At 60.2% G+C, this 54,589-nt stretch carries 62 protein-coding genes (1 of these 62 cut by a window edge); 47 read left to right on the top strand and 15 right to left on the bottom strand.

Annotated elements, in window-relative coordinates:
* Both ACFIQF_RS22775 and ACFIQF_RS22770 read right to left on the bottom strand, forming a co-directional pair.
* Positions 1–540 carry the 5' portion of a pentapeptide repeat-containing protein gene (locus tag ACFIQF_RS22775; RefSeq protein WP_393945958.1) on the bottom strand. Its footprint begins 417 nt before the window's first position, so 540 of the gene's 957 nt are visible here — the first part of the coding sequence; its start codon is at positions 538–540; its stop codon lies beyond the left edge, outside the window.
* A gap of 47 nt (positions 541–587) precedes the next feature.
* Entirely contained in the window at positions 588–812 is a 225-nt protein-coding gene (locus ACFIQF_RS22770; RefSeq protein WP_393945959.1) for an Arc family DNA-binding protein, read from the bottom strand.
* Between the two features lie 212 nt (positions 813–1,024).
* On the opposite strand from ACFIQF_RS22770, the gene ACFIQF_RS22765 reads away from it, so the two are divergent.
* Positions 1,025–1,408: a hypothetical protein gene (locus ACFIQF_RS22765; RefSeq protein WP_393945957.1), complete on the top strand. Its 384-nt coding sequence runs from the start codon at positions 1,025–1,027 to the stop codon at positions 1,406–1,408.
* A 950-nt stretch (positions 1,409–2,358) separates the two neighbouring features.
* Here ACFIQF_RS22765 and ACFIQF_RS22760 read toward each other — a convergent pair.
* On the bottom strand, positions 2,359–2,553 hold the full coding sequence (locus ACFIQF_RS22760; RefSeq protein WP_393945956.1) for a YegP family protein: 195 nt from the start codon (positions 2,551–2,553) through the stop codon (positions 2,359–2,361).
* Here ACFIQF_RS22760 and ACFIQF_RS22755 point away from each other — a divergent pair.
* The gene (locus ACFIQF_RS22755; protein ID WP_393945955.1) at positions 2,552–2,887 is read left to right on the top strand and encodes a hypothetical protein; all 336 of its coding nucleotides are present in this window, start codon (positions 2,552–2,554) and stop codon (positions 2,885–2,887) included. The genes ACFIQF_RS22760 and ACFIQF_RS22755 overlap by 2 nt on opposite strands.
* Before the next feature lie 180 nt (positions 2,888–3,067).
* Here the strand turns inward: ACFIQF_RS22755 and ACFIQF_RS22750 are convergent, their stop codons facing one another.
* From ACFIQF_RS22750 to ACFIQF_RS22725, 6 genes are all read right to left on the bottom strand, one after another.
* On the bottom strand, positions 3,068–3,415 hold the full coding sequence (locus ACFIQF_RS22750) for a hypothetical protein (RefSeq protein ID WP_393945954.1): 348 nt from the start codon (positions 3,413–3,415) through the stop codon (positions 3,068–3,070).
* A 62-nt stretch (positions 3,416–3,477) separates the two neighbouring features.
* Entirely contained in the window at positions 3,478–3,771 is a 294-nt protein-coding gene (locus tag ACFIQF_RS22745) for a hypothetical protein (protein WP_393945952.1), read from the bottom strand.
* A gap of 129 nt (positions 3,772–3,900) precedes the next feature.
* On the bottom strand, positions 3,901–4,125 hold the full coding sequence (locus tag ACFIQF_RS22740) for a hypothetical protein (protein ID WP_393945950.1): 225 nt from the start codon (positions 4,123–4,125) through the stop codon (positions 3,901–3,903).
* Positions 4,126–4,357: 232 nt separating this feature from the next.
* A complete protein-coding gene (locus tag ACFIQF_RS22735) occupies positions 4,358–4,762 on the bottom strand; it encodes a DUF2335 domain-containing protein (protein ID WP_393945948.1) in 405 nt (134 codons plus the stop codon).
* On the bottom strand, positions 4,731–4,934 hold the full coding sequence (locus ACFIQF_RS22730; protein ID WP_393945947.1) for a hypothetical protein: 204 nt from the start codon (positions 4,932–4,934) through the stop codon (positions 4,731–4,733). Before ACFIQF_RS22730 ends, ACFIQF_RS22735 begins: the two co-directional genes overlap by 32 nt.
* 242 nt (positions 4,935–5,176) lie before the next feature.
* Positions 5,177–5,872 (bottom strand): XRE family transcriptional regulator, encoded by a 696-nt coding sequence (locus ACFIQF_RS22725; protein ID WP_393945946.1) that lies wholly within the window; start codon positions 5,870–5,872, stop codon positions 5,177–5,179.
* Between the two features lie 38 nt (positions 5,873–5,910).
* Here ACFIQF_RS22725 and ACFIQF_RS22720 point away from each other — a divergent pair, with 38 nt between their 5' ends.
* Positions 5,911–6,189: a transcriptional regulator gene (locus ACFIQF_RS22720; RefSeq protein WP_393945944.1), complete on the top strand. Its 279-nt coding sequence runs from the start codon at positions 5,911–5,913 to the stop codon at positions 6,187–6,189.
* On the top strand, positions 6,182–6,604 hold the full coding sequence (locus ACFIQF_RS22715) for a hypothetical protein (RefSeq protein WP_393945942.1): 423 nt from the start codon (positions 6,182–6,184) through the stop codon (positions 6,602–6,604). The genes ACFIQF_RS22720 and ACFIQF_RS22715 overlap by 8 nt, the downstream gene beginning before the upstream one ends.
* On the opposite strand, the gene ACFIQF_RS22710 is transcribed toward ACFIQF_RS22715, so the two are convergent.
* Positions 6,555–6,737 (bottom strand): hypothetical protein, encoded by a 183-nt coding sequence (locus ACFIQF_RS22710; RefSeq protein ID WP_393945941.1) that lies wholly within the window; start codon positions 6,735–6,737, stop codon positions 6,555–6,557. The genes ACFIQF_RS22715 and ACFIQF_RS22710 overlap by 50 nt on opposite strands.
* Positions 6,738–6,806: 69 nt before the next feature.
* Positions 6,807–7,052: a hypothetical protein gene (locus tag ACFIQF_RS22705; protein ID WP_393945940.1), complete on the bottom strand. Its 246-nt coding sequence runs from the start codon at positions 7,050–7,052 to the stop codon at positions 6,807–6,809.
* Here ACFIQF_RS22705 and ACFIQF_RS22700 point away from each other — a divergent pair.
* From ACFIQF_RS22700 to ACFIQF_RS22520, 37 genes are all read left to right on the top strand, one after another.
* Positions 7,051–7,338, top strand: coding sequence for a CII family transcriptional regulator (locus ACFIQF_RS22700; RefSeq protein ID WP_393945938.1), 288 nt, complete (start codon positions 7,051–7,053; stop codon positions 7,336–7,338). The two genes, ACFIQF_RS22705 and ACFIQF_RS22700, sit on opposite strands and share 2 nt — an antisense overlap.
* 29 nt (positions 7,339–7,367) lie before the next feature.
* A complete protein-coding gene (locus ACFIQF_RS22695; RefSeq protein WP_393945937.1) occupies positions 7,368–8,129 on the top strand; it encodes a hypothetical protein in 762 nt (253 codons plus the stop codon).
* Positions 8,130–8,134: 5 nt separating this feature from the next.
* The gene (locus tag ACFIQF_RS22690) at positions 8,135–8,704 is read left to right on the top strand and encodes a hypothetical protein (protein WP_393945936.1); all 570 of its coding nucleotides are present in this window, start codon (positions 8,135–8,137) and stop codon (positions 8,702–8,704) included.
* Positions 8,698–8,931 (top strand): LexA family protein, encoded by a 234-nt coding sequence (locus ACFIQF_RS22685; protein ID WP_393945935.1) that lies wholly within the window; start codon positions 8,698–8,700, stop codon positions 8,929–8,931. Before ACFIQF_RS22690 ends, ACFIQF_RS22685 begins: the two co-directional genes overlap by 7 nt.
* A complete protein-coding gene (locus ACFIQF_RS22680; RefSeq protein ID WP_393945934.1) occupies positions 8,928–9,140 on the top strand; it encodes a hypothetical protein in 213 nt (70 codons plus the stop codon). The genes ACFIQF_RS22685 and ACFIQF_RS22680 overlap by 4 nt, the downstream gene beginning before the upstream one ends.
* Positions 9,127–9,657, top strand: a complete 531-nt coding sequence (locus ACFIQF_RS22675) for a hypothetical protein (RefSeq protein ID WP_393945933.1) — start codon at positions 9,127–9,129, stop codon at positions 9,655–9,657. The genes ACFIQF_RS22680 and ACFIQF_RS22675 overlap by 14 nt, the downstream gene beginning before the upstream one ends.
* 16 nt (positions 9,658–9,673) lie before the next feature.
* Positions 9,674–10,387 carry a phage antirepressor KilAC domain-containing protein gene (locus ACFIQF_RS22670; RefSeq protein WP_393945932.1) on the top strand — a complete coding sequence of 238 codons (714 nt, stop codon included), beginning with the start codon at positions 9,674–9,676 and terminating at the stop codon, positions 10,385–10,387.
* On the top strand, positions 10,381–10,797 hold the full coding sequence (locus ACFIQF_RS22665; RefSeq protein WP_393945931.1) for a RusA family crossover junction endodeoxyribonuclease: 417 nt from the start codon (positions 10,381–10,383) through the stop codon (positions 10,795–10,797). Before ACFIQF_RS22670 ends, ACFIQF_RS22665 begins: the two co-directional genes overlap by 7 nt.
* A complete protein-coding gene (locus ACFIQF_RS22660) occupies positions 10,797–11,165 on the top strand; it encodes a hypothetical protein (protein WP_393945930.1) in 369 nt (122 codons plus the stop codon). The genes ACFIQF_RS22665 and ACFIQF_RS22660 overlap by 1 nt, the downstream gene beginning before the upstream one ends.
* Entirely contained in the window at positions 11,162–11,770 is a 609-nt protein-coding gene (locus tag ACFIQF_RS22655) for a hypothetical protein (protein ID WP_393945929.1), read from the top strand. The genes ACFIQF_RS22660 and ACFIQF_RS22655 overlap by 4 nt, the downstream gene beginning before the upstream one ends.
* A 14-nt stretch (positions 11,771–11,784) precedes the next feature.
* The gene (locus ACFIQF_RS22650) at positions 11,785–12,285 is read left to right on the top strand and encodes a hypothetical protein (RefSeq protein WP_393945928.1); all 501 of its coding nucleotides are present in this window, start codon (positions 11,785–11,787) and stop codon (positions 12,283–12,285) included.
* Positions 12,282–12,776 carry a hypothetical protein gene (locus ACFIQF_RS22645; protein ID WP_393945927.1) on the top strand — a complete coding sequence of 165 codons (495 nt, stop codon included), beginning with the start codon at positions 12,282–12,284 and terminating at the stop codon, positions 12,774–12,776. The genes ACFIQF_RS22650 and ACFIQF_RS22645 overlap by 4 nt, the downstream gene beginning before the upstream one ends.
* Entirely contained in the window at positions 12,773–13,225 is a 453-nt protein-coding gene (locus tag ACFIQF_RS22640) for a hypothetical protein (RefSeq protein WP_393945926.1), read from the top strand. The genes ACFIQF_RS22645 and ACFIQF_RS22640 overlap by 4 nt, the downstream gene beginning before the upstream one ends.
* A gap of 39 nt (positions 13,226–13,264) precedes the next feature.
* The gene (locus ACFIQF_RS22635) at positions 13,265–14,266 is read left to right on the top strand and encodes a terminase small subunit (protein ID WP_393945925.1); all 1,002 of its coding nucleotides are present in this window, start codon (positions 13,265–13,267) and stop codon (positions 14,264–14,266) included.
* Position 14,267: 1 nt separating this feature from the next.
* Positions 14,268–15,872 (top strand): terminase large subunit, encoded by a 1,605-nt coding sequence (locus ACFIQF_RS22630; protein WP_393945924.1) that lies wholly within the window; start codon positions 14,268–14,270, stop codon positions 15,870–15,872.
* A gap of 9 nt (positions 15,873–15,881) precedes the next feature.
* Complete coding sequence (locus tag ACFIQF_RS22625; RefSeq protein WP_393945923.1) at positions 15,882–18,137, top strand: portal protein; 2,256 nt, start codon at positions 15,882–15,884, stop codon at positions 18,135–18,137.
* A complete protein-coding gene (locus tag ACFIQF_RS22620) occupies positions 18,134–18,457 on the top strand; it encodes a hypothetical protein (RefSeq protein ID WP_393945922.1) in 324 nt (107 codons plus the stop codon). Before ACFIQF_RS22625 ends, ACFIQF_RS22620 begins: the two co-directional genes overlap by 4 nt.
* Before the next feature lie 114 nt (positions 18,458–18,571).
* Positions 18,572–18,838, top strand: a complete 267-nt coding sequence (locus ACFIQF_RS22615) for a hypothetical protein (protein ID WP_393945921.1) — start codon at positions 18,572–18,574, stop codon at positions 18,836–18,838.
* A gap of 259 nt (positions 18,839–19,097) precedes the next feature.
* On the top strand, positions 19,098–20,117 hold the full coding sequence (locus ACFIQF_RS22610; RefSeq protein ID WP_393945919.1) for a hypothetical protein: 1,020 nt from the start codon (positions 19,098–19,100) through the stop codon (positions 20,115–20,117).
* Positions 20,118–20,171: 54 nt separating this feature from the next.
* Positions 20,172–21,470, top strand: coding sequence for a phage capsid family protein (locus ACFIQF_RS22605; protein WP_393945918.1), 1,299 nt, complete (start codon positions 20,172–20,174; stop codon positions 21,468–21,470).
* A 64-nt stretch (positions 21,471–21,534) separates the two neighbouring features.
* Positions 21,535–22,014 carry a hypothetical protein gene (locus tag ACFIQF_RS22600; RefSeq protein WP_393945917.1) on the top strand — a complete coding sequence of 160 codons (480 nt, stop codon included), beginning with the start codon at positions 21,535–21,537 and terminating at the stop codon, positions 22,012–22,014.
* Between the two features lie 46 nt (positions 22,015–22,060).
* Positions 22,061–22,471: a hypothetical protein gene (locus ACFIQF_RS22595; protein ID WP_393945916.1), complete on the top strand. Its 411-nt coding sequence runs from the start codon at positions 22,061–22,063 to the stop codon at positions 22,469–22,471.
* Complete coding sequence (locus ACFIQF_RS22590) at positions 22,471–23,166, top strand: phage adaptor protein (protein WP_393945915.1); 696 nt, start codon at positions 22,471–22,473, stop codon at positions 23,164–23,166. Before ACFIQF_RS22595 ends, ACFIQF_RS22590 begins: the two co-directional genes overlap by 1 nt.
* Complete coding sequence (locus ACFIQF_RS22585) at positions 23,163–23,390, top strand: hypothetical protein (protein ID WP_393945914.1); 228 nt, start codon at positions 23,163–23,165, stop codon at positions 23,388–23,390. Before ACFIQF_RS22590 ends, ACFIQF_RS22585 begins: the two co-directional genes overlap by 4 nt.
* Complete coding sequence (locus ACFIQF_RS22580; protein ID WP_393945913.1) at positions 23,371–23,778, top strand: hypothetical protein; 408 nt, start codon at positions 23,371–23,373, stop codon at positions 23,776–23,778. The genes ACFIQF_RS22585 and ACFIQF_RS22580 overlap by 20 nt, the downstream gene beginning before the upstream one ends.
* 33 nt (positions 23,779–23,811) lie before the next feature.
* Positions 23,812–24,141: a hypothetical protein gene (locus ACFIQF_RS22575; protein WP_393945912.1), complete on the top strand. Its 330-nt coding sequence runs from the start codon at positions 23,812–23,814 to the stop codon at positions 24,139–24,141.
* Positions 24,138–24,509 (top strand): hypothetical protein, encoded by a 372-nt coding sequence (locus tag ACFIQF_RS22570; protein ID WP_393945911.1) that lies wholly within the window; start codon positions 24,138–24,140, stop codon positions 24,507–24,509. The genes ACFIQF_RS22575 and ACFIQF_RS22570 overlap by 4 nt, the downstream gene beginning before the upstream one ends.
* A gap of 1 nt (position 24,510) precedes the next feature.
* Positions 24,511–24,972: a hypothetical protein gene (locus tag ACFIQF_RS22565; protein WP_393945910.1), complete on the top strand. Its 462-nt coding sequence runs from the start codon at positions 24,511–24,513 to the stop codon at positions 24,970–24,972.
* 3 nt (positions 24,973–24,975) lie between these two features.
* The gene (locus ACFIQF_RS22560; protein WP_393945909.1) at positions 24,976–25,947 is read left to right on the top strand and encodes a hypothetical protein; all 972 of its coding nucleotides are present in this window, start codon (positions 24,976–24,978) and stop codon (positions 25,945–25,947) included.
* A 23-nt stretch (positions 25,948–25,970) separates the two neighbouring features.
* Positions 25,971–26,300 carry a hypothetical protein gene (locus tag ACFIQF_RS22555; protein ID WP_393945908.1) on the top strand — a complete coding sequence of 110 codons (330 nt, stop codon included), beginning with the start codon at positions 25,971–25,973 and terminating at the stop codon, positions 26,298–26,300.
* Positions 26,300–28,981 carry a hypothetical protein gene (locus ACFIQF_RS22550; RefSeq protein ID WP_393945907.1) on the top strand — a complete coding sequence of 894 codons (2,682 nt, stop codon included), beginning with the start codon at positions 26,300–26,302 and terminating at the stop codon, positions 28,979–28,981. Before ACFIQF_RS22555 ends, ACFIQF_RS22550 begins: the two co-directional genes overlap by 1 nt.
* Complete coding sequence (locus tag ACFIQF_RS22545; protein WP_393945906.1) at positions 28,981–30,177, top strand: hypothetical protein; 1,197 nt, start codon at positions 28,981–28,983, stop codon at positions 30,175–30,177. Before ACFIQF_RS22550 ends, ACFIQF_RS22545 begins: the two co-directional genes overlap by 1 nt.
* A gap of 55 nt (positions 30,178–30,232) precedes the next feature.
* Positions 30,233–30,829: a hypothetical protein gene (locus ACFIQF_RS22540; RefSeq protein ID WP_393945905.1), complete on the top strand. Its 597-nt coding sequence runs from the start codon at positions 30,233–30,235 to the stop codon at positions 30,827–30,829.
* Positions 30,830–30,832: 3 nt separating this feature from the next.
* Complete coding sequence (locus ACFIQF_RS22535) at positions 30,833–33,379, top strand: hypothetical protein (protein ID WP_393945904.1); 2,547 nt, start codon at positions 30,833–30,835, stop codon at positions 33,377–33,379.
* The gene (locus ACFIQF_RS22530) at positions 33,372–34,532 is read left to right on the top strand and encodes a hypothetical protein (RefSeq protein ID WP_393945903.1); all 1,161 of its coding nucleotides are present in this window, start codon (positions 33,372–33,374) and stop codon (positions 34,530–34,532) included. The genes ACFIQF_RS22535 and ACFIQF_RS22530 overlap by 8 nt, the downstream gene beginning before the upstream one ends.
* Positions 34,533–36,431 carry a hypothetical protein gene (locus ACFIQF_RS22525; protein ID WP_393945902.1) on the top strand — a complete coding sequence of 633 codons (1,899 nt, stop codon included), beginning with the start codon at positions 34,533–34,535 and terminating at the stop codon, positions 36,429–36,431.
* Positions 36,432–36,517: 86 nt separating this feature from the next.
* Positions 36,518–38,542 (top strand): hypothetical protein, encoded by a 2,025-nt coding sequence (locus ACFIQF_RS22520; protein WP_393945901.1) that lies wholly within the window; start codon positions 36,518–36,520, stop codon positions 38,540–38,542.
* A 436-nt stretch (positions 38,543–38,978) separates the two neighbouring features.
* Here the strand turns inward: ACFIQF_RS22520 and ACFIQF_RS22515 are convergent, their stop codons facing one another.
* On the bottom strand, positions 38,979–39,314 hold the full coding sequence (locus ACFIQF_RS22515; RefSeq protein ID WP_393945900.1) for an Arc family DNA-binding protein: 336 nt from the start codon (positions 39,312–39,314) through the stop codon (positions 38,979–38,981).
* A 108-nt stretch (positions 39,315–39,422) separates the two neighbouring features.
* On the opposite strand from ACFIQF_RS22515, the gene ACFIQF_RS22510 reads away from it, so the two are divergent.
* Positions 39,423–39,590 carry an Arc family DNA-binding protein gene (locus ACFIQF_RS22510; RefSeq protein WP_393945899.1) on the top strand — a complete coding sequence of 56 codons (168 nt, stop codon included), beginning with the start codon at positions 39,423–39,425 and terminating at the stop codon, positions 39,588–39,590.
* A complete protein-coding gene (locus tag ACFIQF_RS22505; RefSeq protein WP_393945898.1) occupies positions 39,587–40,651 on the top strand; it encodes a phage antirepressor N-terminal domain-containing protein in 1,065 nt (354 codons plus the stop codon). The genes ACFIQF_RS22510 and ACFIQF_RS22505 overlap by 4 nt, the downstream gene beginning before the upstream one ends.
* Positions 40,652–41,215: 564 nt before the next feature.
* Here the strand turns inward: ACFIQF_RS22505 and ACFIQF_RS22500 are convergent.
* Positions 41,216–41,572: a hypothetical protein gene (locus ACFIQF_RS22500; protein WP_393945897.1), complete on the bottom strand. Its 357-nt coding sequence runs from the start codon at positions 41,570–41,572 to the stop codon at positions 41,216–41,218.
* 33 nt (positions 41,573–41,605) lie between these two features.
* Entirely contained in the window at positions 41,606–41,899 is a 294-nt protein-coding gene (locus ACFIQF_RS22495) for a BrnT family toxin (RefSeq protein ID WP_393945896.1), read from the bottom strand.
* Positions 41,900–42,172: 273 nt separating this feature from the next.
* Here ACFIQF_RS22495 and ACFIQF_RS22490 point away from each other — a divergent pair, with 273 nt between their 5' ends.
* The 4 genes from ACFIQF_RS22490 to ACFIQF_RS22475 all read left to right on the top strand — a co-directional run bounded on the left by ACFIQF_RS22490 (position 42,173) and on the right by ACFIQF_RS22475 (position 53,156).
* Positions 42,173–51,268 (top strand): PLxRFG domain-containing protein, encoded by a 9,096-nt coding sequence (locus ACFIQF_RS22490; RefSeq protein WP_393945895.1) that lies wholly within the window; start codon positions 42,173–42,175, stop codon positions 51,266–51,268.
* 286 nt (positions 51,269–51,554) lie between these two features.
* Entirely contained in the window at positions 51,555–52,187 is a 633-nt protein-coding gene (locus tag ACFIQF_RS22485; protein WP_393945894.1) for a lysozyme, read from the top strand.
* Positions 52,184–52,735 (top strand): SPFH domain-containing protein, encoded by a 552-nt coding sequence (locus ACFIQF_RS22480; RefSeq protein ID WP_393945893.1) that lies wholly within the window; start codon positions 52,184–52,186, stop codon positions 52,733–52,735. The genes ACFIQF_RS22485 and ACFIQF_RS22480 overlap by 4 nt, the downstream gene beginning before the upstream one ends.
* Positions 52,716–53,156, top strand: a complete 441-nt coding sequence (locus ACFIQF_RS22475; protein WP_393945892.1) for a Gp49 family protein — start codon at positions 52,716–52,718, stop codon at positions 53,154–53,156. Before ACFIQF_RS22480 ends, ACFIQF_RS22475 begins: the two co-directional genes overlap by 20 nt.
* A 221-nt stretch (positions 53,157–53,377) precedes the next feature.
* Here ACFIQF_RS22475 and ACFIQF_RS22470 read toward each other — a convergent pair whose 3' ends face one another.
* Positions 53,378–53,599 (bottom strand): hypothetical protein, encoded by a 222-nt coding sequence (locus tag ACFIQF_RS22470; protein WP_393945891.1) that lies wholly within the window; start codon positions 53,597–53,599, stop codon positions 53,378–53,380.
* Positions 53,600–54,589 lie beyond the last annotated feature (990 nt).

The raw sequence follows: 54,589 nt of genomic DNA, 5'->3' as shown, positions 1-54,589 counted from the left end.
GTAGGCACCGCGCAGGTAGGCACCGCGCAGGTTGGCACCGCTCAGGTTGGCATCGCTCAGGTAGGCACCGCGCAGGTTGGCACCGCTCAGGTAGGCATCGCTCAGGTAGGCACCGCGCAGGTTGGCACCGCGCAGGTTGGCACCGCTCAGGTAGGCATCGCTCAGGTAGGCACCGCGCAGGTTGGCACCGCGCAGGTTGGCACCGCTCAGGTAGGCATCGCTCAGGTAGGCACCGCGCAGGTTGGCACCGCGCAGGTTGGCACCGCTCAGGTAGGCATCGCTCAGGTAGGCACCGCGCAGGTTGGCACCGCGCAGGTTGGCATCGCTCAGGTAGGCACCGCTCAGGTAGGCACCGCGCAGGTTGGCACCGCTCAGGTTGGCACCGCGCAGGTTGGCATCGCTCAGGTAGGCACCGCTCACCGTGGCCTTTTCGAGTGCATGGCGCATGCGCAACCCACTCTCCACACCATCCGGCGCTTCGCACTCAAGCAGGACTTTTTCAGGGTCCCAGCGGGAGTAGATTTTGATCATTTGGCTCATTGGATTCACTCCTTAAAAAACGAAACCCTCCGAGGGGAGGCTGGGGGTTAGTAGCGCATGTTCCACTTGAGGGCCTCTGCCAGTTGCCGGATCACAGCAATGTCTGCGGCCATCGTTTCAAGCGTGGTTGGCGCTGGCTCTTGGCTGGCGGCCAGGTCAAACTCGCCGTCAAAAGTCTTTGCCAGGCGGTAGATCACTTCGGCGTTGACAGACCGGCCGGCGGCCTTCGCCTCCTGCTGCAATCTGCTCTTCATCTCTTGCGACATGCGCAGGGGTAGCTGTGCATCGCGGGCTTGTGTGTAGGCCGTGTATCACTCCTAAAAACAAAACGCTCCCGACTGGAAGCGCTGTGTTTTTGCCCCTCAGTGAGAAGGGCCTTGCAAGGTAATTTCAACCGCGCAGTGCGAGAACAACTCGGGTCGCGAGGTATGACAAGATTGCTGCCGTGTTGAAATATGTCAGCGCCTCAGTTAAGGAAAATTCCATGGATCTTTCTCCTGCAGTTGTGAATGGATTGTTTGCCCTGGGCGGGGCATTGTTAGGGTCGATTGCTCCGGTCATCGCGTCGGTTGCTACTCGGAAAGCTGAAGACAGAAAAAGCCAGCGCGAACTGGCGGCCAAGCTGTCTTTGGAGTCATGGCGGTTACGCCTGGAAAACACGGGTGCAGCCGGGCCGCTGGAGCACCAGCTCGTTTACACAACGCTGATTTCTGACCTGGCGATGGAGCAGGACTTAACCCCCGAGAAGGTAAAAGCGCGGTTGGATGAAATCTCGAAGATCGTTGATGTGATGGCTGAGCACTCAAGGGAGGCACAGCTAAGGCACGTCGACAGCACGCGCAAAAGGCGAGAGCAATCAGTCGTGTGAAATGAGAAAACCAAAACCGCCTTTCACCCAGCTTTGGTTTTTGCCCTCCGTAGAGGGCGGTGTCCTGGCCGTGTCTTTCCGGCCTGTCAGCCTTTCGGCAGGGCTTTTCTGTTCTTGGCAACCCTGTTTGCCTCACCGCCGTATTGAACCCAGCGGGTGGATTTCGCGTGACCTTTGATGTTCCTGTTGCTTTTCCCATCCGGGGGCAGAGCAGTACTGACTACGGCGACCGATGGCCTTTTCTATCCCGCTACCACCCGCGGTGCCTTGTCTTTTAGCAGCCGTGCTTGCTGCAAGAGCAGGGCGCTGGCTCGATCACTTGGCACCCACCGCTTTTTGTGAAGCGGTGAAGTGATTATCACGAATGTGAAATGCAATGTCAACACGTTCGTGATATTTCTTGCTACACTACTCTCCACGGACGCAAAAAAGCCGCCATCAGGCGGCGACTCGGCAAAGGCTGGGGTTGTTCTTTTGAGAGGTGCGCGTTGAATTTTCAGCAGGAGGCAGAGCGGTTTCCCGCCCTGCTCCGTACTAGGTCACATCGTCAGTAGGTAGATGACAAGGCAAATTGCAGTGATGCACTTCGCTACGTCGATCTTGACGATCACCTTCACTTGGGTCTTCATGGTTGATACCTTGAAAGGCCCTGTGGCCACAGGACGTTAATCCTGCTGTGAATTTATAGCGCGCCCTTGCTAGCGCGGCAGCTACGCCTTCCTAGGATGCTTTGCTGCATCGGCCTCGCGGGCCTTTTCACCATGTCGGCCAGGTGCATCCACACCATATGGCGGCCATGGTTTCCGGGTCAGCGTCACCTATAAGCGCTTTGCGATAGCGCAGCGGGAGTTCGCAGCTCCCATGCGCAGTATCTCAGAAGTAACAGCCCCAACCTTTGTTTGGTTAACAAAAAGCCGCCCGGGTGGGCGGCTGCGAATGGGGTTCAGGTTTTAGATCCAGTTTTCCTGAGACTTGTCGTAGATCTTGCTTGTTGATGCGTTCGCTTTAACAAGGTTGATGCCATGAATGGCGTCTTGCTTGTTCATGTAGCCCTCCGCTCCGGTTGCAATGATTTTGTGGTTTTCAGCATTGAGGTTCCAGTACCACTGGTTGTTCTTGTCGCTTTTGAAAAGGATGAAATACATGACTACCTCTAGTTTTGTTGGCGGGCGTGGCTGCACCTTTGTGGTGGATGGGCCTGAAGTGGAAATTCTCCAACACTCACGCCCGTCAACCCGCGTCCCATTGAATGATCTGCTCGAGTTCGCCCAGAACCACGGGCTCCGATCTGGCGAAGTGAATGTTTCTCCTTTGAAAAATTACGGCTTCGATTACGAATACGAAGGTAAGAGCTTCGTGTTTCATATTGTTGCGAAAACTGAAGAAGAAGCAAGGGCGCGCGCCAAGCTGATGGGGCAGGCCGCGTATGTTGGTGAACTGAAACCAGAAGCCGCCTCGGTGGGCGGCATGGAAGGATGATGATGCTTAAGTTTTTTCTACCACTCATTGCAGCCATGAAGGCTGGTATACGCGGATCTGACGGCTGGAATCTTGGCGTCGAGGTGGCTCAGGCCTACAAAGGTTGCAAGGCAGAGCTCAATCGTCCGACTGAGCAGCAATCGTCTTCGGATAGCTAACCTGTAGTTGCGGCTATAGACACTACGGCTGTATTGACGCGGCAAATGCTTTGAAGGCCGCTTCCTCTCGCGGACTGAGGTCCGCAGCCACCTTGGTCATGATTTTTTTGGAGATTTCGCTGTATGCATCTTGAAACATTGCAGCCTGCATATCAGAACTCGCCGGGTCGAGCCAGGGCAGGGTCAGATCTGAATATTCCTTTTCACCTGCTTGTAGCTTTGCTTCCATCGCCGCTAGAGTCATTTGCCTCTCGGGCTCCGGAGTCATTGCAATTCGAGCTCTCCAGAGATCAGCAAGCCAGTCAATTAAAACCTGCTGGGCAAGATTGCGAGTCTTAGCCTCTAGTAGTTGGTGTTCCTGCGGTGTCATAAAACCCTCTCGGGATGGTAGTTGTGGAACTTCCATCGTAACCCGAGAGGGTTCTTTTTTGCCTATGCCAGGCGCACATCGAAGCGGGTGTCTTCGGTGGGGCGATAGCCGCCCAGCGCGACCTGAGTTGCCTTGGCCAGCGCTTTGTGGAATGACATAGCTTGGCTCTGAGCGCTGGAGCTAAGTGGCACGTCACCATCCAGGGCGGTCTGGTATGCCTTATAGGCCTTTTGCAGCTGGTCGTGGTTGGTGAACTCTTTAGAGAGGATGCTTGAAAACTTTTGCTCTGCTGCAACAATGCCCTCAGCAGTCATCTTGTTTGGGGCATCGAGCAGTGTGGCGTTGATGCTGGACATAACTTGCTCCTGTACTGGTTAAAAATACAGTTGCAAGCATAGCTCGATGCTGTGTATTTGTACAGTTATTTTGTGCCCTCCAACAAAAAACCGCCCGGAGGCGGTTTGCTAACTGGATGGTGAGTAGGGTTACCTTGCAAGAGCAAGATGCATGCCTTCGTTTCGGGCGTGCTCTACGGCTTCTTGGGCTGTTGCGAACAGTTTGGTGAAGGTGTAGATGGTGTCTTGCGCCAACGAGCCTTGCCCAGACTTCAGGGAGACTGCGGACTTGAACGTGCCGTCAGATTGCTGGCTCACGCCTGGCGAGATGAGAAAACGAGAGATTTTGTTTGTTTCTTTGATAAATTGGAACATGATTGCGCGCCCCACACTTGAACGGAGGGGCTTGAAGCGCCAGAAATAAAAAACTAACAGAGGGGAAAGCCGACCCTAGGAATTTATTGTGGCTTGTAGCTTGCCTAGGATGGTGCGCGATTGAGCGTGAGAACTCGGCACTTGTTGGATATGGTCGGGGGCAAGCGGGCCCAAACCTTCTTTTATTTTACCAAATAGTTTAACGAAAAGCCACCCGGAGGTGGCTGGGGAGTTAGTCTTTTCGACTCCGCATTCCGCGATCAAACAGCTTGGCAAGGGCACCCATGACAGGGACGCTCAGAAAGCCTAGTGTCACTTTCCAGTCTGCACCTTTGTCGATGCTCCAGATTGCTGCTCCAATACAGGCTAAAACCAGAATGGCTCCAACAATGCGACCGCCGGCTTCAATGATTACTTCGGAAATTGTATAGACACGCTCATTTCCAAGTCGAGCGCTCTGTTCCTTTTCGCACATGACCATGATTCGCTCTGCGCCGTTTGGGATGATGCGATCAAATTGTTCCAAGGCGCCAGGTGGTGGCAATGGGCCTTGCCATTGGGCAGATACGATAGAAGCGCTATGCGTCGGCGCTGAGGCAGGCGTATTATTTGTTGTCTTGTGCTGCTTGGCGTTCATTTTCTCGGCGAATTACCTTGTTCATCGTATTACCCACGCGCTCCACGTCTCCGCGCATACGCTGCAGATCGGTGCCCTGTGGGCGATGTTGAAACGCTGGTGCAGCAAACGTAGTTGCTACTGCTCCAAGGCCGCTGAGAAGTGCGGCCAGGAATTTTGCGGTGTGTTTCATCTCTGACCTCCTAAGCTGTAGATTTTAGCAGGTCGACAATTTCTGCGCTATAACGCGCGAAATTTTCACCTATACATTCTCTACGAATTACGTTTCCGTAGAGCCGCGTCCTGCTGTCTAGCCTAGCACTTTCCGCCGCCCAATCACAGTCCCCACCCCCACCAGCACAGTCATAGCCCCAACGCAGATAGGGCAGGCACCTGCTGCGGCTCTCCCAGTCTTGGCAGCGAGCCGCTCCAAGGCTACAGCTTCCGCCCGTTCCAGACCCACACGACCCGCCCAAGCACGTCGATCTCACTGTCTCCGTTGAGCTCTTGAACGAGGGGGACATTCTTGTTGTCGCTCGACACAATGCGCGATCCGTCGAATCTCTCCGTTACTCGCTTGATGAAAAGTCTTTTGCCGGTTCCCAACACGTATACCCCATCTGCCATCGAAGGATCGCGGCGGCCCGTGTCAACCAGAAGGATATCGCCGTCCTCGAATGTGGGGTACATGGAGTCGCCGTAGGCGTGGATGAAGCGCAGTGCGTCGTGTGAACTGGGGCGGATGCGCTTGTCCAGCCAGTCAGGGGAGATGGCCAAGGAGCCCACCATCACATCGTCGTGCTCAACATCGGTGCCCGGGCCCATGCTGCCCGCGTTGGCCAGCAACGGGATGTGAACTGCAGGTGTGCCAGGCTGGGGAGTGGGGGATAGGTTGGTTACAGCTACAGATGCAGACTGCGCCTGCTGCTTATGCCCTTTGCCTGACTCAAGCCAAGCGGGATCCACGCCAAGAGCGCTAGCAATGGCGAGCAGCTCCCTGGGCCTCTTGCGGAGGCCCGTCTCAATATTTCCTATGGTGCCCTGACTTACTTTTGCCTTAGCAGCCAATTCTGGCTGGGTTAAGCCTAGTTCTTCACGGGCCTGTTTGAGGCGTTCTGCGATTGTATTCACAGTTGTGATTCTCTTCGGGAGTTGACACACGTTGGTGATTGAATAAAATCACGAACGTGAAACAAACTTTCCCCACCCCACTTTTAGATGCCATTGCCTATGTAGGTGGAGCAGGAAAACTTGCGGCCGCCATTGGTGTTGGGCAATCCGCCATCAGCAACTGGCGTGCGCGAGGAACTGTCCCCGATGCATTGATGTGCTCTGCCATTGAGCGGGTCACGAACGGCACGGTGACCCGGCGCGATCTCCGTCCAGATGACTGGCAAGAAATCTGGCCCGAGCTCGCGAGCCAATCCAAGGAGGCCAACCATGCGTGAGTACATCGCTGCCATTGATCTTGAAAAATTTGCGGCTTCCATGGTGGAGCAATCCTCAAGCGGTAAGGCATCGCTAGGGGCGGAGTTTTCCGTTGCTGCAGATGCCAATGGCATGACCTTGGGCTCACATGAGGCGGGTGATGTTCGGCGCGCACGCTTGCGCATGAGTGCACTTGAGACTGCCCGCTTTCTGAGCGCAACCCCCAGCGTGGAGCAGCAAATAGCAGATGCGCGTGTGCTGCTGGTGGCTTCTGAGCGCTGGTCTGAAAACGCATGCCTTCGACCGCACCTGGAGCGCGTTTTGGTGTGGGCGTGCGGAGAGGCTGAGACAGCGGCGCAAGCGGTGGCGCTAGCAGACCAAGTTTTCAGCTTTTTGACTGGCGAAGTTGATCCACCTGCTGCTGGAGGTCGGTGATGGATGCCTGCACTGCATCGGTGAATTGCTGCAGCCGGTCTTTGAGAAAAGCGTCTTGTGGCGTGTTGCTCAGGCGCTGTTTCACCAGCTCGTTCAGCTCGGCGGCTGCTTGCTGCAGTGTCAGTTTTTTCATGTCTGCCCCTCCTGGGGATGGTAGTTGGGAAGCTTCCATTCTGCCCCAGGAGGTGGTGGGCACCACTCGTCATAGATCACCCCCTTGCCCGCGCATGCGCCGAGCCATTGCGCGACGAGCTGCACCGCTGACTGCTGGCGCATCTGCCTCAGTCACCTCAAACCGATAAACCAGCCGGGCGACCCCGGCGCTGTCTACCAGGACCACTCGATGACAGTCATCCGCAACGTTGAAGCCAAAGAACGAAATGAGATAGCGGCGCAGCAGGCTGCGTTCTCGTTGGGCTTTGGCTTCAGTTTCCAGAAAGTTTTCCATGGCTGAAGTTTCTCAAGATGTGCGTGAAAGCGCACGCAAGATCGAAACCGCATTGCGCAACGCTCTTGCAGACATGGGCCAGGCCCGAGTGGCCGACAAGATGAATGTTTCGGAGTCCACCGTTTCGCGGATGAAGGACGCCGATATTGAAAAGTTTGCTCTCTTTGTTGCAGCGCTCAATTGCAGCGTGGTGGGCAAAGAGCAGCGCGTTATCAGTGCAAGCGACTTGCAGGTTTTGAAGCACCTTGCAGCGCGTGGCTTGCCTCATGTGGGAGGTGGAGCATGAACGCCCCAATGCCTTGGTTCCGCATGTATGTGGACTTTTTGAACGACCCCAAGCTGATTGCACTGGCGTTTGAGGACCAGCGCCACTTTATCGGGGTGCTGGCGCTTAAAAGCGATGGCGCGCTGGATGGGGGCACTGACCCTGATTTGCTGGACCGCATTGTGGCTCAGCGCCTGTGGATCGACCACGCAATCATCCGCGATGTGAAGAAGCGCTTGGTAGCTGCAGGACTGATCGACACCAGCTGGCAACCGGTGGCCTGGGAGCGTCGGCAGTTCAAAAGCGATAGCAGTAAAGACCGTGTAGCCCGCTTTCGCGCAAAGAAAAAAGGTAGCAGCGGAGTAGGTAACGGCGATGAAACGTTACAGCAACGGCCAAGTAACGCTGTAGATACAGATGCAGATACAGATACAGAAGTAGATACAGCTAAAGAACTAGAGACAGAGGATGTCACTGGCGAAAAAGCCGCTGCGCCTGCGGCTTCGCCAAAGGCGTCTGAGAAGCGAGCAACACGGCTGGCGGCAGATTGGGTGCTGCCCAACCCCTGGGGGCAGTGGGCACTGGCTGAGTTCCCGGCAATGACCAAGGCGGATGTGCGCAAGCAGGCCGATGTGTTTGCCGATTACTGGCATTCGGAAGCTGGCCAGAAGGCGCGCAAGCTCGATTGGCTGGCGACCTGGCGCAACTGGATTCGCCGCCACAACGAGCAGCGGCGCCCGGGCGGCAGTGGCCAGCAGGCCGCGAAGTATGCCGGCGCGGCAGCTGCGATTTACGGGGGGGCAGACCTATGAAACCCGTGGCAACCGTTGCCCAGCAGCAGCTGAACAAGGGCCAGCGCGTGCCGCGCGAGGCCTCGCCAACCACCCGCAAACTGTTTGTGCTGCTGCACGGCGCCTACGGCAACCAGTTCCTTGCCAAGTTCCACACGGGTCAACTATCCGACGATGAAGTCAACGCAGGCAAGGACAAGGGTTTGCTGGCCGCCATGCTGGTGTGGGATGCCGACTTGAAGCGCTTCCCCGAAAACGTAGTGGAAGCTGCCGCCAGGCGCGCTTTGGAGCAGCACCCCGACTATGCGCCGACTCTGCCGCAACTGCTGCGCATTTGCGAAGCCGTGATGCCGCGCAAGACCTATGCAGAGCTGAGCGGTTTGCCGCGCTTGCCCGCGCCGCAGCACCAGCGCATTGACGTGTCGATTGAGCGTGTGGGCGATGGCAAGGACTGGGCCCGCGTGATCCAAGCACGGCTGGCGGCGGGGGACAAGACCGTCTCTCACCGCGCCGCGCGCAACGCAGCCGAAGCGCTGAACAAGTGCAAGGCGGCTGCAGCAAAAACCGATGAGCCTGTGGAGGTGCAGCAATGCTGAATTTGACGATGCGGCAGCGCGAGGTGCTGGAGTTCATGCGCGAGTTCTTCGCTGAAAACGACCAGTTGCCCCCTGGCCATGTGATTGCCAAGCGCTTTCGCATGCGCTCGGCCAATTCGGTGCAGTGCGTCGCTTACGCGCTGGAGCGCAAGGGCGCGATTGAGCGCAACGCGGTGGGCAAGTTCCGCTTTGCCCGCGCACAAAGCCAGGAAGCAGGTGCCGCATGACATGCATGGATTGCCGCCACTGGAGCCCGGCCACGACCACGAAGGCCATGGCTGTGATGGGCTTTGCCCGCTGCCTGCAGCGCCCGACACCCGGTTTGACCATGAGCGCACACGCTCGCCAGTGCGAGCAGTTTGCCCAGGCCGACGAGAAGACAACCAAGCCCCGCCACGCGAAGTGGGGCCAGAAGGACAGCAATGCGAACGATTGAGGAAATCAAGGACCGGTGCTTTGTTACCGAGGACGGGCACTGGCTGTGGCGCGGTGCATTGCGCCCAAGCGGACGCCCGCATATTTCTGCGCCTGACTTCACAAAGCGCGGTGGCGCAATGGTGACGCAAGGCGGCGCCCGGGCGGTGTGGCACATCGTCAAGCGCGAGCCGGTGCCCGAGGGCCACCGCGTTTTTATGAAGTGCGAGCACCCGACATGCTGCAACCCCGATTGCATGCGCACGGCAGACGAGCATGCCTACGGCCGCTTCCGCGCCCGCAATGGGCAGATGAAGGGGCAGCCGCGGCGCATTGTTGCTAATCGCGCCATTGGCGCCAAACGCACCAGTTTGAATGCCGAGCAGATGCTGTATGTGCAGACCAGCCCGAAGACGGGTGTTGAGCTTTCCGCAGAGCTGGGCGTGAGCCGCACAACGATTTGCAAGGTGCGCCGGGGTGGCTACGTGGTGGCCGCGGCTGGCGCGCATCCCAACCCATTCGCTGCGCTGATGCGCTGACCTGGAGGCACACGATATGCAACTGCAGACCGCAACGAGCAATCCGACCATGAGCAGCCGCGAGATTGCTGATCTGGTTGAGGCGCGCCACAACGACGTGGTGGCCACCATTGAGCGCTTGTTCACCAAAGGGCTTTTGCGATCAAGTCGTAAAACCCGCCGCGAAGACACCGGAGGCCGACCCATCGAGGTTTACGACCTGACCGAGCGCGATACGCACCTGGTTGTTTCCGGCTACAGCGACGAGCACCGCGCCCGCGTCATTGACCGCTGGCAAGAGCTGGAAGCCGCGAACGGCCCGAAGCTGCCGCAGACCATGGCCCAGGCGCTGCGCCTGGCCGCAGAGCAGGCAGAGCGGATTGAGCACCAGCAGGCCCAACTGGCGCTGGCCGCGCCCAAGGTGCAGTTTGTCGATAGCTATGTGCAACCCTCGTCGGGCAGCAAGTCTTTCCGCCAGGTGGCCAAGCTGCTCCAAGCCAACGAGCATGAGTTTCGCGCCTGGCTGCAGGACGAAAAGATCATGTACCGCCTGGGCGGCGAGTGGGCGCCGCACGCAACGCACCTGCAGGCCGGCCGCTTTGAAGTGAAGACGGGTGTAGCTGACCACGGCGAGAAGACCCACGCTTACAGCCGCTCGCTGTTCACCAGCAAGGGGATCAACTGGGTAGCAGGAGAGTGGGCCAAGCACAAGCTGGCGCTGGCCACTGGGCAGGAGGGCGCCGCATGCTGATGTTTGAAATCCCCGGCGAGCCGGTGGCCAAGGCCCGCCCGCGCGCCACGATGCTGGCCGGCCGCGCCAGGCTTTACACGCCGGCCAAGACGCAGAACTACGAAGCCCGTGTGGCGTTGTTCGCGCAGCAGGCCATGGCCGGCCGCCCAGTAATGGAGGGGCCGGTAGCGCTGTCGGTGACTGCACTTTTCTCGATTCCGCCCAGCTGGACGAAAAAGCGCCAGGCTGCCGCACGCGCCGGCACCGAGCAGCACACGAAAACCCCGGATCTGGACAACGTGCTCAAGGCGATCAAGGACGGGCTCAACGGCGTGGCCTGGAAAGACGACAGCCAGGTGTGCGTGCTGCGCGAGTGCCGTAAGGGCTACAGCGACACGCCGCGCGTGCTGGTGACTGTGGAGCCCATCTGATGGAGTACCAGGACGAATCGCTTGATCGCGGTACACGCGGCAAATTGGGGGCGCTGGAAGCGCTGAAAGAGCTATCGCCCCAGTACGCGCAGGCCAAAGCAGATCGCACTCGATTGGAGCACTTCCGCAAGAGCAAGAAGGCGCTCTTGATGATCGAGGCAGAGCGTGACCACGGCCATAAAAGCGCCGCTATGCAGGAGCGATACGCCTACGCTCACGGTGAGTACATCGCCTTACTGGACGGCCTACACGCCGCCGTGGAAATCGAAGAACGCTTGCGCTTCCAGTTGATGGCTGCAGAAAGCGCCATACGCATCTGGCAGACACGCATGGCGTCTGACCGCATTGAAAGGCAGGTGATCCGATGAAAAAGAGCCAACTTGAAATTGGCGCCCGCTATGGACGGCTCATTGTTTCCGAAGACTGTGGAGGCAGACCCAGAAAGTACCTGTGCACGTGCGAATGTGGAGAGCAGAAGGAGATAGTTTGCTATCAACTTTCAAGCGGTAAAACTCGCTCATGCGGTTGTCTGCGCGACGAAGAACTTTCTGAGCGTGCGAAAACTCACGGACAAACGGGGACTCCGACATACAAGTCGTGGAATGAGGCAAAGCAACGCTGCCACAACCCGAGCAACGATAAGTACAAGTGGTACGGGGCGAGAGGAATTGAGATGTGCGCGAAGTGGCGCTCAGACTTCGGCGCATTCATCGCTGACATGGGAGAGCGCCCGGAAGGGATGACCCTGGACAGAATGGATGTGAACGGAAACTACGAGCCATCTAACTGCAAATGGGCGACTCCCTTGGAGCAAGGCGCCAACAAGCGAAATAACCGAATCTTGGTCATTGGCGGTGAGTCGATGCACTTGTCTGAGGCTGCCAGACGCTACGGCCTAAAGGTCGGGACAATCTGGCGCCGCCTTGGTCTTGGGTGGACTGACGAGCAGGCAGTGAAGGCGGTCAAATGCTGACCAGCCGCACACCCATGAAGCGAACCGGCTTCAAGCCCCGCGCGCCGCGTGTCGACCAAGCCGGCAACCGCGAGCAGCGCCTGACCGAGCGTGCCGCCCGCGCATTGCAATCGGGCTTGGCCAAGCCGCTGGCGCATGTGTCCATGGCTGCTCGGGTGGCTGTCGGTGCTGCGATTGCGAAGGTGGTACCCCTGCGCAGCGAGCGCTACCGCCGCGCCGTGGCAGCACTGCCTTGCGCTTGGTGCGGCATCGAGGGCTACAGCCAGCACGCACACGAGAACGACGGCAAGGGCGCGCGCACGAAGTTGGACGACCGCCGCGCTATGCCGCTGTGCTGTGCCCGCCCTGGAATCGAGGGCTGCCACATCGCATTCGATCAATACCGCTTGGTGCCTGGAGGGCGCGAAGCACACATAACGCTGGGCCGCGAGCTGGCCGCGCAGACGCGCAAGAAGCTCAACGATTACGGCTTTTGGCCAAAAACCATCCCTCAACTCAACGCCGAGGCAGCATGACCCCAGTACCCAAGCCCACTATCCCCAGCACAAAACAGGTGCTTGACGCAGTGCGCGAGCTGCGAGCAGCGGACCAGATCGCCACGCGCGAAACCGTGGCCGAACTCACCGGGCTCAAGCTGAGCATCGTGGATGACCGCTTGCGCGCGCTCGTAGATGACGATGAGCTCAAGCGCTTGATCCGCGGCGTTTATGAGCTGGTGGAGAAGTACCCGGAAGCCCGCGCAATCAGCAAGACCGTGCTGCCGTCAGGCTGGGTGAAGTGGGACATTGGCAACGATGTGCTGGAGCTGACCCCGGCAGAGGACCGAGTGATGGCGCAGCTGAGCATGGGCGCGGCCGGCCAGGCCGTGATGATCCAGAGCACCAACCAGCATCTTTTCCTGGCCACCCAGCTGGCCGCGCAGGTGGAATCGTTGACGCGGGAAATCAAGGCCCTGAAAGCACAAAAGGGCGAAGGCCCGCAAACCGATTGGGTGGGTGGCAAATGAAGAAGGCAATCGAATGGACGCCAGCCATGCTGGCGCAGCTGGGTAAAGTGGGCGACAAGACTATTGCCATGGAATACGGCATACACACTTCCACAGTCGCACACAAGCGCAGGAAATTGAAGATCCCGCGGTTCAGCCGCTATGAAGGCATCCCCCTGGGCAGCGCACCAGATGCCGAACTGGCCAAACAACTGGGCATGAACCCCGCGAACATCGCGCAGGCCCGCATCCGCAAGGGCAAGGCCGCATACCAGAAGCAGGCAAAGTGGACACCAGAGCAGATTGCGCTGCTGGGCACGGCGTCTGATGCCGACGTGGGTAAGCAGGTCGGCCGCAACAAGCTGGCTGTCTTCGCCGCCAGGCGCTACCGAGACATCCCAGCCTACTGCAAAGCCTTCGTCTCAGGAAATATCACCTCAGCGCAGAACATCTCAAATCACACAGCATAGGGTTGGCCGAATCCCAGAGGCGCCGGAACACTGGCGCCCATGGCCAAAGAACCCGCGCGCAAGAAGCCCGCACCCCGCAAGACCCCGACACCCAAGCCCGCTGCACCCAAGAAGAAGGTGCCAGCGGGCAAAGTCGCGCCTGCGCCAAAGGCAAAGCCTGTACCAGCAGTAAAGAAGGCCGTAAAGGCCAAAGCACCGGTAAAGCGTGCACCCCAAGCCAAGAAGCCAGCCACCCCGCGCAAGGATGCCCTCCAGCTCGGATTGACGCCCAAGCAGCAGCGCTTTGTGGACGAATACCTGGTGGACCTCAACGGGGCCCAGGCGGCGATTCGTGCCGGCTACAGCCCGGACACAGCCAAGCAGATGGCTTCGGAGAACCTGTCTAAACCTTACTTGCAGCTTGCAATTGCAGAAGCGCGGAAGGTGCAGCAGGAGCGAACCCAGATCAATGCAGACGCTGTGCTGCAACAAGCCTGGATGATTGCCTTTGCTGACGAGCGCGAACTGGTGGAAGTGCGTGTAGGCTGCTGCCGCCACTGCTGGGGCGAAGGCTTCAAGTACCAGCGGACTGTGGCTGAGTTCAACAAGGACCGCGAGCGCTTCGACATTGAGCAGCGCATGGGCAAGGTGCCCAAGGAAGATGAGTTCGACCAGAAGGGCGGCATTGGCTACGACCCACTCCAGCCGCCGCACCCAAGCTGCACCGAATGCCGAGGCGACGGCTATGCACGCGACGTTATCAAGGACACCCGCTATCTGAGCCCGGCAGCCGCACAGCTGTATGCAGGCGTCAAGCGCACCAAAGACGGCATGCAGGTGCTGATGCACAGCAAGGAAGCCTTTGCCGAGAAGCTGTGGAAGCACTTGGGCCTGTACCAGAAGGACAACCAGCAGAAGACCGACCCTCTGGCTGCGCTGCTGGACCGCATTGCTGGAGGAAGCGGAAATGGCTTCGCCCCTGTGGCGGTTGATCCTGAGCGCGAAACCAAACCATCGAGCCTGCCGGTGCGCGACGACATGACAGGACTGGACGAGGATTGACATGACGCAGCGCGTGAATGTCCCCCTCAATCGAATGCCGGCCAGTGCGGAGGAACTGGAGCGGTGCCTGGCTGATCCCGAGTGGCGCTTGTTCTCTGGCTGCCTGTACAAGATCATGGTCAAGGGCGACAGCAAGGACGGCGAAGAAGGCGACACCTTCAGCATGCCATTCCGGCCCAATCGCGCGCAGAGGCGCTTCATCAAGCGCTTGTGGCACCGCAACCTGATTCTCAAGGCGCGGCAGCTGGGCTTTACCACGCTGATCGCAATCATGTGGCTCGACCACGCGCTGTTCAATGCAGACCAGCGCTGCGGCATCATCGCCCAGGACCGAGAGGCGGCAGAAGCCATCTTCCGGGATAAGGTCAAGTACGCCTACCAGCACCTGCCCGAGGAAATCCGCGAGCGCTTCCCGCTTGCACGCGATAGCGCGACCGAGCTGCTTTTCGCGCACAACAACAGTAGCGTGCGCGTGGCCACGTCGATGCGCTCTGGCACCATCCACCGCCTGCACATCTCGGAGTTCGGCAAGATCTGCGCGAAGTTCCCGGACAAGGCCAAGGAGGTGATGACGGGCTCGATACCCGCCGTACCTTCCACTGGCGTGCTGGTGATTGAAAGCACTGCCGAAGGCGCCAATGGCGAGTTCTACGAGCTTTGCACACGTGCCGAAGCGCTGCACCACTCGCACCAGAAGCTCACCCCGCGCGATTACCGATTCCACTTCTATGCCTGGTGGATGGAGCCCAACTACCGCATGGATTACAACGCGGTGGTGGTGCCGGACAAGCTGCACGAATACTTCGATCAGATCGAAGTGGACATGGGCGTCAAGATCGACGTGGAGCAGCGCGCCTGGTATGCCGCAACTGTGGCAGCCGACTTTGCGGGCCGCGAGGAACGGATGTGGCAGGAGTACCCATCCACGCCGCGCGAGGCCTTCCAGCAGTCCACCGAGGGCCACTACCTCACCAAAGCCATTACCGAGCTGACCAAGCGCGGTGGCATTACAGCCGTGCCTGTGCTGGACCTGCCGGTGCACACGTTCTGGGACATTGGCAATAGCGACGGCTGCGCGATCTGGTTTGCGCAGCAGCTGCGCGGCGAAGACCGGTTTATCGACTACTACGAAGAGCACGACGAAGACCTCAAGCACTACGTTCGGCACCTGCAGGGCCTGGGCTATGTCTTTGGCAAGCACTACCTGCCACACGATGCGGATCACAAGCGCCTGGGCGACACGAACCGGTCCACAAAGCAGATTCTGCAAGCGCTATTGCCTGGGCAGCGGTTTGTCATCGTGCCGCGCGTCACCCAGTTGATGACCGGCGTGAACACGCTGCGAAAGCACATTCGCGGCGCATGGTTTGACAAAGATAAATGCGGGTTTGGGCTGGAGCGCCTGCGCGGCTACAAGAAGAAGTACAGCACCGCGCTGGCCAAGTTCATTGACGAGCCAGACAAGAGCAATGGATGCACCGAAGGCGCCGATTCGCTGCGCCAGTGGGCGCAAGCCAAGGAGTCTGGCTTGTACCAGCCCGCAGATGACGCCTATGGCGCCACAGAAGATTTTGAAATGCCACCGCCGCCCGACTGGCGCACTTGAGGTAACACCATGACCACCGACGACAGCATCGCTATTGACGAACTGCAGGACGGCAGCGACCAGCCCGTCTTGATTGAGGAATTCGCGTCCATCGTGCGCGAGGCATTGGCCCAGCCGCAATGGCGCCACCAGGCAGACCGGGAGGCAGATTATGCGGATGGCAACCAGCTGTCCACGGATCTACTGCGCCGCATGGAGGCCATGGGCATCCCGCCTGCCAAGGAGAACATCATTGGCCCAGCCATTGCTGCAGTTTGCGGCTACGAGGCCAAGACGCGCACCGATTGGCGCGTCACGCCTGATGGCGATCCGGGTGGCCAGGATGTAGCAGACGCGCTGAACTACCGGCTGAACCAGGCAGAGCGGCACAGCAAGGCAGACAGGGCGCTGTCGCAGGCGTTTCGGTCGGCAGCCATGGTGGGCATTGGCTGGGTGGAGGTGGCGCGCGCGTCCAACTCGCTGGAGTACCCATACAAGTGCCGAGCCATCCACCGTAATGAAATCTGGTGGGACATGAAGGGATGCGAGTCGGATCTATCCGACGCTCGCTGGCTGTTCCGCCGCCGCTGGCCAAGCCGCAGCCGCGCTGCGCGCATGTTCCCTGAGCACGCCACTCTCATCATGCACGGCGCTGACAAGTGGATTGCCGAGTTCGCAGCCCAGGAGCTTGATGGCGGGCAATCGACTCGCCTGCAAGCTGCTGCTGACGCTGAGCGCGCATGGACGGTGCAGGAGGATGCGTATTACAACGAGGAAAACAAGACGGTTTGCATCACTGAGCTGTGGTACCGCCGCTGGGTGACTACCGTCATGCTCAAGATGACGGATGGCCGGGCCGTGAAGTACGACCAGACCAACGAGTTGCATGATGCAGCGCTGGCGCTTGGACGCGGCAAGCTGGTGGAAGAGCTGATCCCCGTGGTGCGCCGTGCTTATTGGATGGGGCCGCATTGCCTGTACGACGGCCCAAGCCCATACCCACATGGGCATTTCCCATACGTGCGTGTGCTGGCCGCCACCGAGGATATGACGGGCATCCCTTATGGGCTGGTGCGCGACATGATTTTCCCCCAGGACAACTTGAACAGCACCATTTCCAAGCTGCGCTGGGGTATGTCGTCTGTGGAGACTATCCGCACCAAGGGTGCCGTGGCGATGTCCGACCAGCAGTTCCGGCAGATGGCTTCTCGCGTGGACGCTGACTTTGTGCTCGACCCCGAGCACTTCGCCAACTTCCCCAACGCGCGGTTTGAGCGCAACCGCGATTTTCAGCTCAACAGCCAGCAGTTCCAGTTGATGCAGGATTCGCGGTCCGCAGCAAGCCGGGTATCACGTGTGACGCCATCTTTCCAGGGGCAGGACGGTTCTGCCACCAGCGGCGTTCAAGAGCAAACCCAGGTGGAGCAGTCGCAGGTGTCGCTGGCCGACCTGATGGACAATTTCAAGGAGGCACGCAACCAGACGGGCGAATTGCTGCTGGCGCTGCAGATAGAGGACATCGGCAAGGCCGAAACCGTGGTGTTGATTGAGGGCGACGTTATCAACGAGCCGCGCACCGTGGTGCTGAACTTGGCAGAGGTGGACCCCGCAACGGGCATCACCATCCTGAGTAACGATGTGCAGCGCGTGCGCCTGAAAGTGGCGCTGGAGGATGTACCCACTTCTAGCGGCTTTCGCGCCCAGCAGCTCAACGCACTGTCGGAGTCGGTCAAGGCATCCCCGCCCGATATTCAGCAAGTGGTCATGCCGTTCATGATCGACCTGATGGACCTGCCGCGCAAGAAAGAGGTGGTGCAGGCCATCCGCCAGGCCAAGGGCCAGGCAGACCCCGAGGCCATTCGCGAGCAGGTCAAGCAGGAGTTGATGCACGACTTGAAGTCGCGCGAACTGGACTTGAAGGAGCACAAGACCGCCGCGGAAATCAAGCAGATCATGGCCAATGCAGTGCAGATCGGCGTGCAGGCAGCGTTCAGCGCGATGCAAGGAGGCGCACAGATTGCCCAAATGCCGACGATTGCGCCTATTGCTGACGCGATCATGCAAAAAGCGGGCTACCAGAAACCAGACCCTGGCGGTGACGACCCCAACTACCCCACGGCCGAAGTGTTGCCGGCCGGCCCGCTGCCGCATGACAGTGGCGGCGCAGCTATTGACCAGGTGCAGGCGAACACCAGCCCGGCATTCCCACCCGTACCGCAGCAGGCGCCCACCGGGCAGCAGGGTATTGAGACACCAACCGTCGCAGACAACTTGCAGGGAGTATGAAAATGATCAAATTCGTTGTACTGCTGAAAGGGGCTCACAAAGTGGGCGCGACCATTCAGCTGGATTCGTCCGATATCGTGGCTTCAGCGCCATGCCTGGCGGGAGCGGTGGAGATAAAGTTCCTAGATGTCTGGCCGCAATACAAGGAAGGCTTGGTGGACAACATCATCAAGTCAGTCGGTGTGGTGGATTCATTGGACGGGGTGGCTCGGATCTGCGTTGACCAGCGTTGGCCATACACGCTACCGATAACCCCCAATGGCGGAGACATCATTTGGTACCCAGAGGCGGCACCTACAAATAACTTACTAAGGCATTGAGACGGCGGCAGTAAGTCAGCTCGCTTGACCAAGCGCAGTTGATCTTGGTTCTATATCCGGAGCATGGCCCAACCCCGTTATCCAGCGGGGCCACCATGATCGAAAGGATCACACATGACTAGGTTTGTACTGCCCACGTGCCGGATCGTTGATGGCTTTGCCAACGGTGAATCAATGCTCGCCGCCCTTGAGGAAGCGGGCATTTTTCAATTGCGCTGGGACAAGGCGATGGAGCTATTCCGCATCGCTGACGTTTGCGATTGCGAGTCAGCAGCTTATGCAGATGCCGACGATCTACTTGCCCTGGCCGACGAGCTGCGCAGCATGGCTTTGGAACACAAGCGCAAAGCGTTGCTGATAGCCGAAATCATCGGCGACTAACGACCTCGCACCACTGCAAGCCGCCCACCGAGGCGGCTTTTTTCCGACCGCGCCCGGTATAGGGCAGAGCCATCCTGGCGTTCGCACGCATACTGAGTTCCCAAGCCCCACGCTGTGAAGCGCCGGGCGAATCGGCAACCTCGTGAGAGGTGGCATATCCCGCAGCAGGAGAGTGGATGGCTGGGGTTAACGCCCCAGCCCGCCCCTCGACCGCATGCCCATTGAGGCCCAGCCGGATAGCTGGGATGGAGCACGCAATATGGCAAACACGCCAGCAGAACTTCTCGAAATGGCCCTGAACGGTGAATCGCTGGATGGCGAAGTAACCGACGAAACGGGCGAACAAGGCAACGATGGCACGGCAGGCGCCAACGACACAGCGGTGGATTCCGCGCAGTCCCAGGAAGCAAGCCAGAACGACGACGCCAACAAGGCCGGGCAAACCACGGGCGATGAGTCCGAGGGCGCGCCGATTGTCAGCAAGTCGGGTGATTACACCATCCCCTACGAGAAGCTGGAGCAGGCGCGAGTGCGCGCCAAGACGCTGGAAGGCGAAAACGCAACCCTTCGTGCACAGCTGGCAGAGCTATCTGCCAAGCAGCAATCCAACCTGGAGCGAGCCGAGGAAAACGCCCAAGACCGTGCGGATGCCGGCCAGGCACAGACCCAGGCTGACCAGAACCTCGATGTGGCCAAGGCTGCTATCGGGCAAGGGGTGGATATCTCTGTATTTGGTGATTTTTCGGAAGAAGCCCTTTCCAAGGGTATTCAGATGTTGGTCAGCCAAGCGCGCGAGCAATTGCGTACAGAGCTGCGCGAAGAAAACGCCCAGGCGTTGAAGCCGCTCAAGGATCGGCAAGCCCAGGAGGCCAGCGATGGCCACTACAACGCGATTTTCGGGAAGCACCCTGATGCCAACGAGATTGCGCAGTCGGTGGAGTTTGCGGCCTGGCTCAATACCCTGCCGAGCTTTTCGCGTGATGCGGTAACTGCGGTGCTCAGCCCAGAGACGGGCGGCACTGCTGCGCAAGTGATTGAAGTTTTTGACACGTTCAAGGCGCAAACCGGCCGAGCCGCTGCGTCGCGTGCAACAGGCAATGCCAAAGCACCGGAGGTGCAGCGCCGCATTCCTAACTCGCTGTCGGAGGCAGCGGGTGAACAGCACCAGGACGTAAGTCAGCAGGTGATGGCCACCGCTGGCGCAAACCCTACGGCGCTTATCGAGCGCATGCAGGACATGACGCCAGAACAGGTTGAACGCCTGCTGAACACTATTTAGTAACCAGAGGGCTGCTCGTGACGAGTCGCCCAGTTCCCATCGAAGGAGGTCGATATGACCATGAATAGCCACGTTCCAGCCGGCTCTGACAAGGCGATGTTCGTCCAGTCGGCGGGCTTGTTTGCCCTGGCCGAGAACCGCAATTCTCGACTTGGCCAGCTCTCTGGCCCCCTGCCCAAGGGTGAGGGCAAGGTGGCGGAGATGATCCGCAAGCAATCCAGCTCGGATTTCCCCATTGTCAAATCAATGGACTTGTCGCGCGGCACGGGCGACGAGGTGGAATTTCACTTTGTTCAGCCAACCAAGATGCGCCCGACCATGGGCTCGCGCATGGTGGAAGGCAAGGGCAAGGGTTTGGCATACGACAAGGCTCGTACCCGTGTGGACCAGGCTCGTATTCCTGTGAAGCTGGGTGACACCATGACGAATATCCGCTCTGCAGTGGATTTCACCAAGCTGGCTCGCCCTGTCGCGCAGTCGCACGCCAACGCCTTCCTGGATCAGTCGATTCTGACCCACCTGGCTGGGGCCCGCGGCTTCCACGACAACATCGAATGGCGTGTGCCGACCGAGGATGACCCTGAGTTCAAAGAAATGATGGTGAACGAGGTCAAGGCTCCCACCAAGAACCGTCACTACATGGCCGATGGCACCAACGGCGTGAAAGCCTTCACGGTTAACAGTGGCGAAGCCGAGCTGTCGACCGTGGACGAATTGAGCATGTCGGTGGTGGACGCCATCCGCACGCTGCTGGAGTCGCTGCCTCTGCCGCCTCCTGCCGTGAAGATCCCCGGCGACATTGCCGCCGAGGACCAGCCGCTGCGTGCACTGCTGCTGTCGCCAGCGCAGTACCACGCCTTCGCGCAAGAAGATGACTTCCGCAAGTTCCAAGTGTCGGCCCTCAACCGCGCATCGAACGCAAAGAAGCACCCCTTGTTCTTGGGTGAGGCGGCCTTGTGGAATGGCGTGCTGCTGCTCAAGCAGCCCAAGCCTGTGCGTTTCTACGCAAAGGACACCATCAAGTACGCCAAGAACTACGAAACCCGCGACGAGCTTTCGTGCATGGTGCCCGAGTCGTTTGGCACTACCCACGCCGTTGACCGTGCGGTGCTGCTGGGCGGCCAGGCGCTGATGCAAGCCTTCGCGGCTTCGGGGCTGTCTGGCATGCCGTTCTTCTGGAACGAGGAAACCTTCGACCACAAAGACAAGCGCGAGCTGATGATCGGCGTGATTCAAGGTCTGCAAAAGATCTGCTTCCCAGTAGATCAAGGCAACGGCGCGAAGCACTGGACCGACATCGGCGCCATGTGCTTCGACACGGTGGTCAAGCTCATTCCTGGCGAACGCCAATAAGAGCACGGGGCTTTAGGTAGCCCCGTCTCCTTTACTTCCAAACATTCAAGAACGGAGGCCAACCATGGCAACCATCAACAAGAAGAACGTGGATAACGGCGTGCAGCTGGGCAACACCCCTTGGGGCAACCTGTCTGCATTGCGTTACTCGCTCAAGACCAACGCTGCTGGCGCAGTAGTCAACGCTGACTCTGCCGCCGCAATCGCTGTGAACGACGTGCTGAATCTGGGCCACCTGCCCGCAGGCTTTCGCTTTGTCGATTGCCAAGTGCTGGTGAGCACCGGCATGACGGCTTCTGTCACTGGCGATCTGGGCTTTGCCTACCAGGATGGCCAAGACGAAGCGGCCACGCCCCAGGATGCCGCCTATTTTGGCGCGGCACTGAATCTGGCTGCAGCTGCGCGGCTGCGTAGCACCTCTGCCAAGAAATCCGTTGTCTTGCCCAAGGACGCGAACCTGACCCTCACGGTCAAGGGCGCGGCCAACGACAAAGACTCGGAAATCGAGGTAGTGATCTTCGGCATTGCCGAAGGCGTCAAGTAAGCACCAGCGGGCCGGGCAACCGGCCTGCCACGCCCGGAGGCAACCCATGAATTTCGTGAAGATCCGCTACGTTGGCAAGGCCGCGTACAAAGACCGTACACCGCTCAAGAACCTCTGGCAGCCCGGAGAAGACAAGCTGGTGTCCGAGCGCGACGCCAAGACGCTGCTGGCTTACCTGGAATTTGAGCGCGTGAAAGCCACGGCCGCTACGAAGCAAGCAGCGGAAGCAGACGATGCTGCGTTGGAGCTGGCCCAAAAAGCCCAGGCCCAGCGTATCGCCGCCGAAAAGCTGGCCAAAAAGCAGGCCGAGGACACGCTGATGGAAATCACCAGCATGAACAAGGGCGCATTGGCCGACTACGCCAAGCAAAACTATGGCGTAGAGCTCGATGTCAAGGCAAAGGTTGATGACCTGCGCAATCAGGTGACGGCGCTGGTGCAAGGTGGGAAGTTCTGATGCTCACGCTGGCCGACCTGATCCGGCGCTTTCGCGTTCTGGCAAAAGATGTGGAAGAACCATATCGCGCCCAGGATGCGGATGTGATCGACTGGCTCAACGATGCCCAGGTGCAAGCCTGTGTGCGTGGTCGACTGCTGGTGGCTGAGCTCGACCCGGCTCTGTGCCTTATTGATCTGAGTGCGGGCCAAAACGTCTACCCGCTGCACCCCGCGTTGTACGAAATCATCAACCTGCAAATAGGCGACTCGTTGCGCGCGCCGCGTCCTATCGCGCTCAAGTCGCGCGAGTGGCTGAATGCTGAATTGCCCGAGTGGCGAAACTATCAGCGTCCCGCGTGCTACGCCGTGCAGACTGATACTGGCCTGCGCCTGGTGGGAGCCGTGGAAACTGGAGAGCGCCTTGCCATTGAGGCTTACCGCCTGCCATTGGTGCCGATGACAGCGCCTGCGGACCCTGCAGACCCCAATGCAGTGTGGCCCAGCCCCGAGATTCACGATGCCCATCATGAGCACCTGATCCAATGGGCTCTGCACAAGGCTTTCAGCATCCCAGACAGCGAGTTGATTGACCCGCAGCGCTCAGTCTTGGCTGAGAAGGCATTTGCGGACTATTTCGGCTCCATGCCAGATAGCAATATGCGCCGCATCACACGCGAAGACGTGGTGCACCACAACAAGGCGGTGCTGCCATGACCACCAAACGATCCATCGAGCTTACGGCAGGAGAGTCCTGCCTGATTGGTGGTGCCAAGGTAACGCTGCTGGAGAAGTCCGGCAAGCGTGCCCGCATCGTCGTTCGTGCACCAAGCGATTTGCCCATCGTGCACCCCATTACCGATTCCAACCACAGCGCGCATGAGTGCGCTTCTTCGCCCGAGGTGGGCAAGGAGCAAGCTCATGGCCAACACCCTGTATGACGCAGCACGCCAACGATTCCTAGAAGCCCAGATTAACTGGATGACGGACACGATCAAGATCGTGCTCGTCAGCAACAGCGCGTATACGCCGCAAACTGCGGTGCATCAGTACCTGGCAGACGTTCCTGTTTCCTCCCGCATCAGCTCCATCGTGACGCTGACGGGCAAGGCAACTACAGGTGGCGCTGCAGATGCGGCTGATTGCACATTCACCGCCGTATCGGGTGCCACGATCAATGCGATTGTGATTTTCAAGGACACCGGTACCGAAGCTACCAGCCCGTTGATCGCCTACATCGACACGGCAACTGGCTTGCCAATCACTCCTAACGGGGGCGACATCATCGTCACTTTTGACAATGGCGTAAACAAAATATTTCGTGTTTAAGCCGTTGGAAAAGGTGGGAAAACTGGAGCGTTTATGACCACCAAGACTGTCCAACTTGCTACCACTCGTGGCCCAGCAGAAGTGTTGCTGCAAAAGGTGCAGGGCAACATGCTGCAGCTGAATGCGCCCATGCCACCTGTGGGCCCCGGCTTCTTCCTGCTCTTCCCCAAGTCCAAGCGCAACCAAGCATTGGCCGCAGCCAAGAAGTTGATAGAGGGCGAGCCGCTGGCCGACAACATCAACATCACCGACCAGGTGCCCGGCGCGATTGTGGCAGGCACAGTGCCGCGCCCCACGGTGCAGTTTGGCGTGCCGAAGGTGGAGCACAAGGCCCCAGAGCAAACAGCAGGAGGTCTGCAATGAACAGCCCACTCGTCGTAAAACAGTTGCGTGAAAAGGCTGTGGACCTGGAATCGCAGGTCAAAAACCTGGAGTTGAAGCTGGCTGCCATGCAGCAGCAGCGCGATTTCTGGACCGAGCAGTCGCGCACCTACCAGAACCAGCTGCAGATCGTGTTCGGCACGCAGGCAAGCATTCTGGAGCAGTTGGCCAAGAGCTCGGTGTGCACCGAAGACATGCACGTCGCCATTGCCAACATGGCCGCCGATCTGCGCAAGCCGCAGACAGCCGTTGCAGCTATCGAGGCGCTGGCAGCTTCGTGCCGGCCAGGCACGCAGGGCAGGTACACAGCGCTGAACCAAGACAAGACGCAACGTATTGGAGACGACTGATATGAGCGACTTCAACGACTTGTATGTGCCGCTGGCCGCCGAGCCAGCGCCTGCAGCTGCGCCAGTGCCAGTACCTGAGCAAGCCCCAGCCACCCAGGCGCTGACCGTACCCGTGTTGGGCCTGCAGCCTTCGCCCGCGCATGTGCCCGCTACTCCCGCGGAGCCAGCAAAGCCGCCTGCGCAAGTGCTGTCGGTCAACGGCATGAACGCGCCCAGCATCGTGATCCACGACCACAAGATCAACTGGGCGCTCGTGGCGAGCCTGCCGCCGTTCCAGATGTTTATTGCCGAGCGCGATGGCCCCAACCAGACCGGCGAGAACGCGCATTTCTGGGCCACCAGCGCGGCCATGCGCCTGGCCGCCGCAGTGAACGACCAAGCTCTGCTTGAAGAATATTCCGCCTGGCACGCCGCAAAGGGCTACTGGCCCGGCGAAACGCCGCTGGGCGCACCGAAGGGGTAAGCCATGGGTTACACGAAAAAATGGACGCCTCCGACGATCCCTCTACGAGACAACCTGCCAGCCTGGAAAGCGCTTTTCACGGATCTGCACCAGAGTTTGCTCGACTCGGGCCTTGTTCAAACAGCGACTGCTGGCCAGCTGGTGATCAACAATGTAGCGGCCCTTCCTGCTGACACGACGTTTGCGGGGTTTATTGAATATGCGTTCAGTGACGCCATGCAAGCAACCGCTCCAGTAATCATTAAGCTGGAGTATGGCTGTGGAATTGAAGGCATGTCGGGGGCGAATACATCGTATGGCCGCAGCAGAACGCCTCGGATTCGCTGCACCATTTCCTATAAAGGGAGCGTTGTAGATACGTTTCAGTGTCCGCAGGAACTGGGGAACACAGGTGGTGGTTCAAATGCCCAGCTGATTTCTCCCGGCGCATCGTTCATCGTAAATGCGCCAGAGTCTGGATTTTTTGCAATTTGTTATGGGGCTGGTAGCCGCAATAAGCCATTTTCCGCAGGCTCTGGTGAATATTATGGCGCGACGCTATCGCTGGTATTGCAGCGTCAACTGGATAATCTCGGTGCCCCAACTGCCGATGGCCTGGCTATTTACCGACCTAGCCTGACGATCGGCACGTACAACAGCGTTTGGACGACCGGTCTAGTTGAGCGATCTAAGTCCGTCTTTGCAAACGCAGGGGTGGTGATCCGCGACGATATGGCGCCACGCATTGGCCGCGAGGGGCTTTCGGCAACGGCTGAGCGCGTGCTGATGGAGCCAATCAACTACCCAGGCATCCCAGCGCAGCCTTTCCCGTTTCTTGTGAGCTATCGCGCTACGGACATTGCGGCTGGCTCTGAATTCTCGTTCACACCTGTTGTTGGGCCGGCGCGCAACTTTGTGGCGCTGGGCAATGAAACTTGCTTCAGCCCTGACAACGTGGACGGCCATCGTGCCGGCGTAGCCATGTTGTTCGAATAAGGAGCCGTGCTGTGCCCGCCTATATGCGCCGCATTGGCGCCTTTTTTCAAAAGCGAAATGCGCGACTCGCCCACCAGGGGCGAGCATCGTTTGCGGGAAATGGCTATCTCGGGGGTAACTACCCGGATGGCATCACAACCGAAGATGCGGTGCCCGTGTCGGCAGAGATTCGCATTCTTTGGCGCGGCACTGCTGGCTCCATTTTTGATGGCATCGTTGTGGCGCGCACGACTTCTGCGCCCGATGGAACGTGGCGGGTTTCCGGGCTCAACCCGGCGCTGCGCTATGACGTGGTGGGGCGCAAAAGCGGATACAACGATGTGATTGCATCCAACGTGCAGCCGGTGGTGTGATGGATCAAGAGTACACGCCACCTATCGGTAGCGCTGTAGCGCTGGGCTTTTCTGGCGACTACTCCCCGCCTGCCGGCAACGTGGTGGCGCTGGAGTTTGCGCAGGGCTCAGGCCCGGTTGGGTCCACGCAATACCTGTTCCCGGCAGCCTTTGACTCGCTCGCAGTAGGCGCGTCGGGAGTTCGCTGGGCGCAGCAGTTTACGAGCCCCGTGGGCTGGGGCAGCTCCAACGTAGGTATCGGCGCCAAGGTTTGGAACTACAACCAGGTCATCAAGCACGGCGGCAGTGACTACCTGGCTGCTGGCCGGCCGAATGTTTTCTTGTGGCAGCGCTATGTAACCCCGACAGGGTTGCATTCGCTCGCCATGGGCAATGCCTCGGTTACGCATGGCGTGCGCCGCGTCACCGCCGCCGGTGGTGTTGATTCGCTGCGCCTTGGTACGGCATGGGTGAGCCGCAGCCCGCGTGATGTGTCGCCTGCGGGAATTTCGTCGCTGGTGATGCTGGAGAGCCATACGGTAGGCGGCCGCCGCTACATCAACCCCGTTGGCACGGAAATGACGCAATGGGGTGAGCGCATCATCCCCATCTCGCAGACCGTTGGCCCGCAAGGTTTTGCCGGCGAAGTGGGGCAGCCAGCGGTACAGAACATGCGCCAGTACGTGAAGCCGCAAGGCTTTGCGTTGCATGCCCAGGAGGTTCTGCGCTTTGGCCGCGCCCATGCCTGGAACCTGCGCCAGTTCATCGTTCAGAACTACGACCCGGCTGATGGACTGAACCCGCCAGGCTTTGGTCAGTGGACTGCCATCGAGAACCGCAACAAGACCATCGGCGCCCAGGGCTGGGCCAGCGAGCGGCACGGCTATACCCAGATCGACAACAACGCCCGCCTGCTCGCACCTGGCGGCATTGCGCCGCCATCGTTGCCTGAGTACCAAAAGACCGGCAGTGTGACGCACCGCAACCGGCCGCAGCTGCTGGACGGTTTTGATTCGGCTGTGGTGTCGCACTGGCACGCGATCTACAACAATGCCGCCATCGTGGGCCCCTACGGTGTGGACATGCTCACCACGGGCGCGCCAACGATTGAGAACCGCAGCCGCGAGTACCGCAATGTGGGCGGCATGGATGTGATGGCCGTGGGCAAGCCTATGGTGTCGGCCGGCGTGCGCACGCTCAGCTTTGAAGATCGTTACACGATTGAGCCGCCACCGATCCCGCTGCCCGTGGTTAAGCTGCACACGCGCTATGTGGAGCAAGTGAGCGGCGGCGATATGTCGAGCGTGGGCGGTGCCATTTTGAATATTCGCTGGACGACGATCCAGCCGCGTTGGACGCACAAGGATCTGTTCGGTGAGCCAACGCTGCGGAAGGTGACGCCCGAGCTATATGCCCAAGGCGCGAACCACGAAGAATTCGGCACGGCCAGCATCCGCACTCAGTGGCGCCGCATCGAGACGGCCGAAGGCTACATGACGCAATGGGGCCGGCCCATCGTGCGCGACCGTCGCAATTGGGTGACGCTGGACGGCCTGATGCCGCCTGAAATTCCGCGGCCCACGGTGACCAAGCAGGGCGGCCTGCCCGAGGTGCAAAACATCGTGGCCCAGGGCATTGACCCGAATAAAGACGGCAACCAAGTACCACGCCCCACGGTGAGCTACCTGTTTGCTTACCCCGAAGGGTTCGATGCGATGAAGTTTGGCGCCACGGTGGTGACGGCCAACAGCATTCGCGTGGATCCTGGCATTTCCGAGTACCTGATGGGCGAGCCGATGGTGACGCTGAAAAACCGCGTGCTTACTGTCAAGGATGGCATCCCGGCGCCGCTGGAGGTGCCAGCGCCGCGCTTGTCGCCGCACACGATCTATGCGGTGGTCGAGGCTCCAATGCAGGCCATGCGCAATCACCCCACAAGTCAGCTGCACTATGTCGACCATAGCCCAGCCACAAATGAATTGTTGAAAGGGCCAGGCGTGCCTCGCATCGAGCACCGCCTGCGGCCCGTGGCCCCCATCTGGCCAGATTCGGAAACCAAGCTGTTCGGCCAGGCCGAAGTGATCCTTGCGCGCCACTATGTCCGGCCCGAGGGCTTCCAGATGCTGCGCGTGGGCATGCACTCGCTGCCCGGCCAGCAAGACATTGAGACGTTCCAGGACAGCGAGGCGACCGAATGGGGCAAGCCCACGGTGAAGTTTGCGCCGTACTTGGGCCCGCAGACCATTGCACCCAAGGGCTTTGCCGGCGAAATGGGAAGCGACACGCGGGCTGAATTCAAGAATCGCTCGCTGCCGCTGGCCGGCTGGCATTCGCTGGCCATGGGTGCAAGCAAACCCGGCGACACGCCGTATGCATGGCAGGGTTTGCGTGTAGGCCCGCTGATGCCCACGATCCCAGAAGGCTTCAACGCTGAGCAGCACGGTACCGCGTGGGTATCGCACCGCGTGCGCAATCTGCCCCTGGAAGGGTTTGATTCGTTCGCCTGCGAGTACGACTATCAGCAGTTCGAGAAGCGCATGCGCGTAAAGAACGCGAGCGATACAACCAAGCCGCCGGCACAGGGCATTGGCGCTGCTGGCATTGCCGCGCCCGTGCAGGTTGGCGCGCCGGATGTGAGGCCTGGCACGTATTTCATTCGCCCAGACGGCAATGCCGAACAGTACCGCAAAGGAGCATTCTGATGGCCACCAAACCTTTCCCCATGTTGCCGCTGGCCGGTATCGACAATGCGGCCGAGCGCGACGATGCGCTGCAAGTGGGCGGCCAGTTCCGGCGCCTGTTTGTGCGCGATGCAGTGAATGTGCTGATCAGCGAAAGCGGACGCCCCACCATGCGCCCAGGCCGGCGCAAAGTCTCTGACCTGGCACTGACGGGCATTTGGCAGAGCTTGCTGCACCGCGATGTGTTTGCACTGCAGGGCAGCGACTGGGTTTTGCTGGACCCGAAAACCTGGAGTACCCGCGTGCTGGCCAGTATTGGCGAAGGTGGCGTGCAGCACCTGGTGCTCAACAGCTTGGTGCTGGCTGCAGGGGCCTCCCACATCTACCAGTACGACGGTGAGCGGGCGCAACGCTTCACGCTCGACGTTCCGCCAGCGCCCATGGTGACCGCCGGTGATGGCGCACTGGTGGCCGGCGCCTATGGCGTGGCCATTGCATGGTTGCGCGGCGCACTGGAGTCCCCCCTGTCGGATATGGCCCATTGCAAGCTGGGGCAGGGTGGGGCTTTGTCCATTACGCTGCCCCTGTGCATGGATCCCGCCGTCACCGGCGTGCGGCTGTACCTGACGCGGCCTGATGGCGGCGAGCTGGCGCGTGGCGAGGATTACCCCATTGCGCAGGCATCGGTGCATATCCCGCTGCTGCCTACGCCCGGCGCGGTTGCGCAGTTCCGTCACATGGAGCCTATGCCAACGGGCAAGTGTTTGGGGCTCTGGCGCGGCCGGCTGGTGACGGCGCAGGCCAATGTGATCCGTTTTTCTGAGGCTCTGGCCTACCACGTTCACGACCCGCGCCATGGTTTTGTGCAGATGCCCCAGCGGGTGACCTTCCTGGCGCCTGTGGATGGCGGTATCTGGGTGGGACAGGTAGACCATGTGGCATTCCTGGCCGGCGTGTCGCTGGAGGATTTGCAGCTGGTGCGCAAGACAGCGCGCGCACCCATCCCTGGCAGCGCGGTTGCCCTCGATGCCGAGACAGCTGGCGAAGTGGCTGCCGGTGGTGGCGCCGCCGTGGTGTGGCTGGCCGAGAACGGCTATGTGCTGGGGACGCCTGACGGCGGGGTGATCGAGAAGCACGCATCACGCATTCAGGGCATCGCCGGAAAGACAGCGCACAGCATAGTGTTTGGCAACCGCATCACCACAGCCGTAACCTGAAACCCTTTATTCGGCGCGCATGAGTGCGCCTTGGTTCAACCACCAAGGAGCACCCATGTCCAAAATCAACCTGCGCCGCGAGCTGGCGGCAGAAGCCCGCGCCGAGCGCTTCGACATCACCGAGCACGGCATTTTCTTCCCCCGCACCGGTGTCATTGCCTCGGGCGAATACTGGGACCGTATCAATGGCGGCGAGTGGAACGTCACGCCCAATCTGATCCCGCTGGAAGGGCTGGCGCAGTTCCTGAACGTGACGCTGGACCCTGGCACGGCCAAGCCAGCCGGCCACTACCTGGCTATCAGCTCGGGCTCTGCTGCACCGCAAGCGAACTGGACCGCTGCCACCTACGTGGCCGCTGCCAACGAGATTGTCAGCCCGACCGAAGGCCATGCCAGCCCCACGCGCCCGGTGTGGACGCCCACCAAGACCACGACCAACAGCATTGACAACCTGGCAGCCGCGGCCAAGCTGACCATGGTGACGGCGGGCACCCTGAATGTGACCGGCGCTGCAGTGCTGACCAGCAGCCAGCGCGGCGGCGTCACTGGTGCACTGATGTCGGCCTCGCTGTTCCCCGTGCCTCGCACCTTCCAAAACGGTGATGTGTGGGATCTGGGCTATCGCCTGTCGCTCACGGCAGCTACCGCCTAAGCGATGCACCAGCCACGCCCATACGGCCTGTTCGGGGCCGAGCCGGAAGGGGAAGATGCTGCCGCCGTTGATGCGTTGATGCGCCGGCTTGGCAACATCAAGACCCTCTCTGGCGTTGACAGCTTGAAGATGACCCGCGCCTTGCCTGGCGGGGGCATTGCCACGGCCATCAGCATGGGCGGTATCCTGAAAGTGATTGTGCAGGCACCCGGCGAGCCGCCACGGCTTGAGCTGGGCGATGGCTTGGCCAAGGCCACTATCCCCATGTTCTTCTCGGGCGTTATCACCAAGGCCCGCGTGCGCGAAGGTGAAGCGGTGGAAATGGATGTGACCTTGCAAACCCGCAAGCGCCTGGCCGGCTACAAGGACCAACTGGGGCCCGAGCGCTTGCGCCTGCAGCGCTTTGTGATTGAGTACGGACAGCGCTTTAAAGAGTTTGAGCCCAAGACGCCGACGATCTACAAGCACACGCAGTACATGCAGCTGCGCCCAAGCTGGTATTCCGGCGCGATGGCCGAAGTGGTGCAGATTGCAGGTGGTTACGGACGGCAGGATTTTGACCAGTTGCCCCAGACGCCCTTGGAGACTGCCAAGCTGCAGGTGCCCAAGCGGGTGGAGATTGGTATCGAGCATGAGCTGAGCAATATGCGCCTGCCAGGCTACTCCGGCAAGCCGCCCAAGAACGGCCAGACGCGCTTTGGCTACCGGCACAACGAGTGCCATGGGGTGAGCTTTGACGATGCTGGCAAGCCCTGGCTACTGCAGATCAACAGCCGCGGCGTGTACGCGATGCCTCTGCCCATGGTGCCGGCCAGCACGACAAAGGCCTTTCGTCAGTGGGCGACCGAGGAAGCTAAGGACGACGAGATTGTGTGGATGCTCGATAGGTATGGCGGCATGCCGTCAGGCGAGGGCTTCCCGGAGTCGAGCAATGTTTTTGAGGCATGGCGCCGCGCCGGCGTAATCATCAAGCTGTGCGAGACGGCAGACTTTTACGACCACCTGGCGTATTCCAGCGCCTGCGGCTGGAGCTTCAATGCACGCGGCAGCGAGGCCTACAACACTTGCTACGACTACGACGAAGACGTTGGCCTGGCCTACGGCTTGACCTACAAGATGGCGCTTGCGCTGGGCGCGGCCACGTTCGACGGCAAGCTGCGCAAAGACTGGGTGCGCGAAGATCCGGCCGAGCAGGCGCGTTTGGACGCCTACCTCATGCCGCTTTACCGACGTGCCAGCGTGGACGGCGCCGAGGGCCTGGCCGTCAAGTACAAGCTGCGCCGCATTCCGGCCGCCGAACTGCTGGGGCGCAGCGCAGACAAGATCGACGCCGAGTACACGCACTGGCAGAACCTGGAGATGGAGCCCATTGCGCCGCACCAGGCCAATGTAGTGCGCACCAACAAGGGCTGGCTGATGAACTCGGGCATCAAGTTTGCCGAACCCATGCTGCCCGAGTTGGGGCTGCTGACCGTGCCCGACAAGCCGCTGGAGAACTGGAAAGGCCCGGAGCCCAAGCGCGACACGATCGTGTTTGCGTACCACACCGGCCACGACCTGAAAGTAGTGAAGCACTTTGCCGAACCACGCTCGCACGAGCGGCAGGTCGAAGGCAACTTTGAAGCGGAAATGATCATTGGCGCTTGGGAGCAGACCGAGTACGAGGGCGAGTCGCGCATTACCGGATCGTTCTACACGACCGATATTGACGAGCGCGAGGAAGTTGCGCCGCGTGAAATCAACACCAAGCTGGTGGGCAAGGACAAGGGCTACGGCGAGATTTATTACACCTTCCACGCTCACTTTGCGATGGCCGGCAACATGTATCGGTGGCGCCATTACACGCACGACAGGACCGTCACTACCACCAGCAACCGAGGCAAACGCATGGCAGTGTCCGTGCCCTACATGTGTCGGGACTCTGTGATCTACGGGCGCGAGGAATCTGCCGGGCCGGTGATCGTGGAGACAAGCCGCGGCATGTATTCAATGGCTGACCCGTACTGGTACGACATATGGACATACAGCGCTGGCTCGCACTGGACCGGAGCGCCTACTTACAAGACTAAGGGCTACTGGCCCAAAGACGGCAACCCGGTGTGGTGCGAGCGCGAGCTGATCAACAAAGAGCTGATCGGTGGCTTCTCCGATTCGGGGCCGTGGCTTTCCCCCCTGCAGGACGTGACGCCTATCGTCACTTTCCTGGAGAAAGGCGGCGGCGTTAGCTTGTCTGCCGGCGGCGCGCCGCCGCCATTTGTGCCCAAAAACACCCGAGAGGAAAAGGAATTCAAGACCAAGGCCACGCTGGATTTCAGCGTGTTTGAGCGGCCTGGGCACGTGGCCGACAAGCTGAGCGAGAGCTACTTTCTGCCATCGCCCACGGCCGAGGGCGTGCTGTTCTACGTGGACGCGATCCGCAACGCCGCCGGCGAAACCCTTTACGCCAACCTGGACGAGCCCGGAGCAGAAGGCCGGCGCAAGCACTTTGGCTACTGCAAGCTGGCCGACCACAACAGCGCACACCACTTTATAGGAGTCATCAATGAGTGAATACCGCGATGACATGCAGGACACGGCTGTTGCCAGCGACAGCGTTTTTATTCGTCTGTACACCACCGTGGACGACGGCGCCCGCGCTGGTGACCGGGTGTTTGTTGGCATAGGTTTTGTGGTGGACGACGCCGCCATTGCTGGTGACAAGGTGGTCGACAAGACGCTGGCCACCGTTACGGACCGCGCTGTTGCAGGCGATCAGGTGCTGCAAGCCTTGCACGCGGCCAACCTGGTGACCGAGCAAGCCATTGCCGGCGACCGGGTGCTGGATGTGCTGCGCTCCCTGGTGGAGGATGGCGCCATTGCCAGCGATGCAGTGCTGGACTCTGCGCTGACGCTGATTACCGATACAGCTATGGCCGGCGACGAGGTGATTTCGCAGCGTTCGGTGGTGCAACTGGTGGCCGATAGCGCCAAGGCCAGCGACCAAGCCTTTGTGATTTTCTCCAACGTGGTTGATGACGGCGCAGTGGCGGGGGACATGGTGCTGGGCAGCGCCCGTATTGCCACCTTGGTCCAAGACAGCGCAGTTGCAGGTGATGAAGTGCTGAGCGAAGTGCGCTCGGCCGTGTACCTGGTGGTGGACCGCGCCACGGCTGCTGACGAGGTGATCGACCGTCTGCATGCCGTGCAACTGGTGGTGGATGCTGCCATGGCCTACGACGAGGCAGTCATGCCCGGCCAACTGTTGGGCCAAGTCTGGACAGCCAATGCTGGCAATTGGGCCATGAGCCGCTGGGCACCTTTTGGTGTGACCGGCCTGGCAGTCGTTGACGGGGTGATGTATGCCACCACGCCTGATGGGGTGTATGCCCTCGATGGTGCGGACGAGCAGATGCAGGCCGAGGTGCGCACCGGCTTGATTGACATGACGGGCCAGGCGCTGGGCCTGCCCGTGGAGTCGCATATCGAATACGAGCTGGCCGGCACGGCCTACATGGACGTGACGCAGACCCAGACGGGACAGCGCAAAACCTACCCCTACCCATTGAAGGGCAGGCCGCAAGCGGACGCGCTGACCAACGCGCGGTTTGAGTTTGGCCGTGGCCTGCGGGGACGGCATTTCGCTTACACGCTGCGCCTGATGGGCACCAGCGCCCATATCAACGATTGGACAGTGCTGGCGCCGGCCAGCAAAAGGAGCTTGTAAATGGCAACCGACGCACCCAACGCGATGGCCACCGCTATCGAAGAAGTCAAAGACAAGATGCAGTATTTCAAGGGGCTCGCTGGCGAGCACCTGGCCGCCCTGCACGGGAGCATGGGCCAGATTGCGGATGTGCGCATGGTCGATGTGCCTGCGCCCGAGCTGCTGGAAGTGCCCAAGCTGAACCCGCCCGCTATCCGTGCGGGCACCATGCCAACCTACACGCCAACGGGTTTGGTGATGCCCAACGACCCGGTGTTGACGAGCATCGGCTCGCTGCTGTCGAACCTGGACGTGGGCGACATGGACGCGCTACCCGAGGCGCCGGCGATGCCGGTGCTGACGGTGCCCACTGCGCCCGTGATGGACAACATCCCTGCGCCGCAGCGGCCAGCGATCGACACGAATGTGGACATTCCCACTGCGCCCAATATTGCGCTGCCGGACATGGAAGTGCTGAGCGCCATTACGGTGCCAGATTTCGTTTTCCCGGAGCTGCCGGACTTCGATGGCAACCCGCCTAATGCGGACAGCATCGTGGTACCCAACGTGTTTATCAACTGGCGCGAGCCTGAGTATGAGAGCGAGCTGCTCGATACGCTGGAGGCGCAGATCAAGCACATGATGGCGGGCGGTACCGGCTTGCCTGCGGCAATTGAGGATGCGCTGTTTTCACGCGCCCGCGAGCGTGATAGCGCTGAAACTGCCAGGGCGGTGCAGGAGGCGGTAGATACCTGGGCGGCGCGCGGCTACACCATGCCGCCCGGCATGCTGACCAAGGCGGCCGGCGTGATCCGTGAGCAGGGCCGTTTGAAGGCGGCAGAAACCAACCGCGACATTCTGACCCAAGCAGCCACCTGGCAGATTGAGAACATCCGCTTTGCGGTGCAGCAGGGTATGGCGCTGGAGCAGTTGCTGCAGAACCTGTTTGAGAACACGGCCAAGCGCTTGTTTGAGATGGCGCGGTTTGAGGCTGAATCGCAGATCAACCTGTTCAACGCCCACATCGGCCTGTTCAATGCCAAGAACCAGGCGTTCGCCACGCTGGCGCAAGTTTTCCGCACCAAGCTGGACGCTGCTCTGGCCAAGCTGACAGCTTACAAAACCTACCTGGAGGGCCAAGCCGCCATTGGCCAGCTCAACCAGCAAAAAGTGGAGGTGTTCAAGGCCAAGTTGGCAGGGGTGCAGGCCAGCACCGAGATTTACAACAGCATGATGCGCGGCGCGCAGGTGCAGTCGGACGTGATTAAAAACCAGTTCGATGCCTACCGTGCGGACGTGCAGGCGTTTGCCGAGCAGATCGGGGCGCAGAAGCTGAAATTCGACGCCTACAGCAGCCAGGTCAAAGCCGAGGAAGCCAAGGCCGGCATGCTGGAATCGCAGTCGCGGGCTTACGCCGCCACGGTGGGAGCCATTGCCAGCAAGAGCGAGATTCGCTACAAGGGCGCCCAGGTGAAGATGGAAGCGGCCCGCATCTGGCTGGCCAAGTACCAGGCAGAGTGGGGCGGCTACCGCGACAAGGTGAGCGCTTCGCTGCAGCAGCTGCAGTACGGCACCGAGGTGTTTAAGACGCAGGTAGAAGGCTTCCGCGCCTTGACGACCTTGGGGATTTCAGAAGCCGAGGTGCAGAGCAAGTACGCTGATATGGCCGTGCGCACCAACATCGCCTATTCGGAAATGGCCATGGGCCAATACAACGCGCTGTCGCAGCGTGCGTACCAGCAGGCACAGATCACGCTTGAGGGCTCCAAAGCCATTGGTGCATGGGGCGCACAACTGGCAGCCGGTGCCATGTCGGCAATGCATGTGTCGGCCAGCGTCAGCGGCTCGGGCAGCAACTCCAACAGCTGGAGCGAGAGCAAGTCCACCAGTGACAGCACGAGCAAGAACTACAACTACTGACGCCAAGGCGCCGCGCACCCTGTATGGGGTTTGGCGCTGGCGCCGCACGGTCGAACAATCGGCCACAAACCACATTCGGGGGCTCTATGCGAGGCTTTCAACCAGCGGCCAAGAAGGCGCAAAAATCGGAAAACAGCGGCGAGGCACGCGGCTTCAAAGGCGGCGGCCCCGTGCGCGGGCCAGGCACTGGCACCTCTGACGAGGTGCAGGACGAGGTGCCCAACGGCACGTACATCATGCCTGCCGACAGCACCCAGGCCATGGGCGAGCAGCAGCTGGCAAGCATGGGCAAGGGTGGCGTGCCTGTGAACCTGAGCAATGGCGAGTTCAAGATGCCGCCCGAGCAGGTGCATGCCGTGGGCGTGCAGGTGCTCGACCAGATGAAGAACGCAACCCATACGCCCGTGGCGGCACGTGGTTTTGCGCCAGGCGCTGTGCAGCCGGAAGAGCCGCGCATGTTTTTTGCCAATGGCGGAGTGGTGGACGAGGAAAAAAAGCGAGCCAACAGTTTTGGCGATGCAGCGGCAACCACTGGTGCAATGCAAGCGCCTACGGCTGCCGCACCTGCGCCAGTGCAGCCCGCGAGCGCGGCGCCTTCGCCGAGCAACACATTCCCAGGCAATCGCACGCAGGGCAGTTCAGGTTTCTCTGGTGCGCCCGCGCCGCCCCCCGTGCCAGCACCTGCACCCAGTGTAGAGACACAGATGAACGCCATTGCCGCCAAGGGCGAGCAGAGCTATGGCGGCTACGGCAGCAGCGACCCTGCCAAAGGGCTGGCGCCGCAGGCACCGGCAGAGCTGTCGTATGCAGCCAATACCCAGTCTGTGCGCGACCAGGTGCACGATAGCTGGAACAAGGGCCAGTACGGGCTGGCAGCTGGCCAGGCGGTGGCTGGCGGTGTTGGCACGGTGACCACGCCGCTGATTGACGGTGCCGTCAAAGCCGGCAGCGCCGTTGGTGATGCAGCCTCTGCCGCTTGGGGTGGTATCAAGGGTTTTGGCCGGGGTTTGGTGGGGAGTAGTGCTGCACCCGCACCAGCTGCGCCGGTAGTGGCTGCGGCTCCTGCGGCGGCTGCGCCCGCGCCTGCCGCCGTTACTGCGCCGCCACCGGTTGCGGCAGCCCCTGCACCAGCGCCGAAACCCGTGCCTCCACCAGTGGCGCCGCCTGCGCCCGAGTCCAATCAGGTGCTGCCAGGTGTTTACCGCAACGGCAACAGCTATGGCGATACGGCCGCAGCAGCAGCGGCTGGCGCCCAGCCCCGCGGCTTGCCTTCGGCGCAGAACATGGCTGCTGCCGATGCGCTGGCCCAGCGCTCCGAGCAAGAGTCTGTCGCCCGCATTGCCAGTGGGCAAACCGCACGCGGCTTTGCTGTTGCTCCTGCGCAGCCGCAAGCGGGTTGGTCGGGTGTGATTGGCAGCGACCCGGCTGCTGGCCGCGAGCGCAAGGAAATGATTGACCGGCTGACCACGCCACACAAGGGCTCACCCAATGGCCAGCTGACCCTTGGCCAGTTGAACGCGCTCAACAACCTGTACGACCGGGAGGCACGCACCGCGCAGGCCGAGGCCAATAACGCCACCAGCTTGCAGCAAACCCAGATGCAAGGCGACACCAGCCGCGACGTGACAGGCATGCGCGAAGCCGGTGACATGAGCCGCGCCGCCATGCGCGAGGCTGGGGAAAATGCACGCTGGGGCGCACGCAATGCCATTGACCAAGGGCGGCTGGGTCTGGAGCAGCAGGTGCGGGGCTTTGACATTCGCTCCGCTGAGCGCACGGAAAAGCTGCACCAGAAATACGAAGCCGCCAAGACACCCGAGGAAAAGAGCGCGATCGCCCAGCAGATCCGAGACCTGTCAGGCAAGCAGACGGAATCGCCATGGAAGCTGCAGGTAACGCCCTCCACCAAGAACCTGGATGGCTCAACCAGCGAAGGCAGCATCTACCGCTACAACGGGCAGACGGGGGCGGTGGAGCGGGTGGATGCTGGCGTGTCGCAGCAAAAGCCCCAAGTGCCGATCGAACAGAACCCCGAGGCAATTGCCATTCACAAAAATGCTTCGATGTCGAATGAGCAGAAGAGGGAAGCGCTCCAGCGACTTGGTTATTGACGGCGGCATTCCCCAAGAAATACCCCAATGTCATCACACGGTTTGCCATCGGGCCTTGTCGTGGGAAGTTGCGGATTGGTTGGTGCACGGGGTGTTTGACTGGGGGGCTGAACGCTGGGCGCCTGGAGCTGCGCAGGACCTGGCGCAGTAACAATAAGCGCTAGCACCCCCGCTGCCCACAGGCAGCCAATGACCGCCGCCACTTTCGACAGCACGGCCCATGCAGATGGGCCGCTGTAGCTGGTGGCTGAGCGCCAGGTGCCAACACATGCCGCAATCAAGTAGAGGCAGAACACAACGCCCAACAGGATGGCGGCCGCGCTACCGGGGGTTAGGAGCTTCAACGGCAGAAAAACAAGGACGCTGCCCAGTACCCCGAATCCCCAGTAGGTGGCAGGCAAGCTGAATTGGCCTTGCCATAGCCTTGTGAGTGCATTCATTTTTTTCGATCTCTTGAAATGTCGGCGCGAGCTTTTTCGAGCCAGTCTTCTATCTCGACATTTCCTGTCCCATCGGCAGGGAACATGCGATCAAGGAGCGCGACAAAGCCACTACTTTGTCCGGGATCTTTTGCAGCTGCACCGGCGAAGAAGGCCATTGCCATGAGCTCACGAGTTGATGTGGCAACACCTGGTTTCTCAAGGAAGCTGCTTTCAAGACGAGCAACGATCTCAGCGTTCATGCTGCGGCCTGCCTCTTTCGAAGCTTGCTCGATGGAGTCCTTCAGGTCGACAGGCAGCCTGATCTTCATTTGTGGGTCTTCGCGGCTCATCTCACTATGATAAACCACAGTGGTTCATGTGGGTATTGCAAAAAATGGATCACCGTGGTTTAATTCTTTTCATGAACCACGGTGGTTTATGAAAGGAGTGTGAACCAAATGACTCAATCTAGTGCACAGGTAAAGATTCGCTTGCCTGAGACGCTGAAGGTGTGGCTTAAGCAAGAAGCAAGCAAGAGTCGCCGCTCTCTTAACAGTGAGGTCGTTCTGCGTCTGGAGCAAAGCCGTGCAATTGAGGGTGCGGATCAGCGAAAGGATGCAGCATGAAAGCTCGAACTGAAAAAGGAAACGCCCCGGAAGTTACAGCAACCGAGGCGTCAAGTGTCAAAAACCAAGGAATCAATCAAGGAGTCGACATGTCGGATTCTACCCAAGTCGCGCCATTGCGCGCAATCACTGTCCCATTTCACGGCGCTGACCTGTATGTTGTGGAGCACAACGGTCAGCCGTATACGCCGATGAAGGCCATCGTAGAGGGGATGGGACTGGATTGGCGCTCCCAGGCTGCAAAGTTTCGCGGCAATAAAGAGAGATGGGGGGTGGTGATGATCACCACCCCCACCAGTGGGGATGAACAAGTGTCTACATGCCTCCCGCTCCGTAAGCTACCGGGCTGGTTGATGACGCTGCATCCTTCACGTCTTGCCCCAGGGAATCGCGCCCGAGTCATTCAGTACCAAAACGAGTGCGACGAAGTGCTGTGGCAATACTGGAACGACGGCGTTGCCGTCAACCCGCGCGCCTTGTACTCGGTGAACCCCGGCGACAAGCTCACCAAGGAGGAAGCTGACACGCTGCGGCAACTGGTTGAGAGCACAGCCAAGAAGCTGGCTGGCGACAGCAAGATGCAAGGCAAGTTCATTCTGCAAGCTTGGTCCAAACTTAAGAGCCACTTCAAGGTTGGCTACCGGGAGATTCCGCGCCAAGAGCTGACGGAGGCAATTTCCATTGTTAACCGCCACACGGTGGAATGGGAGGTGGTGGATGACGAGCCGCCCCAGCGCGCATTGCCTCAGTTGCCGCGCTTAGATTTATACATGCAGCCACCGGCTGTTGGCCAATATCAGTTCAATCGATCCAACCCCTATCCCCGCAATGGGCGCACCATTGAGGTTGCCAAAAGCATCGCTGCAGACATTCGCAATTGGAGTGACAACCTGCCTGCGGGTCCGGCTCGCACAGACCTGCATGATGCGGCGCAAATGCTGTATGACTTGCTAGTCAGCGGCTGGACGGATGTGGATGAAGCCCTGGGCCAGTTGCACAGTGCCATGCACTTCCTCAATCGCTGGCAAGGCCGTGGCGGCGGCATTGGCAACGTCGCTTAACTCACTGAAAAGCAGGGGCCGCTTGGCCCCTTTTCTTCCAGCCAGAGGCGAATTTGGAAAAGGGTGCTTGGAGGCAAAAATGCAAAAAATTTAGTAACATCAAAGCCGTAGCTGTGCTACGCTCCAGTTCACTGCCGTATAGGCAGCTCAGAAAGACCGGTTCCTCACGCGCAGATTATTTCCCCTAGTTCACTGCCGTATAGGCAGCTCAGAAATTGTCGCTCCCGTCGTGATAGTCAGCGGCGAAGTTCACTGCCGTATAGGCAGCTCAGAAATTGTCGCTCCCGTCGTGATAGTCAGCGGCGAAGTTCACTGCCGTATAGGCAGCTCAGAAATTGTCGCTCCCGTCGTGATAGTCAGCGGCGAAGTTCACTGCCGTATAGGCAGCTCAGAAATTGTCGCTCCCGTCGTGATAGTCAGCGGCGAAGTTCACTGCCGTATAGGCAGCTCAGAAATTGGCGTTTTCTACTACGAAAGTTTCGTAGTGCGTTCACTGCCGCCCAGGCAGCAAGAAAAGCAATAAAAAACCCGCCGAGGCGGGTTTTGGGGTTTTCTACAGAGGCTTTACGCAGCCTTTTTGGCATTCATTTCATCGATGCGTTGGGCCGATGCGGTTGCTCTTTCGCTTTCAGCGGCGACGACTTCTTTTAAACCCTCAGGCAGAAAGCGCTGAAGGATATCTCTCATCAATGGTTGGTATCCAACACCGTGATGGGCGGCGATGTATTTGTATGCCTGGATCATCTCTACAGGCATCCGAATCGAGACCGCCTTCATGCCTGCTGCTTCATGCAGAAGGGACACGCTCTCGTCCGACGCTTTCATTGCGTTTTTATCCGAAGCGCCAAACTCCTTTGCGTCCCACTTTTCGCTTTCTTTTACGAAAGCGTCAACGTCGAAACCAAATTCATTGTTTGACATATTACACACTCCAATTTAATTAATTTGAGGCTTTTATTTGGCCTCTAGTGCATCGTTATAGATGCGCATTTCGTCCTGGTTTGGGACGTAGCAAGTTCTGAGAAAAATCTTTCCGTCTCTCAGAATGAACACAACCTTGAGTAACCTGCCTTGATTGGTACATGCCAAGAACCAGTGCGTGGGTGGGTTGGTGCGATGATCTTCGCGGTCATCAATCAACAACGGCCCTTCAAAGTTGGCAAAGCATTGCTCCACCTCGCGGCGTGTAACTTGGTGTTTCTTCTCCAACTTTTCCTCAATTGCAGGAAAGATCAGCAGGTTCTTCATGTGACAGGGTAGAGTGGCATTGACATCATTGTATATACGTCATGTTTCGCATAGCAACCATCTTGGTGCAATAGCGCTCTACTTCAAGGGTTTTCGCCCGGTGTGGATGAAAAAACAGGTGTATATACACAACACATTTCATGGCAGCAGGCGTGGAGTCTTGCGCTCCGTCAATCGAGAGCTCTTTCCATCAGCAACTGTGTTCTGCAGACGCCATTGTCAACACCCAGCATAGGGCAAGGCCATTCCTCCTGCTAGCGGCAGAGTGGGGGGATGAGCCAAATTGACGACTTCCTCAAGAACCCCCTTCCATCCGACGGCAAGTCTGGTCCTGATGGCGGTAAACCTGTCAGTGATGAGATCAATGCATTCCTGAGAAAGCGCACCACCGGCGAAGCCTTCAAAGACGTTGGAATAGGTCTCGTCCAAGGCGCCGCTGGGCTAGTGAAGTCCGCTGGTGATGCTTATGGCCTTGCCACTGGCGACATGAACAACGCAGTGTCCAAGACAGCGGACGGCTGGCAAGAGGATCTTGAAAAGCAAAAATCGGCGGGCTTCCAGGCGCGAGCGCAACAGCGCAAGGCCAATATCGACGCCCAAGATTCGACGCTGGGCAAGGCCTGGAGTGCAGTCAAGGACACGGTAACTGACCCCGCGCTGGCGCTGGACACGGTGGCCACTAACATCTCGACATTGATTCCTGGTGCAGCTGCTGGCCGAGCTGTGGCTGCGGCGCGAATGGCGCAAGCAGCTCGAGCAGGGTTGACCGGAGAATCTGCCGCTTTAGCTGCCAAGCAGGCCGGCACATATGGCACCCGAGCAATGGTCGGCACAGGCGCAGCTCAACAAGCAACAGACGTATCCGCCCAAGCTTACGAAGACAACATCAAGAAGGATGATGCAGCCTGGGATGCCAATCCGGCCTTTCAGGCGGCGCTGGCGGCGAATGGCGGAGATCGCGCGGCAGCCAAGCATGCGCTGTCGCTTGATGCGGCACGTGCTGCATTTTTGCCTGCTGCAGGTATTTCTGTAGGTGCAAACGCGATCCCCGGCGGGGCAATGCTGGAAAAGGCGCTGGTGGGCGGCGCGGCGCGTGAGGCGGCCAAAGAAGGTGCGAAGTTTGCAATCCCTAAGGCAATCGCCAAGGGTGCGCTGGGCGAAGCGGCAGGGGAGGCCATTGAAGAAGGCGGCGGCCAATACGCGGCAAACGTTGCCGCGCAGCACTACATCGACCCCAATCAGGATTTGATGAACGGCGTGGGAGAAAACGCGGGCTTGGGTGCGGCCGGCGGGCTGTTGCTGGGTGGCGCTGGCGGCGCTTTCCACGGGCACCGCCCGGCTGCAGCCAAGCCCGGCCAGCCGGACGCCGACCCCGCAGCGCCACCTGCCGCCGACCCGCAGCAGCCCGGTGGCAGTCCTCTGCTGCTGGGCAACCAGCCGCCTGAACAAATGGTGTCGTTCCCTGACGGCACGGTGGGCCGCACCGGTGAGGTGGAGAGCTACCTGGCCAATCTGCCCGAGGACCAGCGGGCCGAAGCGCGTGCCCGCCTGATGGGGCAGAGCATTACCGAGGTGAATGCGCCGCGCAAGCCTTCGGAGGAAATGGGCTTGCGCTCGGGCCCCGACGCTGGCGCGCTGGAGAGCATTGCCGCGATGGCGGTGGACAACGGCGCGCATGGCCAGATGCAGCAGGCAGCCGCCCAGGCCCAGGCCCAAGAGCAGGCGGCCGAAGCCGGGACCGAGGCCACGCCCAAGGCCCAACCCGCAGCCGAGGCCCCAAGCGAGCAGCCGCGGGCGCAAGAGCAGCACGCAGTAGATCCGGACACCGGCGAGATTGCGGGCATGCCTACCGTGTCCGATTGGTCAGACGGCCAGCTCTCGGACGCCTACCGCACAGCCCAAGAGCCCGAGGTGCGCCGCCAACTGGCCGCCGAGCTGGTGCGCCGCCGCGCCAACCGGGAGGAAGAAGCCTTGCAGGCCGAGCTGCGCGACGAACAGGCCAGCGCCGCCATGCAGCACGTGCCTGACAGCGCGTTTGCCGGTGTGCGCGAGGACGCGGGCGAGGTGCCCAAGAACATCGAGGTGCAAGGCGGCAGCCATGCAGCCGCAGAGGCCGCCAGCGAGGCGCTTGCGCCTGGCTCCAAGGCCCAGGGCGTGAACGTGGCAACGCTGATGCAGCTCAACCGCAAGCAACTGCCCGACATGAGCGAGGGCGAGCTGCAGCAGCTCGCCAGCATGTTGCCGGCCGAGCACAAGCGCCAAGCAAAGATTCAAGCAGAACTGCTGGCACGCGGCCAGCAAGCACAACCCGCTATCAATCAAGGAGCAACCACGGATGGCACGCAAACCGATCAAGCCGAGCAAGGCAGCGCGCAACCAGCGCAAGCAGGACGAGCGCAAGCTGCACAAGCAGTTCAGCCAGTTGCAGCGCGAGCTGACGCAGGGGCAGATGCGAACCCAGCAAGCGCTGGCGCAAGCGCGGCAAGCCTTGGAGCAGGCCAAGCAGATGGGGCAGTACAGCCAGCTGCTGGTGGCCGGCGCAATGTCGGCGATCAATCTGCCAAAGGGCTAATTGATGGCGCCGCCGCGACTCAAGACAATGGCCGTCAAGCAAACACGACGTCTGCGCCGCAAGCTGCAGCGCCGGCCGATGAGCGCCAAGCCCGAGCACAGCGCATTGCTGACGCTGGCGCACAGTGGACCCGCATGCCTGCCGCAGAGCGATCCGCGCTGGTCGGGCGCCTGGAGGGGGTAAAGCCCGTCCTGGCCAAGAACTTGCCCCGCGCTCAGTGGGAAAGCCTGAATGGCGATATTCAGGGAAAACTGGCAGACGCATTGGAGCCTGAGACTCGGGTTGCCGGCCCGGTTGGTGTTGAAGGTAGCAAAGGGAGTGACGGCACGCGGGCTGCAACCCAGCCAGAGGCTCTGGCGGGACAAAAGAACCAGGTGCGATACCGTGACCCGGAAACAGGCATGGCATGGACAGGGCGTGGCAAGCCCCCTGCGTGGATTGAGGGTAAGGATTACTCCAAATTCGAGGCTTCCAGTGCAACTGATGCCGATGCACCTGCCGTATTGCCTGATGAAGGCAGCACTGACAAGCCGCCTCCCAAATCGGTGCCGCAGCGCATGAGGGAGGCCAAGGCGGCCAAGGCTGCCGCTGCATCAGCGCCTGCCACCAAGGGAATGACGCAAGTACAGCAAGGCGTTTGGGAAAACCGAAACCGCCAAAAGCAGGAGGCGTGGGAGAAGGTCAAGCGCCTGCGCGAAGGTGTCAAAAACGGCACCGCGAATAGGTTACAGCTCTTGCAGGCCGAGTCTGCGCACCGGCAGTTGGTGCGTGATGTAGAGGCGTTGCAGCCTGCACAGGCCGAAGTGTTGCCTACCAAGGATAGCTCGCCCAGGAAGGCGCGATTCTCTCAGGGTCTGGTGTCACCGCCCACGGCCGGCCCGAAGCCAGGCGCGCAGCGCATTCAGCGGCTTGTAGACCAGGTTCAGCAGCTTTCGAAAAGCGAGCTTCCCATCGCTGTCGTTGGTAGCCCAAGCGATGTGCCGGGGATCGAAGCTCCCATCGGCACGAACCCAAGCGGGGCCCTTGCGGACGGGCGCATCTATCTGTTCGCCGACAACATCCGGTCTATCGGCGAGGCTTACGTCACGTTGTTCCATGAGGTGTTTCACCTTGGGTTGCAGAAAGTGATTCCTGCTGAGGATTATGCGGCCTTGCTCAAGGACTTTGCACGCAACCCGCTGGTGCAGAAGTTTATGCGCCAGTGGAAAGACTCGGCTGAGGGGCGTCAGCGTGCGGCGCAGATGCCTTCAGCCGCCTATGAGGCGCTGGCGGCAGAAGAAGCATTGGCCATGGTGAGCGAGGAACTGGCGGCCGATGAAGGCATGGGCAGCCGTGCGCCAGGCCTGGTCAAGCGCATGCTGTCTTGGTTTGCCAATGTTGCCGATCGCCTTGGGCTGCCTGGATCTTTTGGAGACTGGGTGCGCGGGCTCTCTCGCACACAGGCAGAGCAGTTTGTGAGCGACATGACCCGTGCCGTGCTGGGGGGCGAGCTCAACCTGGCGCGGACACGGGCCAAGTATGGAACCCAAATTGAGGCGCTGAGCCAACAGAACCGGATGCGACAGGGCGAATTGGCAACTGTTGCTGACGAGGCTGATTCTGGGGACAACGCGGCCAATTTCGAAGGCACCGCCAAGCCGCGCCGCCCGGCCAGCGCGCAAGACAAGGCGGTGATGGAGGCAATTGCCAGCGGCAAGAGTGCCCGTGACGTGCTGCGCTTGGTGGCCGGCCAGTCGAAAGATCCGTTCCTGCGCAATGTGGCACGGATGCTGCTCAAGAGCGGCATCACGCCGAACATCGAGTTCGGCCATATTGGCAAGACCAAAGACGGCAAGCCGATCCACGGCCAGTACCGCGGGAAAACCGACACGATTGCGATGGCAGGCAGTGCCGAATACGCAGCCGAGCGCATTTTTATGCACGAGGCCATGCACGCGGCCACGATGCGAGCGCTGTCCAAGCCAGGCTTGGCCCGGCAGCAACTGCTCAAACTGCTGGAGCATGTGCGCAAGCAGCCTAGCCTGGCTGGGTTCTACGGCATTACTGACAGGCCTGGGCAGGTGGACGAGTTTGTGGCCGAAGTGTTTACCAACCCAGCTTTCCAAGTTGCGCTGCGCAATATCAGCGCACCAGCCAACGGCGGAACGATCAAGACGGCATGGGATGGCTTTGTCCGCATTTTGCGCTCGATTCTTGGCCTGCCCAACGATGCCAACAATGCACTGTCGCAGGCGCTGGACCTGGGCGTGGCTGCGCTGCGCCAGGATATGTTGCTGCGTAAGCAGGGCACCGAATCAAAGGGCCGTGCCAACATGGTGACCGGGCGCGCCATAGCGCCGGTAGAGCTGACGTTGAAGGGCTGGAGTGGCACCGCCTCCGAGTTGAGCGCTCTAGCGCGGGAGGTATACAGCCAGGAGTTGCAAGGGACCACTGAGCGTAACGACAGCATGGGCGTGGAAATTGCCTTCACTTCCGAGGGGAAGGGTGAAGCGTTTGGCGCACGCGGAAAGCTGCGCCACCCCGAGCGGGCGGAGTTGGTCAGAGTATTGCGTGAGCTGGTGCGAGACGCCGTCAAGGTGGCAGAGGCTGCGCCAGGCAAGGGGCGTGAAGTGGATTCCCTTGCGTTTCACACGCTGGTAGCGCCTTTGGCAATCAATGGGCAAATGCATGCGGTGCGGTTGACGGTGCGCGAGGCTCGTCATACACCCAAGGGGGCAGCTGCGCACAAGTTCTATGACGTTGCGCAGGTGAAGATAGAGCGAAGCCCCGATGCCGATGGAGTCGCTTCCAGCATTTCTGCTGGGCCGGTGCATCCGGGTACTGTCGGGACTTCGGCAGTCAGTGTATCTGATCTCGCCCAGGCGCTCAAGATAGACGGCTACGAGGCTGGGGGCGACGATGGCGCGGATGTTGCCAACTTTGGCGCCGACGACTTCACCCAGTTCAAGAATAGCGCCATCGACCAGCTCAATGCAGCCTTCAAGCACGAAGGCAAGGTGTCCGTCTGGGACAAGACGGTGGGCACCATGCGCAACCTGGCCGAGCGCGCAAAGGCTTTCAAGCCTGTGTACGAGACGGCGCAGCGCACCATTGACGATGTTTCGATGCTGGCCAACGATGCGGCCGATATGGCGCCGAGCTTGCTGCCGCGGGTGGAGAGCCTGGCCGACCTCAAGAAAAAACCGGTTTCGGCCGAGGACAACAAGGCCGTGGCCAAGCCCTTGTTTGAGGGTACGCTGATGTGGGCGCGCGATGTCGACGGCACTGCAGTGCTGTCCGATGACCTGATTGCGAAGTATGCCGGCCTGACGCCAGACCAGAAGGCAGAGCTGCTGGTGCGCGCGGGCAAGCTGGACGAGAAGATGCTGCGCGCCTGGCGCGGCATGCCGGCCGCCCAGTTTGCAGCGGCAATCAATAGCCGCTTCCAGAATCAGCTGCTCAAGTCCGGTGTGGTGTGGAGCGATGACGAGCTCAAGACCAAGTTCAAGGCCACGCCCGAGCAGATTCGCCTGTACCACGAGGCGCGCAGCGCAATTGACCGCTCCATCGACATGACGGCCCGCGCCGACATGCTGCGCCTGCTGGGCGAGGACTATGCACCGATGCGTGATGCGGTGCTGGACCAGCCAGATATGGAAAGCGCCGCCAAGCTGCTGACCGACATGCTGGAGCAAGAGGCCAAGGATGTGCCGGACAAGGCTGAGCGCATTGGAGAGCTGGTGCAGCAGTTGGACAAGCGCCTGGCCACGGCCGCCGATTTGCAGGCACGCGGTTACGCGCCACTGTCGCGCTTTGGCCGCTACACGGTGGATGTGGTCGACAAGAGCGGGGAGCGCCTGTATTTCGGCATGTACGAGAGCCAGCGCGAATCGAATCTGGCCAAGCTGAAACTGGCGCAGGGCTTTCCTGGCGCCAAGATCACCCAAGGCACCATGAGCGCCGAGGCGTACAAGCTGTTTGCCGGCATGACGCCAGAGACGGCTGAGCAGTTTGGCGCCATGCTGGGCTTGAACAAAGACGGCGACACCGCCCAGGACCAGGCGTATCAGGAGTACCTGAAACTGGCGCAGAACAACCACAGCGCCTTGAAGCGCATGATTCATCGCAAGGGCATCGCAGGCTACAGCGAGGATGTGGGCCGGGTGATTGCCAACTTTGTCTATTCCAACGCACGTGCCGGCTCGATGGGGCTGAATGCTGGTCAGCTGGAGAAGGCTATCGAGGCCATCCCCAAGGAGCAGGGCGAGTTGCGCGACGTGGCGGTGAAGCTGCGCGATTACATCCGCGACCCTCAGGAGGAAGGCCAAGCCATCCGCGGCATGTTGTTTGCCCAGTACCTGGGTGGCTCGGTGGCTTCGGCGCTGGTCAACATGACGCAGCCGTTCCAGATCACCATGCCATGGCTGTCGCAATACGGCGGCATGGCCAAGGCAGGCAAGCAGATGGCCAGGGCCTTGAAGGACATGGGCACCAAGGGTTTCCAGTACGAGGCGGACCTGGCCAAGGCCTTGAAGGCGGCAGAAGATGACGGGACGGTGTCGCCGCAAGAGGTGCACCAGCTGATGGCGCAAGCCCGTGGCGCTGGCGCGCTGCGCAGTGGCGATGGCACCAAGGCTGGTAATGCGCGGGCAGCAGCTGCGAACACCTGGGAGCGAACCAAGGTGGCTTGGGGCCAACCGTTCGCACTGGCCGAGCAGTTCAACCGCCGCACGACTTTCATTGCTGCATACCGGATTGCCAAAGACCAAGGCATGGCCGACCCGGCAGAGTTTGCCCGCAAGGCGGTGCTGGAGACCCAGTTTGTCTACAGCAAGGCCAACAAGCCGCGCTGGGCGCGCGGCGCGGTGGGCGGCACGCTGTTCTGCGTGGATGACACCACCGAGGCGTTGACGCAGCGCGGATGGATCGGCCCGGATGACCTGAAGCCGGGGGACATGCTGGCGTCGTTTGACATGAAGACGGAGCGCCTAATCTGGGCACCGATGCAATCGGTGCATGTATTCGACCACGATGGCGAAATGGTGCATGCGCGGTCCAAGACGCTTGACATGCTCATGACGCCTGACCATCGTGTGGTCCACTACAAGAGCAAGCGAACCAAGGGGGCAAAACGTGGAACCACCCATTGGGAGTTGGGCGTGGCCGAAGCGCAAGACATCCCTGTGTCCCATCGAGTGCAGATCCCCACCGCTGCCCCGTTCGACCATGCGCCTGTTGGCGAGCAACTTGCCGACGCAATGGTCCGGGTGATTGGCTGGGTTGTGACTGAAGGCTGGTTCCAGAAAAAAAATCGTGGGCGCGAGGCATGGGGCGGCGCGCTGAAGATCTATCAGAACGAAGGGCGCACCGCAGATCTCATTCGCGCCGACCTCCGGGATGCAGGCTTGGAATTCACTGAAACAAGCTGGGACTATGAGGGCGGTAATGCGCGTCACATTCGTTTCAACGTCAAGAAATCCAGTTGCACCGAACTGCGCTCATTGCTGCCTGGCAAGCAACTCACTCCGGCACTGCTTATGCGAATGACCACAAGACAAATCGAGCAGTTGGTGGATCGCATGATTGAAGGCGACGGGTCGGAGGCGCCCACGGGCAATCGTTGCTTTATCCAGAATCCCGGGCAGACACTGGAAACTTTTCAGATGGCTCTGACCATTCTTGGAAAAAGCTTCCGCGTCGTAAAACATGGACCGGCCTGCAGAAACGTCCTGATTCGCGAACCTGCTATCACAGCTAATGGGCGATATTCGGTGAAGACCTCGGAGCGTGTTCACTACAAGGGCCGCGTCTGGTGTCCGATCGTCCCAGGCACGAGCACTTGGGTGGCGCGTCGCAATGGCATGCCGTTCATAACCCACAACACCTTCAAGACTTACTCGGTCAGCTACCTGGAGCTGATGCACCGAATGTGGACGCAGGGCGGCCCAGAGGGCAAGCGCGCCGTAGGCTGGGCTATTGCCATGCTGATGCTCATGAGCGGAGCTGGCGGCCTGCCGTTCCTGGAAGACGCCGAGGATCTGATTGACGGTGCCGGCCAAATGATGGGCTACAACATCAGCACCAAACAATGGCGCAAGGAGTTGCTGGCCGGCGTGGTGGGCAAGGAGCTGGGCGAGTTCATGGAGCAGGGCATCTCAGGCCTGCCTGGCGCGCCGGTCGATGTGTCCGGCCGCCTGGGCATGGGCAACCTGATTCCAGGCACCGGCCTGTTCTTGAACAAGCCCAACCGCGAGCGGGATCTGCTGGAGGTGGCGGGCCCGGCGGGTGACCTGGTCAAGCGCGGCTTTACCGGCGCCCGCAAGGCGCTGAGCGGTGATGTGGCTGGCGCGGCCATGGAGGTTTCGCCCACGGCCGTGCGCAACGTGGCCAAGGGAGCCGATATGGCACGCACGGGCATGTACCGCGACACTAAGGGCTACAAGGTGATTGACAGCACCCTGGATGAAGCGCTGTTCAAGGCGATCGGCTTTCAGCCCAAGCCTGTGTCGGAGGTGCAGGAGTCCAACAGCTACATGCTGCGCGCCAAAAGCTTCTACCAGCAAACCAGCGCCGACATCAAAGCGCAGTGGGCGCAGGCGTTGTTTGAGAAAGATGACGCTGCCCTGGAGCGCGTGCGCGAGCGCCTGGCCACTTGGAACAAGCAGAACCCGGAGCAGCCTATCGTGGTGAAGATTCCCGATGTCATGAAGCGCGTGCGCGAAATGAATAAGGACCGCACCGCGCGTATTGCTGACACGGCGCCCAAGGCGCTGCGAGAGCGTCTGCGCGAGGTGGCGCGGGAGGCAAATGCACGGTAGCCCAGCATAGGGCTATGGGGTAGATGGCCATGGGCGCGAACATGCGCGCCATGGACGAACGCAGCAATATCAGCATTCCAGTCGCCAAACTCATCAGCGTTTGGGTGGCTTTCGGAATCACTTCTTGGGAAAAGGCAGCAGCCGCTGCGGCCTTTTTGTACTCAGCTTTGCTGATCTGTGAGTGGTTTTGGAAGAAGGTTTGGCGGCCAATCCTGGAGCGCGCAGGCTGGATCAAGCCCAAGCCACCACGGCGCGGCCGCAGCGGAGAAACCGATTGGAGCCAGCCATGAGCAAGGTTCCTAAGCTCCTGACAGATAGCCTGATTGCGCTGATGCTGCTGGTCGGCGTTGGCGGCAGCACTTACTTGGCCAATGAGGCGGCAGTGCAGCAGGCCAAACACAACCAATACGCCCACGCAGTGGCTTCGGACCCGAGCACCAGCATGGCGGTGAAGGTTGCCATGGTGATGGGCCACTACTACGAATCGAGCAATCGCCATATTGGCGTGCCCTATATCGACAAGAACGGGCGCGGCCAGCCCCTGACGGTATGCAACGGCGTCACCGGCAAAGGCGTGGTGGCCGGCAAGACCTACAGCCCCCAGGATTGCTACAACCTGGAGCGCGACAGGTATGTGGAAACGGAGCAGTCCATAGCGCCGTTGTTGCGCTACTGGGGCAGCTACGACCCGTTCACCCAAGCCACCTTTATCGACTTCGGCTGGAACAAGCCGATTGCATCGTTCAAGACCAGCACCATGCGAGCGCTCGCAAACAACGGCGATCTTGCTGGCGCGTGCGCGCAAAACCCGAGGTGGAACAAAGGCACCGTGAACGGTGTGCAGGTGGTACTCCCTGGACTGCAGATCCGGGGTGACTCCAATGCCGAGATTTGTGCGCACTGGAGGATTCCATCGTGATCTACACCCACGTCGCTGCCGGAATCGTGGCCGCCGCCCTGGCCGCCTGGGGCACATGGCAGGTGCAGGACTGGCGCCTGTCTGGCCAAGTTGAGCAGGCCCAGGAGCAAAAAGCACAGGCCGAGCGCGCTTTGGTGCTGGAGCAGCAGGACCGCAAAGACCAGCTGCTGCGCGCCCGAGCTTCGGCGCTTGAAACCTACACCCGCATGGAGGCACAGAAAAATGCCGCAATCGACAAGCAAACCCAGCGCGCAGAAGCGAATCGGCTTGCTGCTCAGCAGCTTCGCACTGATGTTGACGGGCTGCACGGCCAGCTTGCCACAGTGCCAGCCCGTATCGCAGCCGCTACCAGTGCGGCCGTCGCTGACTACGCCGCTACCGCAACAAAGCTATTTGGCCAATGCACGCGCGAATACGCAGCAATGGCAGAGCGAGCTGATGGCCACGCCAATGATGTCCAAGCCTTGATAGAGGCTTGGCCGGAGAACCCGAGCCAGCCGGCTGCTGGCAACACCACAAAGGACCACCATGGACGACAGCCAAATTGAAGAAGCTATTCAGGCCGCAGGCAAGACTGCCCCTCGCGTGACCCCCGCAGACATTGAAGCCGAGATCAACAGCGAGACCTACTTCACTGCACAGCACGGCGTCGAAGGTGCAATGTCCGCATTGGAACTACACAGCCGTCATCCTGGTGGCACTCCGGTCAACCTCTGCCACATCACGTTCTGCGTACTGACGCTGAAAAACGGCACCAAGCTCGTTGGCGTGAATGAGGGTCCGGTGTCGCCGGAAAACTTCGACCCCGAAATAGGCCGCAAGCTGGCCCGCCAGAAAGCCATCGACCAGGTATGGCCTATGCTGGGCTTCCGCTTGCGCGACGAGTTGGCCCGCCCGGTGCTGACCGAGGCTGATTCTCTGGCCGATCTGAACGGTACGCCGCGCCCGTCTGCCGGCGTCACGCAATAGGCATTGTCCTGCTTGCCCTGGCCAAGGCCTCCTGTACTGTGCGTGCAGGAGGCTTTTCTGTATGTGCAACCGCTACCAAGCACCCGGCGAGCCAGAAATCAACATGTATTGGCGCCCGAACCAACACCGGATACTTGGCTACGCCGGCGGCGACGTGTTCCCGCGCTCGCCAGGGCCATTCATTCGCTGGCCCCGGTCGAAATCTTTGCTGCTGGGCCGGCTTAGGCTTCCAGATCCTCGGTCACCCAAGTCTTGACTGTGGCGTAGGCCGGGCCAGGCATATCCAGCAGAGCGGGGCGGCTGGATTGCAGGTACTCGTAGAACAAGTGGATCTGTTTGCCGGTGTCGTAGTACGGGAACCAGCCATCGCTCAGATCGCGCATGTTTTGTCGCCACTGCCGCCACAGCGAGATGATGGTTTTCTGGCGCTCAGAAAGGGACATCTTTAGCAAACGAGGTCATGAACTCGTCGGGAATCTTGCGCTCAAGCAGCGTGCCAGGCAGCCGGATAGCCTCGGGGTGCTCGGCCTTGATTTCTTCCTCGGTGCAGTGGGGCGTTGTCGTCCACTAGTTGGCGCGCTGGATGCGCCACTTGTAAAGGTATTCGATGTGCATGTGAAGCTTCAAAGATACTGTTTATAAATACAGTATAGATGAATGCGGGCGCGATGGCTAAAACCGGCCAAATACGGCCACTTTAGCGGTTCATTTTTTGGCCTACGCTATGGCCTACAGATGGCATGCTATGAGAATAATCAATTGATTTGTATGGTGTTATGGCAGACTCCGTTTCCGCCAAGAACCAAGCCCCTGAGTGTTTTGCATTCAGGGGCTTTTTGTTTCTACCATCCTATCTACCAAAAAAATTTGGATTGAAACACTCTGAATCGGACGCTGCTGGAGTTCGCGTCGCAGATAAGGCCAGAGCCACCAAGGGTGGGCTCGCTTGTGATGCAAGTGGCGAACAAGAGGCTGCGAGATTGCCGCCAACCGGACCGCGCTGCTACTGGTGTATCAGGTTCGCGTTCAGTCCAAACGCACGCGCCACCCTTGCCACCGAGGCCTCTGGCTGGCTACAGGCCGTCATAACCCCCTGTGGTTGAGCTGCGCGCTGTGCCGACGCCGACTCTTGCTACGTGTTGCTTGCATTTGATGTCCATCTAACTTTGATGGACGCCTATCTTGCTCTGTTTGCTACCGCAATCAAGGCGGGATGCGCAGTTGCCTACACACAATCGACCCAGATCGGGCATTCACATCATCGGTTCAATTCCTGGTTTTCGTAGTCAAGACGATGTCTCATGACGCGCGCTGTAACACCAGGATTCTGCAGTTCGATAGCGGAAAGAGCGTGAGGGTAATCCCCCCACAAACCACCGCTCTGAGAAGTAGAGCTATGCGGCCATGGCCAGCCGCTGTTTGGGGGTGATGCC

The sequence above is a fragment of the Comamonas trifloxystrobinivorans genome (genome assembly GCF_043359985.1).
GTDB classification, from domain to species: Bacteria; Pseudomonadota; Gammaproteobacteria; order Burkholderiales; family Burkholderiaceae_C; genus Comamonas; species Comamonas trifloxystrobinivorans.
This window is presented reverse-complemented; position numbering and strand designations above follow the sequence as displayed.

What these genes read in the sequence shown, in the direction of transcription:
- ACFIQF_RS22765 (WP_393945957.1), top strand. Translation starts at nt 1,025, where the DNA reads ATGGATCTTTCTCCTGCAGTTGTGAATGGATTGTTTGCCCTGGGCGGG.
- ACFIQF_RS22755 (WP_393945955.1), top strand. Translation starts at nt 2,552, where the DNA reads ATGACTACCTCTAGTTTTGTTGGCGGGCGTGGCTGCACCTTTGTGGTG.
- ACFIQF_RS22760 (WP_393945956.1), bottom strand. Translation starts at nt 2,553, where the DNA reads ATGTATTTCATCCTTTTCAAAAGCGACAAGAACAACCAGTGGTACTGG.
- ACFIQF_RS22750 (WP_393945954.1), bottom strand. Translation starts at nt 3,415, where the DNA reads ATGACACCGCAGGAACACCAACTACTAGAGGCTAAGACTCGCAATCTT.
- ACFIQF_RS22745 (WP_393945952.1), bottom strand. Translation starts at nt 3,771, where the DNA reads ATGTCCAGCATCAACGCCACACTGCTCGATGCCCCAAACAAGATGACT.
- ACFIQF_RS22740 (WP_393945950.1), bottom strand. Translation starts at nt 4,125, where the DNA reads ATGTTCCAATTTATCAAAGAAACAAACAAAATCTCTCGTTTTCTCATC.
- ACFIQF_RS22735 (WP_393945948.1), bottom strand. Translation starts at nt 4,762, where the DNA reads ATGAACGCCAAGCAGCACAAGACAACAAATAATACGCCTGCCTCAGCG.
- ACFIQF_RS22730 (WP_393945947.1), bottom strand. Translation starts at nt 4,934, where the DNA reads ATGAAACACACCGCAAAATTCCTGGCCGCACTTCTCAGCGGCCTTGGA.
- ACFIQF_RS22715 (WP_393945942.1), top strand. Translation starts at nt 6,182, where the DNA reads ATGCGTGAGTACATCGCTGCCATTGATCTTGAAAAATTTGCGGCTTCC.
- ACFIQF_RS22710 (WP_393945941.1), bottom strand. Translation starts at nt 6,737, where the DNA reads ATGAAAAAACTGACACTGCAGCAAGCAGCCGCCGAGCTGAACGAGCTG.
- ACFIQF_RS22700 (WP_393945938.1), top strand. Translation starts at nt 7,051, where the DNA reads ATGGCTGAAGTTTCTCAAGATGTGCGTGAAAGCGCACGCAAGATCGAA.
- ACFIQF_RS22705 (WP_393945940.1), bottom strand. Translation starts at nt 7,052, where the DNA reads ATGGAAAACTTTCTGGAAACTGAAGCCAAAGCCCAACGAGAACGCAGC.
- ACFIQF_RS22685 (WP_393945935.1), top strand. Translation starts at nt 8,698, where the DNA reads ATGCTGAATTTGACGATGCGGCAGCGCGAGGTGCTGGAGTTCATGCGC.
- ACFIQF_RS22680 (WP_393945934.1), top strand. Translation starts at nt 8,928, where the DNA reads ATGACATGCATGGATTGCCGCCACTGGAGCCCGGCCACGACCACGAAG.
- ACFIQF_RS22675 (WP_393945933.1), top strand. Translation starts at nt 9,127, where the DNA reads ATGCGAACGATTGAGGAAATCAAGGACCGGTGCTTTGTTACCGAGGAC.
- ACFIQF_RS22670 (WP_393945932.1), top strand. Translation starts at nt 9,674, where the DNA reads ATGCAACTGCAGACCGCAACGAGCAATCCGACCATGAGCAGCCGCGAG.
- ACFIQF_RS22665 (WP_393945931.1), top strand. Translation starts at nt 10,381, where the DNA reads ATGCTGATGTTTGAAATCCCCGGCGAGCCGGTGGCCAAGGCCCGCCCG.
- ACFIQF_RS22660 (WP_393945930.1), top strand. Translation starts at nt 10,797, where the DNA reads ATGGAGTACCAGGACGAATCGCTTGATCGCGGTACACGCGGCAAATTG.
- ACFIQF_RS22655 (WP_393945929.1), top strand. Translation starts at nt 11,162, where the DNA reads ATGAAAAAGAGCCAACTTGAAATTGGCGCCCGCTATGGACGGCTCATT.
- ACFIQF_RS22650 (WP_393945928.1), top strand. Translation starts at nt 11,785, where the DNA reads ATGAAGCGAACCGGCTTCAAGCCCCGCGCGCCGCGTGTCGACCAAGCC.
- ACFIQF_RS22645 (WP_393945927.1), top strand. Translation starts at nt 12,282, where the DNA reads ATGACCCCAGTACCCAAGCCCACTATCCCCAGCACAAAACAGGTGCTT.
- ACFIQF_RS22640 (WP_393945926.1), top strand. Translation starts at nt 12,773, where the DNA reads ATGAAGAAGGCAATCGAATGGACGCCAGCCATGCTGGCGCAGCTGGGT.
- ACFIQF_RS22635 (WP_393945925.1), top strand. Translation starts at nt 13,265, where the DNA reads ATGGCCAAAGAACCCGCGCGCAAGAAGCCCGCACCCCGCAAGACCCCG.
- ACFIQF_RS22630 (WP_393945924.1), top strand. Translation starts at nt 14,268, where the DNA reads ATGACGCAGCGCGTGAATGTCCCCCTCAATCGAATGCCGGCCAGTGCG.
- ACFIQF_RS22625 (WP_393945923.1), top strand. Translation starts at nt 15,882, where the DNA reads ATGACCACCGACGACAGCATCGCTATTGACGAACTGCAGGACGGCAGC.
- ACFIQF_RS22620 (WP_393945922.1), top strand. Translation starts at nt 18,134, where the DNA reads ATGAAAATGATCAAATTCGTTGTACTGCTGAAAGGGGCTCACAAAGTG.
- ACFIQF_RS22615 (WP_393945921.1), top strand. Translation starts at nt 18,572, where the DNA reads ATGACTAGGTTTGTACTGCCCACGTGCCGGATCGTTGATGGCTTTGCC.
- ACFIQF_RS22610 (WP_393945919.1), top strand. Translation starts at nt 19,098, where the DNA reads ATGGCAAACACGCCAGCAGAACTTCTCGAAATGGCCCTGAACGGTGAA.
- ACFIQF_RS22605 (WP_393945918.1), top strand. Translation starts at nt 20,172, where the DNA reads ATGACCATGAATAGCCACGTTCCAGCCGGCTCTGACAAGGCGATGTTC.
- ACFIQF_RS22600 (WP_393945917.1), top strand. Translation starts at nt 21,535, where the DNA reads ATGGCAACCATCAACAAGAAGAACGTGGATAACGGCGTGCAGCTGGGC.
- ACFIQF_RS22595 (WP_393945916.1), top strand. Translation starts at nt 22,061, where the DNA reads ATGAATTTCGTGAAGATCCGCTACGTTGGCAAGGCCGCGTACAAAGAC.
- ACFIQF_RS22590 (WP_393945915.1), top strand. Translation starts at nt 22,471, where the DNA reads ATGCTCACGCTGGCCGACCTGATCCGGCGCTTTCGCGTTCTGGCAAAA.
- ACFIQF_RS22585 (WP_393945914.1), top strand. Translation starts at nt 23,163, where the DNA reads ATGACCACCAAACGATCCATCGAGCTTACGGCAGGAGAGTCCTGCCTG.
- ACFIQF_RS22580 (WP_393945913.1), top strand. Translation starts at nt 23,371, where the DNA reads ATGGCCAACACCCTGTATGACGCAGCACGCCAACGATTCCTAGAAGCC.
- ACFIQF_RS22575 (WP_393945912.1), top strand. Translation starts at nt 23,812, where the DNA reads ATGACCACCAAGACTGTCCAACTTGCTACCACTCGTGGCCCAGCAGAA.
- ACFIQF_RS22570 (WP_393945911.1), top strand. Translation starts at nt 24,138, where the DNA reads ATGAACAGCCCACTCGTCGTAAAACAGTTGCGTGAAAAGGCTGTGGAC.
- ACFIQF_RS22565 (WP_393945910.1), top strand. Translation starts at nt 24,511, where the DNA reads ATGAGCGACTTCAACGACTTGTATGTGCCGCTGGCCGCCGAGCCAGCG.
- ACFIQF_RS22560 (WP_393945909.1), top strand. Translation starts at nt 24,976, where the DNA reads ATGGGTTACACGAAAAAATGGACGCCTCCGACGATCCCTCTACGAGAC.
- ACFIQF_RS22555 (WP_393945908.1), top strand. Translation starts at nt 25,971, where the DNA reads ATGCGCCGCATTGGCGCCTTTTTTCAAAAGCGAAATGCGCGACTCGCC.
- ACFIQF_RS22550 (WP_393945907.1), top strand. Translation starts at nt 26,300, where the DNA reads ATGGATCAAGAGTACACGCCACCTATCGGTAGCGCTGTAGCGCTGGGC.
- ACFIQF_RS22545 (WP_393945906.1), top strand. Translation starts at nt 28,981, where the DNA reads ATGGCCACCAAACCTTTCCCCATGTTGCCGCTGGCCGGTATCGACAAT.
- ACFIQF_RS22540 (WP_393945905.1), top strand. Translation starts at nt 30,233, where the DNA reads ATGTCCAAAATCAACCTGCGCCGCGAGCTGGCGGCAGAAGCCCGCGCC.
- ACFIQF_RS22535 (WP_393945904.1), top strand. Translation starts at nt 30,833, where the DNA reads ATGCACCAGCCACGCCCATACGGCCTGTTCGGGGCCGAGCCGGAAGGG.
- ACFIQF_RS22530 (WP_393945903.1), top strand. Translation starts at nt 33,372, where the DNA reads ATGAGTGAATACCGCGATGACATGCAGGACACGGCTGTTGCCAGCGAC.
- ACFIQF_RS22525 (WP_393945902.1), top strand. Translation starts at nt 34,533, where the DNA reads ATGGCAACCGACGCACCCAACGCGATGGCCACCGCTATCGAAGAAGTC.
- ACFIQF_RS22520 (WP_393945901.1), top strand. Translation starts at nt 36,518, where the DNA reads ATGCGAGGCTTTCAACCAGCGGCCAAGAAGGCGCAAAAATCGGAAAAC.
- ACFIQF_RS22515 (WP_393945900.1), bottom strand. Translation starts at nt 39,314, where the DNA reads ATGAGCCGCGAAGACCCACAAATGAAGATCAGGCTGCCTGTCGACCTG.
- ACFIQF_RS22510 (WP_393945899.1), top strand. Translation starts at nt 39,423, where the DNA reads ATGACTCAATCTAGTGCACAGGTAAAGATTCGCTTGCCTGAGACGCTG.
- ACFIQF_RS22505 (WP_393945898.1), top strand. Translation starts at nt 39,587, where the DNA reads ATGAAAGCTCGAACTGAAAAAGGAAACGCCCCGGAAGTTACAGCAACC.
- ACFIQF_RS22500 (WP_393945897.1), bottom strand. Translation starts at nt 41,572, where the DNA reads ATGTCAAACAATGAATTTGGTTTCGACGTTGACGCTTTCGTAAAAGAA.
- ACFIQF_RS22495 (WP_393945896.1), bottom strand. Translation starts at nt 41,899, where the DNA reads ATGAAGAACCTGCTGATCTTTCCTGCAATTGAGGAAAAGTTGGAGAAG.
- ACFIQF_RS22490 (WP_393945895.1), top strand. Translation starts at nt 42,173, where the DNA reads ATGAGCCAAATTGACGACTTCCTCAAGAACCCCCTTCCATCCGACGGC.
- ACFIQF_RS22485 (WP_393945894.1), top strand. Translation starts at nt 51,555, where the DNA reads ATGAGCAAGGTTCCTAAGCTCCTGACAGATAGCCTGATTGCGCTGATG.
- ACFIQF_RS22475 (WP_393945892.1), top strand. Translation starts at nt 52,716, where the DNA reads ATGGACGACAGCCAAATTGAAGAAGCTATTCAGGCCGCAGGCAAGACT.
- ACFIQF_RS22470 (WP_393945891.1), bottom strand. Translation starts at nt 53,599, where the DNA reads ATGTCCCTTTCTGAGCGCCAGAAAACCATCATCTCGCTGTGGCGGCAG.